Origin of the sequence: Streptococcus sanguinis (assembly GCF_008329445.1) — a bacterium.
GTDB classification, from domain to species: domain Bacteria; phylum Bacillota; class Bacilli; order Lactobacillales; family Streptococcaceae; genus Streptococcus; species Streptococcus sanguinis_O.
This window is the reverse complement of sequence record NZ_VIBR01000001.1, coordinates 690828-748498: the sequence shown is the minus strand read 5'-3', so window position 1 is coordinate 748498 and position 57671 is coordinate 690828. Positions and strand designations below refer to the sequence as shown.

52 protein-coding genes and 1 other annotated feature (2 of these 53 cut by a window edge) are annotated in these 57671 nt (G+C 41.0%); of the genes, 49 read left to right on the top strand and 3 right to left on the bottom strand.

Annotated elements, in window-relative coordinates; all coding sequences use genetic code 11:
- The 37 genes from FKX92_RS03870 to sdbB form a co-directional block, all read left to right on the top strand.
- Positions 1 to 238, top strand: the end of a protein-coding gene (locus FKX92_RS03870) for a CCA tRNA nucleotidyltransferase (RefSeq protein ID WP_149565579.1). It extends 962 nt beyond the left edge of the window; the window shows 238 of its 1200 coding nt (coding positions 963–1200); its start codon lies off the left edge, out of view; it ends in the stop codon at positions 236 to 238.
- The gene (locus FKX92_RS03865; protein ID WP_125401621.1) at positions 235 to 2103 is read left to right on the top strand and encodes an ABC-F family ATP-binding cassette domain-containing protein; all 1869 of its coding nucleotides are present in this window, start codon (positions 235 to 237) and stop codon (positions 2101 to 2103) included. The genes FKX92_RS03870 and FKX92_RS03865 overlap by 4 nt, the downstream gene beginning before the upstream one ends.
- Positions 2100 to 2687: a hypothetical protein gene (locus FKX92_RS03860; protein WP_125401622.1), complete on the top strand. Its 588-nt coding sequence runs from the start codon at positions 2100 to 2102 to the stop codon at positions 2685 to 2687. The genes FKX92_RS03865 and FKX92_RS03860 overlap by 4 nt, the downstream gene beginning before the upstream one ends.
- Positions 2688 to 2758: 71 nt before the next feature.
- Complete coding sequence (locus tag FKX92_RS03855) at positions 2759 to 3169, top strand: GNAT family N-acetyltransferase (RefSeq protein ID WP_125401623.1); 411 nt, start codon at positions 2759 to 2761, stop codon at positions 3167 to 3169.
- A gap of 113 nt (positions 3170 to 3282) precedes the next feature.
- Entirely contained in the window at positions 3283 to 4242 is a 960-nt protein-coding gene (locus tag FKX92_RS03845) for an ROK family glucokinase (RefSeq protein ID WP_125401624.1), read from the top strand.
- A 103-nt stretch (positions 4243 to 4345) separates the two neighbouring features.
- On the top strand, positions 4346 to 5185 hold the full coding sequence (locus FKX92_RS03840; RefSeq protein ID WP_125401625.1) for a thymidylate synthase: 840 nt from the start codon (positions 4346 to 4348) through the stop codon (positions 5183 to 5185).
- 124 nt (positions 5186 to 5309) lie between these two features.
- Entirely contained in the window at positions 5310 to 5822 is a 513-nt protein-coding gene (locus tag FKX92_RS03835; protein ID WP_149565578.1) for a dihydrofolate reductase, read from the top strand.
- A 2-nt stretch (positions 5823 to 5824) separates the two neighbouring features.
- A complete protein-coding gene (locus FKX92_RS03830; RefSeq protein ID WP_002895584.1) occupies positions 5825 to 5995 on the top strand; it encodes a hypothetical protein in 171 nt (56 codons plus the stop codon).
- 51 nt (positions 5996 to 6046) lie between these two features.
- The gene (clpX, locus tag FKX92_RS03825; protein WP_125401627.1) at positions 6047 to 7276 is read left to right on the top strand and encodes an ATP-dependent Clp protease ATP-binding subunit ClpX; all 1230 of its coding nucleotides are present in this window, start codon (positions 6047 to 6049) and stop codon (positions 7274 to 7276) included.
- 10 nt (positions 7277 to 7286) lie between these two features.
- Entirely contained in the window at positions 7287 to 7874 is a 588-nt protein-coding gene (gene yihA / locus FKX92_RS03820; RefSeq protein ID WP_009660426.1) for a ribosome biogenesis GTP-binding protein YihA/YsxC, read from the top strand.
- A gap of 357 nt (positions 7875 to 8231) precedes the next feature.
- The gene (locus tag FKX92_RS03815) at positions 8232 to 8501 is read left to right on the top strand and encodes a TIGR04197 family type VII secretion effector (protein ID WP_149565577.1); all 270 of its coding nucleotides are present in this window, start codon (positions 8232 to 8234) and stop codon (positions 8499 to 8501) included.
- Between the two features lie 19 nt (positions 8502 to 8520).
- On the top strand, positions 8521 to 9930 hold the full coding sequence (locus FKX92_RS03810) for a T7SS effector LXG polymorphic toxin (RefSeq protein ID WP_149565576.1): 1410 nt from the start codon (positions 8521 to 8523) through the stop codon (positions 9928 to 9930).
- Complete coding sequence (locus FKX92_RS03805) at positions 9923 to 10753, top strand: hypothetical protein (RefSeq protein ID WP_262405215.1); 831 nt, start codon at positions 9923 to 9925, stop codon at positions 10751 to 10753. Before FKX92_RS03810 ends, FKX92_RS03805 begins: the two co-directional genes overlap by 8 nt.
- Positions 10754 to 10765: 12 nt before the next feature.
- On the top strand, positions 10766 to 11605 hold the full coding sequence (locus FKX92_RS03800) for a hypothetical protein (RefSeq protein ID WP_149565575.1): 840 nt from the start codon (positions 10766 to 10768) through the stop codon (positions 11603 to 11605).
- Positions 11606 to 11716: 111 nt separating this feature from the next.
- A complete protein-coding gene (locus FKX92_RS03795) occupies positions 11717 to 12415 on the top strand; it encodes a glucosaminidase domain-containing protein (RefSeq protein WP_061591818.1) in 699 nt (232 codons plus the stop codon).
- A gap of 63 nt (positions 12416 to 12478) precedes the next feature.
- Positions 12479 to 13426 (top strand): homocysteine S-methyltransferase, encoded by a 948-nt coding sequence (gene mmuM / locus FKX92_RS03790; protein ID WP_149565574.1) that lies wholly within the window; start codon positions 12479 to 12481, stop codon positions 13424 to 13426.
- 114 nt (positions 13427 to 13540) lie between these two features.
- Positions 13541 to 14338 carry a formate/nitrite transporter family protein gene (locus FKX92_RS03785; protein WP_002906631.1) on the top strand — a complete coding sequence of 266 codons (798 nt, stop codon included), beginning with the start codon at positions 13541 to 13543 and terminating at the stop codon, positions 14336 to 14338.
- 238 nt (positions 14339 to 14576) lie between these two features.
- Complete coding sequence (locus FKX92_RS03780) at positions 14577 to 14918, top strand: hypothetical protein (RefSeq protein ID WP_002906630.1); 342 nt, start codon at positions 14577 to 14579, stop codon at positions 14916 to 14918.
- Between the two features lie 106 nt (positions 14919 to 15024).
- Entirely contained in the window at positions 15025 to 15654 is a 630-nt protein-coding gene (locus tag FKX92_RS03775) for a hypothetical protein (protein WP_002906629.1), read from the top strand.
- Between the two features lie 110 nt (positions 15655 to 15764).
- Positions 15765 to 15900: a sequence feature (ribosomal protein L10 leader region), on the top strand.
- Between the two features lie 36 nt (positions 15901 to 15936).
- Positions 15937 to 16437, top strand: a complete 501-nt coding sequence (rplJ, locus tag FKX92_RS03765) for a 50S ribosomal protein L10 (protein WP_002897628.1) — start codon at positions 15937 to 15939, stop codon at positions 16435 to 16437.
- 72 nt (positions 16438 to 16509) lie between these two features.
- Entirely contained in the window at positions 16510 to 16878 is a 369-nt protein-coding gene (rplL, locus tag FKX92_RS03760; RefSeq protein WP_002900419.1) for a 50S ribosomal protein L7/L12, read from the top strand.
- 287 nt (positions 16879 to 17165) lie between these two features.
- Positions 17166 to 22790, top strand: a complete 5625-nt coding sequence (locus FKX92_RS03755; protein ID WP_149565573.1) for a ZmpA/ZmpB/ZmpC family metallo-endopeptidase — start codon at positions 17166 to 17168, stop codon at positions 22788 to 22790.
- Between the two features lie 370 nt (positions 22791 to 23160).
- Positions 23161 to 24897, top strand: a complete 1737-nt coding sequence (locus tag FKX92_RS03750; RefSeq protein WP_149565572.1) for an ABC transporter ATP-binding protein — start codon at positions 23161 to 23163, stop codon at positions 24895 to 24897.
- Positions 24898 to 24910: 13 nt separating this feature from the next.
- Complete coding sequence (locus tag FKX92_RS03745; protein WP_149565571.1) at positions 24911 to 26689, top strand: ABC transporter ATP-binding protein; 1779 nt, start codon at positions 24911 to 24913, stop codon at positions 26687 to 26689.
- Between the two features lie 54 nt (positions 26690 to 26743).
- Positions 26744 to 27298 (top strand): GNAT family N-acetyltransferase, encoded by a 555-nt coding sequence (locus FKX92_RS03740; protein ID WP_149565570.1) that lies wholly within the window; start codon positions 26744 to 26746, stop codon positions 27296 to 27298.
- Positions 27299 to 27710: 412 nt separating this feature from the next.
- The gene (gene brnQ / locus FKX92_RS03735; protein ID WP_149565569.1) at positions 27711 to 29039 is read left to right on the top strand and encodes a branched-chain amino acid transport system II carrier protein; all 1329 of its coding nucleotides are present in this window, start codon (positions 27711 to 27713) and stop codon (positions 29037 to 29039) included.
- 218 nt (positions 29040 to 29257) lie between these two features.
- A complete protein-coding gene (locus FKX92_RS03730) occupies positions 29258 to 30886 on the top strand; it encodes an SSURE domain-containing protein (protein ID WP_149565568.1) in 1629 nt (542 codons plus the stop codon).
- Between the two features lie 83 nt (positions 30887 to 30969).
- A complete protein-coding gene (locus tag FKX92_RS03725; protein ID WP_149565567.1) occupies positions 30970 to 31668 on the top strand; it encodes a response regulator transcription factor in 699 nt (232 codons plus the stop codon).
- Positions 31665 to 32699 carry a HAMP domain-containing sensor histidine kinase gene (locus FKX92_RS03720; RefSeq protein ID WP_149565566.1) on the top strand — a complete coding sequence of 345 codons (1035 nt, stop codon included), beginning with the start codon at positions 31665 to 31667 and terminating at the stop codon, positions 32697 to 32699. The genes FKX92_RS03725 and FKX92_RS03720 overlap by 4 nt, the downstream gene beginning before the upstream one ends.
- A 142-nt stretch (positions 32700 to 32841) precedes the next feature.
- Positions 32842 to 33552, top strand: a complete 711-nt coding sequence (gene ccdA2 / locus FKX92_RS03715; RefSeq protein WP_149565565.1) for a thiol-disulfide oxidoreductase-associated membrane protein CcdA2 — start codon at positions 32842 to 32844, stop codon at positions 33550 to 33552.
- A 27-nt stretch (positions 33553 to 33579) separates the two neighbouring features.
- Complete coding sequence (locus tag FKX92_RS03710) at positions 33580 to 33900, top strand: hypothetical protein (RefSeq protein WP_111675849.1); 321 nt, start codon at positions 33580 to 33582, stop codon at positions 33898 to 33900.
- A 70-nt stretch (positions 33901 to 33970) separates the two neighbouring features.
- Positions 33971 to 34534 (top strand): redoxin family protein, encoded by a 564-nt coding sequence (locus tag FKX92_RS03705; protein ID WP_149565564.1) that lies wholly within the window; start codon positions 33971 to 33973, stop codon positions 34532 to 34534.
- Between the two features lie 15 nt (positions 34535 to 34549).
- A complete protein-coding gene (msrB, locus tag FKX92_RS03700) occupies positions 34550 to 35659 on the top strand; it encodes a peptide-methionine (R)-S-oxide reductase MsrB (protein ID WP_149565563.1) in 1110 nt (369 codons plus the stop codon).
- A 59-nt stretch (positions 35660 to 35718) separates the two neighbouring features.
- Complete coding sequence (locus FKX92_RS03695; RefSeq protein WP_125401643.1) at positions 35719 to 36453, top strand: response regulator transcription factor; 735 nt, start codon at positions 35719 to 35721, stop codon at positions 36451 to 36453.
- Complete coding sequence (locus FKX92_RS03690) at positions 36450 to 38153, top strand: cache domain-containing sensor histidine kinase (protein WP_149565562.1); 1704 nt, start codon at positions 36450 to 36452, stop codon at positions 38151 to 38153. The genes FKX92_RS03695 and FKX92_RS03690 overlap by 4 nt, the downstream gene beginning before the upstream one ends.
- A 223-nt stretch (positions 38154 to 38376) precedes the next feature.
- Complete coding sequence (ccdA2, locus tag FKX92_RS03685; protein ID WP_002913575.1) at positions 38377 to 39084, top strand: thiol-disulfide oxidoreductase-associated membrane protein CcdA2; 708 nt, start codon at positions 38377 to 38379, stop codon at positions 39082 to 39084.
- A 14-nt stretch (positions 39085 to 39098) separates the two neighbouring features.
- Entirely contained in the window at positions 39099 to 39674 is a 576-nt protein-coding gene (gene sdbB / locus FKX92_RS03680; protein ID WP_111675845.1) for a thiol-disulfide oxidoreductase-associated lipoprotein SdbB, read from the top strand.
- A 49-nt stretch (positions 39675 to 39723) separates the two neighbouring features.
- On the opposite strand, the gene FKX92_RS03675 is transcribed toward sdbB, so the two are convergent.
- From FKX92_RS03675 to FKX92_RS03665, 3 genes are all read right to left on the bottom strand, one after another.
- Entirely contained in the window at positions 39724 to 40968 is a 1245-nt protein-coding gene (locus FKX92_RS03675) for an NAD(P)H-dependent oxidoreductase (RefSeq protein ID WP_111675844.1), read from the bottom strand.
- Positions 40969 to 40985: 17 nt separating this feature from the next.
- Entirely contained in the window at positions 40986 to 41591 is a 606-nt protein-coding gene (locus tag FKX92_RS03670; RefSeq protein WP_111675843.1) for an NADPH-dependent FMN reductase, read from the bottom strand.
- 157 nt (positions 41592 to 41748) lie between these two features.
- Entirely contained in the window at positions 41749 to 42684 is a 936-nt protein-coding gene (locus FKX92_RS03665; protein ID WP_149565561.1) for an FAD:protein FMN transferase, read from the bottom strand.
- 258 nt (positions 42685 to 42942) lie between these two features.
- On the opposite strand from FKX92_RS03665, the gene nox reads away from it, so the two are divergent.
- From nox to FKX92_RS03605, 12 genes are all read left to right on the top strand, one after another.
- Positions 42943 to 44319: a H2O-forming NADH oxidase gene (gene nox / locus FKX92_RS03660; protein ID WP_049547703.1), complete on the top strand. Its 1377-nt coding sequence runs from the start codon at positions 42943 to 42945 to the stop codon at positions 44317 to 44319.
- A gap of 144 nt (positions 44320 to 44463) precedes the next feature.
- On the top strand, positions 44464 to 46020 hold the full coding sequence (locus FKX92_RS03655) for a ClC family H(+)/Cl(-) exchange transporter (RefSeq protein ID WP_049547704.1): 1557 nt from the start codon (positions 44464 to 44466) through the stop codon (positions 46018 to 46020).
- Between the two features lie 117 nt (positions 46021 to 46137).
- Positions 46138 to 47010 (top strand): iron uptake system protein EfeO, encoded by an 873-nt coding sequence (gene efeO, locus FKX92_RS03650; RefSeq protein WP_049547705.1) that lies wholly within the window; start codon positions 46138 to 46140, stop codon positions 47008 to 47010.
- A 4-nt stretch (positions 47011 to 47014) separates the two neighbouring features.
- A complete protein-coding gene (efeB, locus tag FKX92_RS03645) occupies positions 47015 to 48223 on the top strand; it encodes an iron uptake transporter deferrochelatase/peroxidase subunit (RefSeq protein ID WP_149565560.1) in 1209 nt (402 codons plus the stop codon).
- On the top strand, positions 48201 to 49901 hold the full coding sequence (locus FKX92_RS03640; protein ID WP_149565559.1) for an FTR1 family protein: 1701 nt from the start codon (positions 48201 to 48203) through the stop codon (positions 49899 to 49901). Before efeB ends, FKX92_RS03640 begins: the two co-directional genes overlap by 23 nt.
- Complete coding sequence (gene tatC / locus FKX92_RS03635; RefSeq protein WP_187759373.1) at positions 49894 to 50610, top strand: twin-arginine translocase subunit TatC; 717 nt, start codon at positions 49894 to 49896, stop codon at positions 50608 to 50610. Before FKX92_RS03640 ends, tatC begins: the two co-directional genes overlap by 8 nt.
- Positions 50610 to 50798, top strand: coding sequence for a twin-arginine translocase TatA/TatE family subunit (locus FKX92_RS03630; RefSeq protein WP_002897604.1), 189 nt, complete (start codon positions 50610 to 50612; stop codon positions 50796 to 50798). Before tatC ends, FKX92_RS03630 begins: the two co-directional genes overlap by 1 nt.
- 63 nt (positions 50799 to 50861) lie before the next feature.
- Entirely contained in the window at positions 50862 to 51443 is a 582-nt protein-coding gene (locus tag FKX92_RS03625; RefSeq protein ID WP_149565557.1) for a xanthine phosphoribosyltransferase, read from the top strand.
- Positions 51444 to 51558: 115 nt separating this feature from the next.
- Positions 51559 to 52902 (top strand): MATE family efflux transporter, encoded by a 1344-nt coding sequence (locus FKX92_RS03620; RefSeq protein ID WP_125338349.1) that lies wholly within the window; start codon positions 51559 to 51561, stop codon positions 52900 to 52902.
- A gap of 228 nt (positions 52903 to 53130) precedes the next feature.
- Positions 53131 to 55374 carry an ATP-dependent Clp protease ATP-binding subunit gene (locus tag FKX92_RS03615; RefSeq protein WP_149565556.1) on the top strand — a complete coding sequence of 748 codons (2244 nt, stop codon included), beginning with the start codon at positions 53131 to 53133 and terminating at the stop codon, positions 55372 to 55374.
- A 209-nt stretch (positions 55375 to 55583) separates the two neighbouring features.
- Positions 55584 to 56924 (top strand): dihydrolipoyl dehydrogenase, encoded by a 1341-nt coding sequence (gene lpdA / locus FKX92_RS03610; RefSeq protein ID WP_149565555.1) that lies wholly within the window; start codon positions 55584 to 55586, stop codon positions 56922 to 56924.
- A 15-nt stretch (positions 56925 to 56939) separates the two neighbouring features.
- Positions 56940 to 57671: the 5' portion of a thiamine pyrophosphate-dependent dehydrogenase E1 component subunit alpha gene (locus FKX92_RS03605; protein WP_002897599.1), read on the top strand. It continues 342 nt past the right edge of the window; the window shows 732 of its 1074 coding nt (coding positions 1–732); it begins with the start codon at positions 56940 to 56942; the stop codon falls past the right edge of the window.

Below are 57671 nucleotides of genomic sequence, written 5' to 3'. Positions count from 1 at the left end.
TCGACAGGCGCAAGGTTTGGCAGTTGATTTCTCCGCAATTCAGAATCTTGATGCCAGTCTGACTATTCATAACAAACAGGAAATGGTGGTCAATGGCGGCATGCTGATGCAGGTGTTCGGCTTTGAGCCAGGACCAAAACTTGGTCAAATTCTAAAAGAGTTGGAATACGCTATTGTAGATGGCCGCTTGCCTAATGAGCTAGAGGCTATTTACGCCTATATCGAGGAGAAGAAATGAGCGATTTTATCGTTGACAAGCTAACCAAATCAGTAGGAGATAAAACTGTTTTTCGGGATATTTCCTTTATCATTCATGACCTAGACCGGATTGGTCTGATTGGTGTCAATGGAACAGGAAAGACAACGCTGCTGGATGTGTTGTCGGGCAAGTCGGGCTTTGACGGCGATGTCAGCCCTTTTTCTACTAAGACGGGCTATAAAATTACTTATCTGACTCAGGAGCCTGATTTTGATGAGGAGCAGACGGTGCTTGACACCGTTTTATCCAGTGATTTACGGGAAATGCAGTTGATTCGAGAGTATGAGCTGCTCCTGACGGCTTATGATGAAAGTCAGCAGTCTAGACTAGAAGCAGTTATGGCCGAGATGGACTCGCTCCATGCTTGGGAAATCGAAAGTCAGGTCAAGACAGTTCTGTCCAAGCTTGGTCTGACTAATCTGTCTCTCAAGGTTGGTCAGTTATCAGGAGGCCTTCGCCGCCGAGTTCAGCTGGCCCAGGTTCTCTTAGGTGATGCCGATTTGCTCTTGCTGGACGAGCCGACCAACCACCTAGATATTGATACCATTGAATGGCTGACGCATTTCTTGAAAAATTCAAAGAAGACCGTCCTTTTCATCACCCATGATCGCTATTTCTTGGATAATATTTCGACACGGATTTTTGAGCTGGATGGCGGTCGCTTGATTGAATACCAGGGAAATTATCAAGATTATGTCCGTCTCAAGGCAGATCAGGATGAGCGAGATGCGGCCTTGCTTCATAAGAAGCAGCAGCTATACAAGCAGGAGTTGTCCTGGATGCGACGGCAGCCTCAGGCTCGGGCAACCAAGCAACAGGCTCGGATCAATCGTTTTCATGACCTCAAGAAAGATTTGGCAGACCAGACGATTGACAGTAATCTGGAAATGAACTTTGAAACCAGCCGTATCGGTAAGAAGGTCATCGAGTTTCAAAATGTAGACTTTGCTTATGACCAGAAGACTATTCTCTCTCAGTTTAGCTTTTTAATCCAGAATAAGGACCGTATTGGAATTGTTGGAGATAACGGTGTCGGCAAGTCAACCTTGCTCAATCTGATTGCGGGTAAACTTCAGCCTCAGGCTGGTCAGCTCATTATCGGAGAGACAGTTCGAGTGGCCTATTTCTCTCAGCAGATTGAGGGCTTGGATGAGTCTAAGCGGGTCATTAATTACTTGCAAGAAGTGGCCGAGGAGGTCAAGATAGGCAGCGGAACGACTTCCATTGCAGAACTCTTGGAGCAGTTTCTTTTTCCTCGTTCTACTCATGGGACTTTAATCGAAAAGCTTTCTGGCGGAGAGAAAAAGCGTCTTTATCTGCTCAAGCTTCTCTTGGAAAAGCCGAATGTCTTGCTTCTTGACGAGCCGACTAATGATTTGGATATTGCAACTCTGACGGTCTTGGAAAACTTTCTGCAAGGCTTTGCCGGTCCAGTTATTACAGTGAGCCACGACCGCTATTTCCTAGACAAGGTAGCCAGCAAGATTTTGACTTTTGAAGATGGGGGCATTAGAGAATTTTTCGGCAATTACACGGATTACTTAGATGAAAAAGCCTTTCTGGCAGAAAGCTCTGCCATTTCCCAAAAGACTGAAAAGGAAAAATCGACCAAAGTGCGCGAGGAGAAAAAGCGCATGACCTACTTTGAAAAGCAGGAGTGGGAGTCTATTGAGGCTGATATCGAGGCGCTGGAGGAGCGGATTTCTGAGATTGAAGTGACCATGCAGGAGAATGGTTCGGACTTTGCTCGCCTGTCTGAACTCCAGCAAGAACTGGATGAGCAGAACGAGAAACTGCTGGAAAAATACGAGCGCTATGAATACCTGAGTGGTTTAGATGGATGAAAGAAGTAGTGTTTAGGCAGAGCTGGTTGAAAATATTCATTTTAGCTATATTGGCGAGCGCTTTTGCTGTCTTTATGACTGCAGTTCTTGTATTACCATCTAAAAACGGATATTTGTTATTTGACTCCAATATTTTTGTGATTGAAAAAATGTTTTTAGTGATAGGTACAATTGTTTTTGATTTTCTCTCTATTTTAGTATGGATTTGTTTGTTTAGAGATAAACGTTTTCTACGTCTGACTGAACAGGGCTTTTACTTTAAACCCCTTCTTTTTAGAGAAGTTTCGTTTTATAGTTGGGAAGAAATCCAGAGAATAGACTATAGAATTGAACGTATTCGACATTATGCAAAATATCAATTATTCAATAAGAGTCATATTTTGACGATTTGTTTTCATTCAGTGGATCCTGCGGTTTTGAAGAGAAGAAGGCTTGCTTCTAGAAAAAGCAAAAAATATAAGTTTGGTATTCCTGAACCGTTAGAAATTACTCTTATGTTATTGAAAAAAGAGAAACCAAAATATATTTATGAAACGATGATGGATTACCATAATCAATGGCGAGCAAGTCAGAAGGATATTTAAGGTGAAGATATAGTCCGAACAGTTTCGTAAACTGTAAATCTAAAACCTTTAGAGATGGAACGGAGGTATCTATGAAACTAAGATTGGAAAATACCAACTCGAAAAAGACACAAGAACTGGGAAATTTAATCAGATCCTACAATCGCTCTAAAAGAGAGTCCTCCAAAAGTGAGCCTCTTAACATCTATGTAGAAGACGAACAAGGAAATCTGCTGGCTGGTATTGCGGCCGAAACTTTTGGTAATTGGCTGGAGATTGAGTATTTGTATGTGAACGAGGATTTGCGAGAACAAGGCATAGGCTCAAAAATACTGTGTAGGGCTGAACAAGAAGCTAGAGAAAGAAAATGCAAATATTCATTTGTAGATACGTATCAGTTTCAAGCGCCAGATTTTTATAAGAAGCACGGCTATACAGAAGTGTTCGCGTTGAAAGAATACCCCTATACTGGTGAAAGATACTATTATACAAAAGACTTGTGAGTTTGGCTTTGGGAATAAAGAAGAATTCGATTTTCACTTTTCTTTATGCAAACCTTTTCCTTACTGAAAAAATCTGATATAATGATGATAAATAAAACACAGAGGAGAACATCATGTCGAAAAAAATAATCGGAATTGACCTTGGTGGAACATCTATTAAGTTTGCTATTTTGACTTCAGAGGGCGAAATTCAAGAAAAATGGTCCATTAAAACCAATGTTTTGGACGAAGGCAGCCACATCGTAGATGATATGATTGAGTCAATCCTGCATCGTTTGGAATTACTTCAGCTTTCAGCAGAGGATTTTATTGGGATTGGTATGGGATCGCCAGGAGTTGTTGACCGAGAAAAGGGCACTGTTATTGGTGCTTACAACCTCAATTGGAAGACGCTGCAGCCGGTCAAGGATAAGATTGAAAAAGCTACTGGAATTCCTTTCTATATTGACAACGACGCTAACGTTGCCGCTTTGGGTGAACGCTGGATGGGCGCTGGAGAAAACCAGCCTGATGTAGTCTTCATGACACTGGGTACAGGTGTTGGCGGAGGAATTGTTGCAGAAGGCAAGCTCTTGCACGGACTTGCTGGAGCAGCAGGAGAGTTGGGCCACATCACTGTTGACTTTGATCAGCCAATTCAGTGTACCTGTGGTAAGAAAGGATGCTTGGAGACGGTTGCATCCGCGACTGGTATTGTCAATCTGACTCGTCGCTATGCTGATGAATATGCCGGAGATGCTGAGCTGAAAAAACTGATTGATAACGGTGAAGATGTTAATGCAAAGGTTGTCTTTGACTTGGCGAAAGAGGGCGATGAGCTGGCTCTGATTGTCTATCGCAATTTCGCGCGCTATCTAGGAATTGCCTGTGCTAATATTGGCTCTATCCTCAACCCATCTACAATAGTTATCGGTGGTGGCGTATCAGCTGCGGGAGACTTCTTACTTGATGGTGTGCGCAAGGTTTATGAAGAGAATAGCTTCCCACAGGTTCGTACTTCAACTAAGTTAGCCTTGGCTACTCTTGGAAATGATGCCGGTGTTATTGGGGCAGCATCATTGGTTTTACAATAATTCAACAAGTTTGCTTTATTTGTTCTCCTGCAGAAAGGTCTGTAGGAGAATTTTTATTGAAAATTTGCTATACTAGAAAAAGCTCACTGATGAAGGAGAAATCATGACTCTAGCAGATACGATTTTCAAAGAGAATATTAAAAAAATTATGGAGCAAGGTGTTTTTTCTGAAAATGCTCGTCCGCGCTACAAGGATGGAAATGTGGCTAACTCCAAATATATCACTGGTTCTTTTGCGGAATACGATTTGAGCAAGGGCGAGTTTCCAATCACAACTCTGCGCCCTATTGCTATCAAGTCTGCCATCAAGGAAGTCCTTTGGATCTATCAAGATCAGTCCAATAGCCTGGAACTGCTCAACGACAAGTATCATGTTCACTACTGGAATGACTGGGAAGTTGGCGATACGGGTACTATCGGGCAGCGCTACGGAGCTGTTGTCAAGAAGCACAATATTATCCATAAAATTCTTCAACAGTTGGAAGCCAATCCTTGGAACCGTCGCAATATCATCTCTCTCTGGGATTATGAAGCTTTTGAAGAGAGTGACGGCCTGCTTCCATGCGCTTTTCAAACCATGTTTGACGTTCGGCGTGTAGATGGAGACATTTATCTGGATGCGACTCTGACTCAGCGCTCAAATGATATGTTGGTTGCTCACCACATTAATGCTATGCAGTATGTGGCTCTGCAGATGATGATTGCCAAGCATTTCGGTTGGAAGGTCGGCAAGTTCTTTTACTTTATCAATAACTTGCACATCTATGATAATCAGTTCGAGCAGGCGGAGGAGCTATTGCGTCGGGAACCTAGCGACTGTCACCCTAGGCTCGTGTTAAATGTGCCGGATGGAACCAATTTCTTTGATATCAAAGCAGAAGATTTTGAGTTATTAGACTATGATCCCGTTAAACCTCAGCTGAAGTTCGATTTGGCTATTTAACGATTTTGATAAGTGTATGCGAAAACTGCCAACCTCTGCAAAAGTTCTGCTTGAATCATACTTTAAACATGCCTTTTTACAGCAAATTTGATAGAATAGAGTTACTAATACAAAGGATAAAAGGATGACAAAGAAGATTATTGCCATTTGGGCTCAGGCAGAGGATGGTCTGATTGGAAAAGACAAGGTCATGCCTTGGCATCTCCCCGCAGAATTGCAGCATTTTAAGGTAACAACGACTGGACATGCTATTTTGATGGGGCGTGTGACCTTTGATGGTTTGCAGCGTCGCGTTTTGCCAAATCGGATTAGTCTGATTTTGAGCAGGGACAAGAACTATCAAGTTGACAATGAGAATGTCTTGCTGTTCAGCAATGTGGAAGATGTCTTGGATTGGTACCACAAGCAAGATAGAAACTTGTATATTATTGGCGGAGCGCAGATTATCAGGGCTTTTGAGCCGTATTTGGAAGAATTGATTCAGACTCAGATTGCTGCTAAGCTGGAAGGAGATACCTATTTCCCTGAGACATTTGACTGGGCTCCTTATCAGGAAGTTAGCAGTGAATTTCATGCCAAAGATGAAAAGAATCCTTATGATTTTACTATAAAAAGATACCGAAGGAAGGACTCGTAAGAATGGAACGTAGTATTTTTGGTTTTTTTACGGCCTTTTTATGTGTCATTTGTCTTATTTGTGCCGTTCAAACCTTTCGGAAAAAGCGGTTTGGACTGGCAGCTTTATTTTTGCTGAATGCTTTTACAAACTTGGTAAATTCCATTCATGCTTTTTATATGACACTTTTTTAACATGTACGAAAGAAAATAAATAGATTTAGAATTTTAGAATTGGAGTAAACAATGCCTACAAGTCGTAATGATGATATGATAGTTTTTTGTTCTTTCTGTGGGAAGAACCAAGATGAGGTGCAGAAGATTATCGCTGGTAACAATGCCTTTATCTGTAATGAATGTGTGGAGCTGGCACAGGAGATCATCCGTGAAGAGCTAGCCGAGGAAGTGCTGGCAGATTTATCTGAGGTACCAAAACCTCAGGAGCTGCTGAATATCTTGAACCACTATGTTATCGGGCAAGACCGAGCTAAGCGTGCCTTAGCAGTAGCGGTCTATAATCACTACAAGCGTATTAACTACCACGACAGCCGAGAAGAAGAAGATGTGGAACTTCAAAAGTCAAATATTTTGATGATTGGTCCGACCGGGTCAGGTAAGACCTTCCTGGCACAGACTCTGGCTCGCAGCCTTAATGTGCCTTTCGCCATTGCGGACGCAACTGCTCTGACTGAAGCTGGTTATGTCGGTGAAGACGTGGAAAATATCCTGCTCAAACTTTTGCAGGCAGCTGACTTTAATATTGAACGTGCAGAACGCGGGATTATCTATGTTGATGAGATCGACAAAATTGCCAAGAAAGGTGAGAACGTCTCAATTACTCGTGATGTTTCAGGCGAAGGAGTTCAGCAAGCTCTGCTGAAGATTATCGAAGGTACCGTAGCTAGTGTACCTCCGCAAGGTGGACGCAAGCATCCGCAGCAGGAAATGATTCAAGTTGATACTAAGAACATTCTCTTCATTGTTGGTGGTGCTTTTGACGGTATTGAAGAAATCGTAAAACAGCGTCTGGGTGAGAAAATCATCGGTTTCGGTCAGAACAACCGAGCAATCGACGAAGATAGTTCCTATATGCAGGAAATTATATCAGAAGACGTTCAAAAATTTGGAATTATTCCTGAGTTGATTGGCCGTTTGCCTGTTTTTGCTGCTCTGGAGCAACTGACAGTTGATGATTTGGTCCGGATTTTGAAAGAGCCTAGAAACGCCCTTATTAAGCAGTACCAGGCGCTTCTATCTTATGATGATGTTAAGCTTGAATTTGACGAAGATGCTCTGCAGGAGATTGCCAATAAAGCGATTGAACGTAAAACAGGTGCACGTGGGCTTCGCTCTATCATCGAAGAAACTATGATGGATGTCATGTTTGAAGTTCCGAGTCAGGAAAATGTTAAACTTGTCCGCATTACCAAAGAAGCAGTAGATGGAACAGATAAGCCTATTCTAGAAACTGCCTAACGAGGTGCTTATGGAAATCAATACCCACAACGCAGAGATTTTGCTGAGTGCAGCCAATAAATCGCATTACCCTCAAGACGATATTCCAGAGATTGCCTTAGCTGGCCGCTCCAACGTTGGCAAGTCCAGCTTCATCAATACACTGCTTAATCGTAAGAATTTAGCGCGAACTTCTGGAAAACCTGGGAAAACTCAGCTGCTAAACTTTTTCAACATTGATGATAAACTGCGTTTTGTCGATGTGCCAGGTTACGGCTATGCCCGTGTTTCCAAAAAAGAGCGTGAAAAATGGGGCCGGATGATTGAGGAGTATCTGACCAGTCGTGAAAATCTCAGAGCGGTTGTCAGCCTTGTCGATCTGCGGCACGATCCGAGCGCAGATGATGTGCAGATGTATGAATTTCTGAAATATTATGACATTCCAGTTATTCTAGTAGCGACTAAAGCTGATAAAATCCCTCGCGGAAAATGGAATAAACACGAGTCAGCCATTAAGAAAAAGCTGGACTTTGACAAAAATGATGATTTCATTCTTTTTTCCTCAGTCACCAAGGATGGTTTAGACGCTTCTTGGGACGCGATTCTTAGTAAGATATAAACTTTAGTACTTGATCTTGAAAGTTAGATAATTGAAGTTTAAAATTATGATTAAAAAACAACTTACTTCCGATATTTTCAGAAGTAAGTTGTTTTTTAATCAACTATTTGACAATATAATCTATTATCTATGCTGCATGGAAAAAATAAATCCTCTCAAGATTGAATGATAGGTTTTATTTGAATTAATAATAAATATAAGTTTTTTGTGTTTTGGTATTTCTAAATATCTTGCTTATAATTTTTTCGGATAAAAGGGAGAATGGGATGCTTTTTTCTATAGAATAAGACTAAATTTTTTAGAAAAAAATATATAGTTGTGATAAAATAGTATAAAATACAACTTGGAGAATAGAAAATGAGCGGTACAATTTTGAGTAATAGTGAAATTTCAGCTATCCACAGTAGAGAAATTAAGGTTGTGGCAGCTGAGAAGGAAATTAAGACCAATAAAGATACAGTCAGTCGTTATAGTGGTAATTCTTTAGCTCATAATCACTTAGATAAAGAAGAACAGATGGTTAGCCAAATGTTGGATTCTGTTAGTCAGTTTGCAGATTGTATTCAGGAAATAGGCATCAACTTTGATTTGATGGACTCAGATATTGCTTCTAAGATTGATAAATAAGGTAATAGGAGAAAATGCAATGGGTGTGAAAGTTGAAATTGGAACGATGAGTGTTCAGTCTACCTCAGCCAAGAGTGTTTTGGATGAACAGGTTAAGACTTGTCAGCTACTTATTGAACGCTTCAATCAATTTTGTGAAGACGATTCTTTAAAGGGTAAAGGCTATACTAGTGCCAAACAATATTCTCAGTCTGTCTATCTTCCTCTTTTGAATGGAATGCGTATTTATCTTGAAACACTTAGTCAAGCTATTTTTAGCTTGCATCCTAAGTATACTAGTGAGGTCGGCAATGAAAGTTTAGATCAAGATATTCTTGAAAAGCAGATTTCTTCCTATGAGATTATTAAACAGGTTCAGGAAGCTGTTCTTTCTCTTCCTGGTGCCAGTAAAATTATGTCAAGTCAAACTAGACAAAGTATTTCAGATAGCATTAATAATCTTTCTGATCAAATCTCAGTTATTCAGGAGAAATTAGATAAACTCTTAGCTTTTGATAGTAGCTCTAGTTCATTGTTTAATCAACTGTCTGATCTTAACCAAGCTATCAAAGAAGGTATGGCTTCAATTCAACTCAACAAGCAATTCCAAGGAGGTGTCTTTCTTCTTCCGACTAATATGAGTTGGAAGAAAAAATTAGTAATAGGAGATAAGATAAAACTTCAAAGAGATATCTATAAAAATATGCCTAAAGGTGACTTTGGAGGAGATCAAAGTTCGCCCCTAAGTAGTTATAAATATGGTAGTAGGGATGAAAAGAAGAGACTTGAAGATATTATTAAAAAATATCATCCTGAAATTGAAACTGAAAAAGATGTTATTGATTATCTAACTAAATTGGAGGATGAAGGCTGCGGGTATGTTGCGCTAATCAATACTTTATATAGTCGTTATAAAGGAACAGAACAAGAATTTGAAAACAAATTTGGTTTTCCAATGTTTATAGAGAAAAATGGGAAAAAAATTCCGAATTATAATTCTGCTATTGTAGATTTATATGCAAGTCAGGACAATCATAATAACGTTTTTTTCTTCTTTGATACTTACAATACTCAAGAGGATGAAAGCTCAATTCGTGGATCGGGAACAACTGATCAGAGCAGAGAATATCGTTATGAACGATATTTAAAAGACAAGGGAATATCAGTTGATGTTTTTCAAAGTGAAGGTGTATATCCAATCAATTCAACAGTGGAAAATTATGAAAAATATAAGGATCAAGGCGAAGTGCTTGTTAGAGAGAGTGAGGGTACTGTATTTTATAATATGGATGGTACAGAATTTACCAAACTTAACGGCGGTCATGTTGTAACTATTACTGGTGTAACTGATGATGGATGGTTTATCGTTTCTTCTTGGGGACATGAGTATAAACTAAATCCAGCTCAAATAGTTGATGGTTCATTGCAGGTGGTAAAATATTATGAGTAAGAGAATGTTATTGGTTTTAGCTATACTTATAAGTTCTTTGATAATTATAGGAGGTATTTTAATGTTACAAGGTAACAAAAGAAGCTCAATGGTGCCTGAAAAAAGAGAAAAAAATATATTTATTGCTATGAAAGAAGTTGACCTTGATAAAGCATATCAATTTGGTCTATCAGATGATAAAAAAAATATCAATGATGAGTATTTGGAAATGCAAAATGCTTATCGTACAGTTCTATTTGACTATTTAAATAGCCAAATAGATTTCACAGATTTTGATAAAGAGATTTCAAATCTAGAGGTATCTAAATATTTTAGGTTATTACAAAAACCTCTGACGGAAGTTGATAATTGTGAAGATTACTTTTCAACGTTGTCGCATTTAAAGTCAAATTATCTTTATCTTCGTAATCATATTTTCGTAGAACGCTTGAGCAAAGATGATTTTCAAATTTTAAAAGATATCAAGAATGGAAAAGTTCTTAAACATCAAGAACAAGAAGAATTTGTTAAACGAACGTTCTTACAAGTTTTATCATATTATAAAGATATTAAAAATCCCAAAGCTGTTGTTCAGTATAGACAATATAGTGGAGCGATAAAATCTAACATAGAACAATCAGCTATTTTGTTCTCAATTGAATATCGAGAACCATCAGATTATTCTGATATAGCATATTTTTCAGATGATGAATCAGAGAAAAGACAAAAGGAACTTTTGAAATACGATGAACTTGTTTTAAAATATGAAAATGAATTTACGGAAAAACTAGGAGTTCAGGTGAGAATTGAAAACTCTTTATATTCATCAATCAGAAAAACTTAGTTTAGAATAAAAATGAAAAGAACTTTAATTATATTTTTATTTTTATTATTATCTATGGGTCTATTTCTTATAACTTTATTCAGTAAGAATACCGTTAGTTCATATCAAAAGCAGACAAATATTGACGTGTTTTATCGATTTATGCGAAAGACTGATATTAATCAGATTGATTTTGAAAAAGCTTATGCTTTGGGCCTATCAGATAACAAGAAAGAAATCAATAAAGAGTATTTGAATCAGCAAGATGCCTACCGTGAAATACTTTTTGATTATATTAACCGACAAATTGATTTTACAGAATTTGATAAGGAGATTTCAAATCTAGAAATTTCACAGTTTTTCCGCTTGGTTAAAAAGCCTTTAAAAGATATTAGTAATCGAGAGATGTACTACTCTAGTTTATCTCACTTAGACTCAAGCTATCTTTATATCCACAACGATATTCATATAGAAAGATTAAGTGAAGAAGAATTCCAAACTTTAGAAGATATAAAAAGTGGTAAAATTGTAGATGTAGTAGAGAAAGAAGAGTTTTTGAAAAAAACGCTTGTTAGAGTAATTTCATATTATGGGGAAGGAAAAGATAATTTTGCTGTCCAATATCGCGTACACGGAGGAGGAGCAATAAAATCTGATATACTTCATTCTTCCCTTCTTTTTTCTATTGAATATCGCAAACCTAAAAATGCAGGAACTTTAGATTATTATTCTGATGAGAATACTGCTAAGCGAGAATCTGAGCGTCAAAAATATGAAGACCTCGTTCCTAAATACGAACATATCTTTTCAGAAAAACTAGGCATTAAGGCTCAGATTGAGAATTCGCTCTATTCAAACATAAGACTCACATAATTATACTTTTTCTATTTTTAATTGTTATCAATTTGTAATTTATCAGCACTATTATTCTGCTTTTTAGTATGTTACAATGGTATCATTAACATCTTATTCAGGAGAAGTGCTGTGAAAAAGAGAATTTCAAAAAAAGGTAAGAGAATCCTTTCAGCTTTATTCATCATGACGACGACGATTGCTGTTGGTTTTGTCTTGGCAAAGCATATTAATCCTGCTAGTGCCAATAATAGCGACCAGCAGCCTATGAATCAAACAGACTATTTCATCTCACAAATCGGTGAGCCAGCGCGTCAGTTGGGACAGGACAATGATCTTTATGCCTCTGTTATGATTGCACAGGCTATTTTGGAAAGTGGTTCAGGACAGTCTGGTCTGTCTGGTGAGCCTCATTATAACCTTTTCGGTATCAAAGGTCACTATGATGGCCAATCTGCTAATATGGAGACTTGGGAAGATGACGGAGAGGGAAATGCTTATACCATCAACGACAGTTTCCGTTCATATCCTAGCTATGTAGAGTCTCTGCAAGACTATGTTGCGGTTCTCAAGCAGGGGCATTTTGCAGGTGCATGGAAGAGTAATGCGCCAACCTATCAGGATGCAACAGCTGCCCTGACTGGTGTCTATGCGACAGATACTAGCTATAATGCTAAATTGAATTATATTATTGAAAAATATGATTTGACTCGCTTTGATTCACCACTCTATGAGTCTGGAGCTGGCTATATCGTTTACAATCCTTATCGTCAGCAATACACTACTCAAGATATCTTGGATGTCGATACTGCCTGGGCGAATAGATTTTAATAAAGACAACAAAAAAGAGGGAGACCTCTTTTTATGTTTAATCGTAGATTTTAGGAGTATTTCATGGGAAAATTTAAAGATTTGCTTGACAAGCAAAAAATTATTATTTTAGACGGAGCCTTAGGTACAGAGTTGGAAAGCCTGGGATATGATGTATCTGGTAAGCTTTGGTCAGCTCAATACCTATTAGATCAGCCTCAGATTATTCAAAATGTGCATGAAAGCTATGTGAGAGCTGGCAGTGACATCATCACTACGTCCAGTTATCAGGCCAGCATTCCAGCATTTATAGAGGCGGGACTAACTCCTGAAAAGGCTTATAATCTTTTAAAAGAGACAGTCTTCTTAGCACAAAAGGCAATCGAAAATGTCTGGACGGGATTATCTCCAGAAGAGCAAAAGCAGCGACCCCGTCTTCTGGTTGCAGGATCGGTAGGGCCTTATGCTGCCTATTTAGCTGATGGTTCCGAGTATACGGGAGACTACCAGCTGAGTGAAGAAGAGTTTCAAGATTTTCACCGTCCACGCATCCAAGCTTTATTGGAAGCTGGGAGTGACTTGCTGGCTATTGAAACGATTCCAAATGGAGCAGAAGAGGCAGCAATCCTCCGACTTTTAGCTGAGGAATTTCCGCAGGCTGAGACTTATTTGTCCTTTGTTGCTCAGGCGGAGAATGCTATATCAGATGGCACTAAGATTGAGGAATTAGGGAATTTGGCTCAAGAAAGTCCACAAGTCTTGGCAGTTGGTTTTAACTGTACAGCTCCACATTTAATTGCTCCATTATTAGATGGGCTTGGACAAGTGTGCAACAAACCTTTTCTGACCTATCCAAACTCTGGCGAAACTTATAATGGCTTAACCAAGACTTGGCATGACGATCCAGAGCAGGAGCGGAGCTTGCTGGAAAATAGTAAACTTTGGCAAAATCAAGGAGTGCGTCTTTTTGGTGGTTGCTGCCGAACACGGCCAGAAGATATTGCTCAGTTAGCAAGAGGATTTAAGGGTTGAAAAGTTATTTTTCAATCCTTTTTTAGAAAATTTAAAAAGGTTCTCGAAAACGTTATCAAAAGAAAGAACTTTGTGATATACTATACATAGTTTAAATTAATAGGAGAATTTTTTATGCCTGAATCGACATTTATCCCTAAAATTGAAGCAGCTTGCCGCAAGAAAGAAGCTTTGTTTGATACAAGTAAGGCCAAGTACGCTGTTCGTTCCATCTTTGCTGGAGCTTTTCTAACCTTTAGTACTGGTGCTGGAGCTATTGCGGCAGATTTGACGAATAAGATCGTTCCAGGAACTGGGCGCTTTCTCTTTCCTTTCATCTTTGCTTGGGGATTGGCTTACATTGTCTTTCTAAATGCAGAATTGGTGACTTCCAACATGATGTTTCTGACTGTTGGTACCTTTTTGAAGAAGATTGACTGGAAAAAAGCCTTAATGATTTTGCTTTATTGTACCTTTTTCAATCTGATTGGCGCCTTGATTGCCGGCTGGCTCTTTGCTAACTCGGCTGCTTATGCAGGGCTTAGCAAAGATAGTTTCATTTCTGGTGTTGTGCAGATGAAGCTTGCTCGATCTAATGAGCTGATTCTGCTCGAGGGAGTGTTAGCCAATATCTTTGTTAATATCGCTATTCTTTCCTTCGTCTTGGTCAAGGATAGTACAGCTAAGCTCTTCTTAGTTATATCAGCCATTTATATGTTTGTATTCCTGACTAACGAACACTTGGCAGCCAACTTTGCTTCCTTCGCTATCGTGAAATTCAGCTCAGCAGCAGCGGAAGTGCAAAATTTTGGTATTGGAAACATCCTACGCCACTGGGGCGTAACCTTTATCGGTAACCTCATCGGTGGTGGCCTACTCATAGGTTTGCCATACGCTTGGTTTAATAAAAAGGAAGAAAATTACGTGGATTAGAATGCAGCCTTAGGGCTGTATTTTTTTGAAAAAATATTTGAATTTTTACACTTCAGAGGTCTAATTCAAACCAAGTGTAAATTCCTTTCAGTTCTTTAGTACGATCTTTGACTAACTTTCTAGTCTCTTTTTTAATGTTCATTGCCTATCAATCTCTAATATCTAAGCAAAACAGTTGACAGAATTATCGAAGTTTGTTAAATTAATTTGGTATATTATGTAATCAAAAGGAGATGTTATGAATAAGATTACTATTCAGTCACCAGATGGAAGAAAAGTCAAAACCTTGTCACCATCCTACTCTATTACAACCTTACTATTTAGTTTTTTTGTCCCGCTTTTTCGAAAGGACTGGAAATACTTTGGTATTATTTTAGGTTCTTTCTGCGCTTTGCTTGTTATTGCTGTGCTTTTCATTCCAGAAGATTTGTTAAAGCCAACTGGAACAGCCTTTAATTTCTTTTGGACTTTTTTCTATAATCGTTTTTGGATAAAAGATCGTGTTTTCAAAGATGGATGGCTGCCTGCAGATGAAGAAAGCAGAAGTCTGCTTAAAAAGACTTTTCCTAATATGCCATAAAACTACTGGAATAAATTTTTTCTATGATAAACAAAGTTACATACACAAGAGGGGGAATGCGATATAAAAGGAGATAAAGAATTGAGTTTAGGAGGAACTGTGGGAAGTGGGAAAAAGATTTGAGTTTTCGCCGCTTAGAGCTAGAATTTTGATGATGATTGGTCCAGTAATAAGTGCTATCTTCTTTGGTTTATATTCGTGTAGTTTTATTTATTATACATTAAAAGAAGGATTATCATTTTGGCTAGATATGATTCGTGATAATTTTATGTTTATTCTTTTCTTTATTTGGATCCATATGAGTTTAGTCGAGTCTATCTATAGAATGATAAAAAATAATCTTTTGTTAAACAGTAATATTCAGGAATTGAGAGGTTGTTACCCTGAGCTTGAGGAAGACTGGCAAAATCTTAATGATGCGGACTACCTTGACAAAGATTTGCAAGTTTTGGTTTATGGCGATCATCTCATTTGTTACAGGACATTTGATATTGCCTACCTACCAGAATGTTCTAAGATAGGTGCATTTATGAAGGCGTCTGTTTTTCGTCTTTCCCGTTTTCGTGAGGTAAGACGAGTTCATTTTTCTGCATGGTACCTTGATGGCAGTGAATCTGAACTCCGGACAGATGAGTTGCGAAAGTTTATTGGAATGAATCAGAATGCTCATAAAGACGCCTTATTTGATTATTTAAGAGAGAACTTTGATTATATTGAACTCGAAACATACGACTAAGGGAAAGAAGTAGATATTAGTCAAGTAAGAAATTTGCAGAAAATAATGACTAAATTTAAAAAGATTGTATAAAAAGCTTGCAATCTTTTTTTTCTTTTGCTATAATTATCAATGGTTTGAAAAAACTGCCTAAGACAGTAGGGGAGCTCGACTCATAAAGATCCTACCGAGGACAAAACGTATCATGTAAAAAGAAGCGTATTGTACTTTCGTGTCTAGGTTTGGGCGCGTTTTTCTTTTGGAAAATTCCCAAGCAAAATAATTACGGAGGTGAAACACTAAATGAGTGAAGCTATTATTGCTAAAAAAGCGGAACTGGTTGACGCAGTTGCTGAGAAAATGAAAGCTGCTGCATCTATCGTCGTTGTTGACGCTCGTGGTTTGACTGTTGAGCAAGATACCGTTCTTCGTCGTGAGCTTCGTGGAAGTGAAGTTGAGTACAAAGTTATCAAAAACTCAATCTTGCGTCGTGCAGCTGAAAAAGCTGGACTTGAAGACTTGGCATCTGTTTTTGTTGGACCATCTGCAGTAGCATTTTCTAACGAAGATGTTGTTGCTCCAGCGAAAATCTTGAACGACTTTGCTAAGAACGCTGATGCACTTGAAATCAAAGGTGGTGCAATTGAAGGCGCTGTCGCATCAAAAGAAGAGATTCTTGCACTTGCAACTCTTCCAAACCGCGAAGGACTTCTTTCTATGCTCCTTTCTGTACTTCAAGCGCCAGTTCGCAACGTTGCACTTGCTGTCAAAGCAGTTGCAGACAACAAAGAAGACGCAGCTTAATCTTAAGCTACGCAGCGTAGCCTAGCTACGAAAAAATATTATAAATTTAAAAATTATTTGGAGGAAATAACAATGGCATTGAACATTGAAAACATTATTGCTGAAATTAAAGAAGCTTCAATCCTTGAATTGAACGACCTTGTAAAAGCTATCGAAGAAGAATTTGGTGTAACTGCAGCTGCTCCTGTAGCTGTAGCTGCTGCTGGTGCTGGTGAAGCTGCCGCTGCTAAAGATTCATTCGATATCGAATTGACTGCTGCTGGCGACAAGAAAGTCGGCGTTATCAAAGTTGTACGTGAAATCACTGGTCTTGGCCTTAAAGAAGCTAAAGAACTTGTTGATGGTGCACCAAACGTTATCAAAGAAGGCGTTGCTGCAGCAGAAGCTGAAGAACTTAAAGCTAAATTGGAAGAAGCAGGCGCTTCAGTTACTCTTAAATAATAGAGTTTCCAATCATAGAAATCAACCAAGTCGAAAGACTTGGTTTTTTTGTATCCAAAAATCATTTTTATGTTAAAACGCTAACCAAAAATAGGATTCTATGATATAATTTAGACAGATTATTGCGATTTAGGAGATATTATGAATAAAATAAAAGTTATATGAGATTGTTGATTAGGAGATTTTTATTAGGGGGATTCAGATGAATGAATGCAATGGCTTACGGTTGCTCATTCTCTGGTTTAAAGGATTTGTTATTCTTTTTAGAATAATTTGAAAGGGATTTTATGAAAAAGTTTTTTGGGGAGAAGCAAACTCGTTTTGCTTTTAGAAAATTAGCTGTCGGGCTTGTTTCGGCTGCTATTTCTAGTTTGTTTTTTGTGTCTATCGTTGGGGTTGACTCTGTTCAGGCACAGGAAAAGTTGAATGTACACTATAAATACGTGACAGATACTGAAATAACTCCGCAAGAAAAGGAGTTGATTGTAAGTGAATTTCCTAAAATGCCTGAAGGCAATGAGGAGACTTACTATCTTGTCTACAGGTTAAACTCAAATGCTGGATCAAAAACCTTACCGAATACAGGCGACAGTAACAATTCCAATACTATGATGACGGCTGGTCTGTTAACGACGATAGGATTGGTTTTTTTTCTTGTGTCAAAAAGAAAGGTTAAAAGCAAGTTCCTATTGACTGTTTTGGTGGGTGCTAGTGTCGGAGGAGGTTTGATACTATCTGTCGATGCACTGGAAAATGGGATCTTGCTAAAGTATAATGCGGAATATCAAGTCTCGGCTGGGGAAAGTCTGCCTTCACCGGATGAGATTTCGGGCTATACCTATGTTGGCTATATAAAAGACGAATCGATTAAAAAATTATTAGACAATAAAATTACTGATAATCAGCAGAATGCTAATCTAGATAAAGAAGCTTTAAACCAAAATAAGAAGCTAGATTATTCTGTTTCTTTCGATAAGAATGGGCTGAAAAATCAAACTCTTGGTGTCAATACAATTGAGCCTCAAGATGAAGTTTTGTCTGGCCGAGTAGCTAAGCCTGAACTATTATACAAAGAAGAGACAGTTGAAACTGAGATAGCCTATGAAGAACAAATACAAGAAAATCCGGATTTAGCCGAGGGGACTGTAAGAGTAAAACAAGAAGGCAAACCAGGCCGTAAAATCGAAGTCGTTCGAATTTTTACTGTAGATAATGCGGAAGTTTCAAGAGAGGTTCTTTCAACTAAAATAGAGGAAGCGACTCCTCAAATAGTGGAAAAAGGCACTAAAAAGCTTGAAGCACCTAGTGAAAAACCAGTAACTTCTAACTTGGTTCAACCTGAGCAAGTCGCACCATTACCTGAGTACACAGGCGTCCAATCCGGTGCAATCGTTGAGCCCGAGCAGGTGGCTTCTTTGCCTGAGTATTCAGGTACACTATCTGGAGCCATCGTTGAGCCTGAACAAATTGAACCGGAGATTGGAGGCATCCAATCCGGGGCCATAGTAGAACCTGAGCAAGTTTCTTCATTACCTGAATACACAGGACCTCAAGCAGGCGCGGTAGTCGAGCCAGAACAAGTAGCTCCATTGCCTGAATACATAGGACCTCAAGCAGGTTCAGTAGTAGAACCTGAGCAAGTTACTCCATTACCTGAATATACCGGTGTTCAAGCAGGTTCAGTAGTGTCACCTGAACAAGCTACACCTTTACCAGAGTATACGAGGACTCAAGCAGGTTCAGTAGTAGAACCTGAACAGGTGGCTTCATTACCAGAATACACAGGAATTCAAGCAGGTGCAGTAGTAGCACCCGAACAAGTGGCTTCATTACCAGAGTACACAGGAGTCCAAGCAGGAGCAATCGTTGAACCTGAACAAGTGGCTTCATTACCTGAATACACAGGATCTCAAGCTGGAGCGATTGTTGAGCCTGAGCAGGTAGAGCCTCCGCAAGAATATACTGAAAATATCGAACCAGCAACGCCAGAAGCGGAAAATCCTACTGAAAAAGCTCAAGAGCCTAAAGAGCAGAAGCAAGAACCAGAAAAAAATATCGAGTTAAGAAATGTATCTGACGTGGAGTTGTATAGTCTAACGGATGGGAAGTACAAGCAGCACGTTTCTCTGGATGCTAATCCAACCAATCAAGAGAATTATTTTGTGAAGGTGAAATCATCTAAATTTAAAGATGTCTTCTTGCCGATTTCTTCAATAGTCGATAGCACGAAAGATGGTCAGCCGGTTTATAAAATTACAGCAAGTGCTGAAAAATTAAAACAGGACGTCGACAATAAATACGAGGACAATTTTACTTTCTATCTAGCAAAAAAGGCAGAGAGAGAAGTCACAAACTTCACTTCCTTTAGTAACTTGGTCCAAGCTATAAATAATGATCTTGGAGGGACCTATTATTTAGGTGCTAGTCTGAATGCCAACGAGGTCGAACTAGAAAATGGAGCTAGCAGTTATATAAAGGGTAGATTTACTGGTAAGCTCTTTGGCAGCAAAGACGGAAAAAATTATGCTATTTATAATTTGAAGAAGCCTTTATTTGACACTTTGAGTGGAGCTACTGTAGAAAATCTGGCTCTTAAAGATGTAAATATCTCAGGGAAATCTGACATTGGGGCCCTTGCAAATGAAGCGAATAATGCAACAAGGATTAACAATGTCCATGTAGACGGTGTTCTGGCTGGTGAACGTGGCATTGGTGGCTTGGTTTGGAAGGCTGATAATTCTAAGATTACGAATAGTGGTTTCAAGGGAAGAATTATCAACTCCTATGAAACGAGGTCTCCATACAATATCGGAGGATTAGTAGGTCAACTGACTGGCATCAATGCAGTAGTTGATAAGTCAAAAGCTACAATTACCATCTCATCAAATGCGGATAGCACCAACCAAACTGTCGGCGGCCTTGCAGGTCTTGTCGAGAAAGATGCGCTTATCAGCAATAGTTATGCCGAGGGCAACATTAATAATGTGAAACGCTTTGGAAGTGTTGCTGGTGTGGCTGGCTACTTGTGGGATAGAGATTCTAGCGAAGAGAGACATGCTGGAAGATTGCATAATGTTCTTAGCGATGTCAATGTTATGAATGGGAATGCGATTAGTGGTTATCACTATCGAGGAATGAGGATAACAGACTCATATAGCAATAAGGACAACAGAGTCTACAAAGTGACTCTTGAAAAAGATGAGGTTGTCACCAAGGAATCGTTCGAAGAGAGAGGAACAATCCTTGATGCTTCTCAAATCGCAAGTAAGAAATCTGAAATCAACCCGCTTTCTGTACCGACTGTCCAAACCTTGCTGACTAGCACTAATAAAGAAAGTGATTTTTCTAAGGTTGAAGACTATCAAGCCAGTCGAGCTTTAGCATATAAGAATATAGAAAAATTACTGCCGTTTTATAATAAGGCAACCATTGTCAAATACGGTAATCTGGTAAAAGAAGATAGCACTTTGTTTGAAAAAGAAGTCCTATCTGCAGTCATGATGAAGGATAATGAAGTGATTACAGATATTGCTTCGCATAAAGAGGCGGCTAATAAGCTCTTGATTCATTATAAAGATCATTCATCTGAAAAGCTAGATCTCACCTACCAATCTGACTTTAGTAAGTTAGCAGAATACCGTGTGGGAGATACAGGTCTCATCTATACGCCAAATCAATTCTTACAAAATCATAGTTCAATCGTCAATGAAGTTTTGCCTGATTTGAGAGCAGTCGATTATCAGTCAGAGTCTATCAGAAACACCCTAGGTATTTCTTCAGGCGTTTCACTGACGGAATTATACTTAGAAGAGCAGTTTGCAAAAACCAAGGAAAATCTAGCAAATACACTGGAAAAACTTTTGTCAGCTGATGCAGTCATTGCCAGCGAAAATCAAACGATTAATGGTTACGTCGTAGATAAAATCAAACGCAATAAGGAAGCATTGCTTCTAGGTCTGACTTATTTAGAACGCTGGTACAACTTTAACTACGGCGATGTGAATGTCAAAGACTTAGTTATGTACCATATGGATTTCTTTGGTAAAGGAAACGTATCACCGCTAGACACGATCATTGAATTAGGTAAATCTGGCTTTAACAATCTTCTGGCCAAGAACAACGTAGATGCCTATAGCATCAGCCTAGCAAACAATAATGCAACAAAAGATTTGTTTAGCATGCTTGCCAATTACCGAGAGGTATTTTTACCAAACAAAACAAATAATCAATGGTTCAAAGAGCAAACCAAGGCTTATATCGTTGAAGAAAAATCAGCTATTGATGAGGTGAGGGTCAAACAAGAGCAGGCTGGCAGCAAGTATTCTATCGGGGTGTATGATCGAATTACCAGCAACACTTGGAAATACCGAAATATGGTCCTTCCTTTGCTGACAATGCCTGAAAGATCGGTCTTTGTCATATCGACTATATCCAGTCTTGGCTTTGGTGCCTATGACAGATATAGAAATAATGAGCACAGAGCAGGGGCAGAACTCAATAAGTTTGTTGAGGATAATGCCCAAGAAACCGCAAAACGTCAACGCGATCATTATGATTATTGGTATAGAATATTAGACGAGCAAGGGCGTGAAAAGCTCTATCGAAATATCTTGCTCTATGATGCCTATAAGTTTGGTGATGATACTACTGTCGGCAAGGCTACAGCGGAGGCACAATTTGACAGTTCTAATCCAGCTATGAAGTATTTCTTTGGGCCGGTTGGAAACAAGGTCGTACACAATAAGCATGGTGCCTATGCTACTGGTGATAGTGTTTACTACATGGGCTATCGTATGCTGGACAAGGACGGAGCCATTACCTATACCCATGAAATGACGCATGATTCTGATAATGAGATCTATTTTGGCGGATATGGAAGAAGAAGCGGACTTGGTCCAGAATTCTTTGCCAAGGGCTTGTTGCAAGCACCGGATCATCCAGATGATGCGACAATCACGGTCAACTCAATTCTCAAATATGACAAGAATGATGTGACTGAAAAATCTCGTTTGCAAGTCCTTGATCCAACTAAACGTTTCAGAGATGCGGATGATTTGAAAAACTATGTCCATAACATGTTTGATGTCATTTATATGTTGGAGTACCTAGAAGGGATGTCAATCGTGAACCATCTGTCCGATGTGCAGAAAGTGAACGCTCTGAGAAAAGTCGAGAATAAATATGTTCGAGATGCTGATGGAAATGATGTTTACGCAACGAATGTGATAAAAAATATTACAATGGCGGATGCGCAAAAATTAAACTCATTCGACAGTCTCATTGAAAATGACATTCTTTCAGCTCGTGAGTACAAAAACGGCGACGTAGAAAGAAATGGCTACCATACGATTAAACTCTTCTCTCCGATTTATTCTGCTTTAAGCAGTGAAAAAGGAACGCCTGGAGATCTTATGGGACGGCGTATGGCTTATGAACTTCTGGCAGCCAAAGGCTTCAAAGATGGTATGGTCCCTTATATCTCTAATCAGTATGAAGATGATGCTAAGCAAAACGGGAAAACAATCAGTATCTATGGTAAGACCAGAGGTTTGGTAACAGACGACTTAGTTTTACGCAAGGTCTTCAATGGTCAGTTTAATAATTGGACTGAGTTTAAGAAGGCTATGTATGAAGAACGTAAGAACAAGTTCGACAGCCTGAACAAAGTCACATTTGATGATACAAGACAACCATGGACAAGTTATGCTACCAAGACTATAAGCACTGTAGAAGAGTTGCAAACCTTGATGGATGAAGCAGTTCTCAAAGATGCAAACGATAATTGGTATTCTTGGAGTGGCTATAAACCAGAACATGACAGTGCTGTACACAAGCTTAAAAAAGCAGTCTTCAAAGCTTACCTCGATCAAACCAATGATTTCAGAACATCAATCTTTGAAAACCAGAAGTGATTGGTTTGAGTATGTCAAATGGACTGCAAAGTTGCAAGTCTGACAAGTTGGGAGAAGAGATTTGATTTTTCTTAGAGTCCAGCTTTCTTACAGATAAAAAATGACGAACCTAGTGAGGACTAGGTTTGTTTTTCTATATAAGTCATGCAATTAAAACTGTAGGTAGTTTGCTTTCGGGTAATTTGCTGCTGACAGTCATTGATGAGGCTGGTAATAAGCAGAAAAAAGTCTGAGATGACCTTTACGCTCTTTCATATTTTTGATATAATATTTGTATTAAGGCGTGCATTTGCGCGCTCTTTTCTGTGTTTTAAAAGCACTTGGGTGCTTTATAGTGAGTTATTTTTGAATAGATGGTGAAGGAGGACTTATGTTATACATTTGGTCTTATTTGAAGAGATATCCTAAGTGGCTGGTCTTGGACTTTGTCGCGGCAATCTTTTTTGTGATTGTCAATCTAGGGTTGCCAACGGTGCTGGCTCGGATGATTGATGAGGGAATCAATCCTAAGCAGACAGACCGGCTCTTTTTCTGGGCTTGGGTCATGTTTGGCGTTATTATCTTAGGAGTGCTGGGGCGAATTGTTTTGGCTTATGCGGCTGGGAAGCTAACGACGACCATGGTACAGGATATGCGCAATGATCTCTATGCCAAGCTGCAAGAGTATTCTCATCATGAGTATGAGCAGATTGGAGTGTCTTCTTTGGTCACGCGCTTGACTTCGGATGCTTTTGTACTCATGCAGTTTGCGGAGCAAACCCTTAAAATGGGTGTCATTACTCCCATGATGATGCTGTCCAGTATTCTCATGATTTTTCTGACCAGCCCATCTCTAGCCTGGATTGTAGCTGTTTCAGTGCCTTTCTTGGCTGTCGTGGTCATTTATGTGGCGGTTAAAACCAAGCCCTTGTCTGAAAAGCAGCAGAAGACCCTTGATAAGATTAATCAGTATGTGAGGGAAAATCTGACTGGTCTGCGCGTTATTCGAGCTTTTGCAAGAGAGGAATTTCAAGAGAAGCGTTTTTCTGATGAAAATGAGGTCTATGCGCAAAACTCCAATAAGCTCTTTAAGCTGACTGGTCTGACAGAGCCACTCTTTGTGCAGATTATTATTGCGATGATTGTGGCCATTGTCTGGTTTGCCCTAGACCCCTTGCGGGACGGCAGTCTTGAAATCGGGAATCTCGTTGCCTTTATCGAATACAGCTTTCACGCCCTGCTGTCCTTCCTCTTCTTGGCCAATCTCTTTACTATGTATCCTCGGACGGCAGTATCGAGCCAGCGGCTCAAGGAAGTTATGGATATGCCTATTTCAATCAATCCTAATGAAGATGGTATAACCGAGACAGATACGCAGGGTTATCTGGAGTTCGACAATGTAACCTTCGCTTATCCAGGTGAGACAGAGAGTCCTGTACTGCATAATATTTCTTTCAAGGCTAAGCCGGGCGAGACTATTGCCTTTATCGGTTCAACTGGTTCTGGTAAGTCTACGCTGGTACAGCTGATTCCACGCTTTTACGATGTAACACTAGGTAAGATTTTAGTGGATGGTGTGGACGTCCGTGAATACAATCTGAAGGCACTGCGTCAGAAGATTGGCTTTATCCCACAGAAGGCTCTGCTATTTACCGGAACTATCGCAGAAAACCTACGCTACGGAAAGGAAGAAGCCAGCCAAGAAGAGCTTAGTCAGGCGGCTGATGTTGCTCAAGCCAAGGACTTTATCGAGAGTCGGGAAGAGCGTTTTGAGACTCATCTGGCTGAGGGAGGCAGCAATTTATCCGGTGGGCAGAAACAGCGACTTTCTATCGCCCGTGCGGTTGTCAAAAAGCCGGATATTTATATCTTCGACGACTCTTTTTCTGCACTGGATTACAAGACGGATGCAGTGCTTCGTCGTCGTCTCAAGGAAGTGACAGGTCAAGCAACAGTGCTGATTGTAGCCCAACGGGTAGGAACCATCATGGACGCTGACCAGATTATTGTTCTGGATCAAGGCGAAATCGTTGGACGCGGGAATCACGAAGAGCTGATGGAAACCAATGATATCTATCGTGAAATTGCGGATTCTCAGCTGAAAAATCAAGCTTTGACAGAGGAATAGAAAGGAGACTGACATGAAAAACACATCAAGTTTTGCTCGTCTGTGGAGCTACCTAAAAGTTTATAAATTTGCAGTCGCCTTTGCTATCTTCCTCAAAATCCTCAGCGTCGTTATGAGCGTCGTCGAGCCCTTTGTCTTAGGTCTAGCCATTACAGAGTTGACAAATAATCTGCTGGATATGGCTAAAGGTGTGGCTGGCGCCCAGATTAATGTGTCCTATGTTGGCTGGGTCATGGTCTTGTATTTTGTGCGGGCGATTATTTATGAAATCGGTTCTTACTATTCTAATTACTTTATGACCAATGCAGTGCAGGCTACCATTCGTGACTTGCGCAATGAACTTAGCCATAAGATTAATCGCATCCCCGTTTCTTACTTTGACAAGCATCAATTTGGTGACTTGCTGGGGCGTTTTACCAGCGATGTCGAAGCTGTTTCAAATGCCTTGCAGCAGTCCTTTCTGCAGGTTATCAATGCAGTCTTCACTCTGATCTTGGTTATCGTCATGGTATTGGTGCTTAATCTGCAGTTGGGTATAATTGTGGTAATCTCGATTCCGATTACCTACCTTAGTGCCCGCTTTATCGTGAAGAAATCGCAACCTTACTTTAAACAGCAGGCAGATGTACTGGGGGCTATGAATGGCTTTGTTCAGGAAAATCTGACAGGTTTTAATATCTTGAAGCTCTATGTCAGAGAAGAAAGTTCGCAGGAGGATTTTCGACAAATTACGCAAAAGCTGCAGAAAGTAGGTTTTAAAGCCAGCTTTATCTCCGGTTTGATGATGCCTGTTTTGAATGTTATTTCGGATCTGACCTACCTCTTACTGGCTCTGCTGGGCGGTCTTCAGGTTATTGCTGGGCGATTGACAGTCGGGAATATGCAGGCTTTTGTTCAATATGTCTGGCAGATTAACCAGCCTATTCAAAACCTGACTCAGCTGGCAGGTCAGCTTCAGAGTGCCAAGTCTTCTTTGGACCGAATTTTCCAAGTGCTGGACGAAGCAGATGAAGTAAATGATAGGACAGAAAAGCTGAATCAAGATCTGACAGGTCAGGTTAGCTTCAAGGATGTGGACTTCCAGTATGTGGCAGATAAGCCACTCATTCGGAATTTCAATCTGGAAGTCAAACCTGGAGAAATGGTGGCTATTGTTGGTCCGACTGGTGCTGGTAAGACCACGCTGATTAATCTTCTTATGCGTTTCTACGATGTGACCAAAGGCGAGATTACAGTTGATGGGCAAGATATACAACATCTGTCCCGTCAGGACTACCGTAAACAGTTCGGTATGGTGCTGCAGGATGCTTGGCTTTACGAAGGGACTATCAAGGATAACCTTCGTTTTGGCAATCTGCAAGCCACTGATGAAGAAATTGTAGAAGCAGCCAAGGCAGCTAATGTGGACCATTTTATCCGGACCTTGCCAGGCGGATACAACATGGAAATGAACCAAGAATCCAGCAATATCTCGCTAGGTCAGAAGCAGTTGCTTACGATTGCGAGGGCTCTTTTGGCAAATCCTAAGATTCTGATTTTGGATGAAGCGACCTCATCTGTCGATACACGGCTTGAGCTCTTGATTCAAAAGGCTATGAAGACACTCATGCAGGGTCGGACCAGTTTTGTCATTGCTCACCGTCTGTCGACTATTCAAGAAGCAGATAAGATTTTGGTACTCAAGGATGGTCAGATTATCGAGCAAGGCAATCATGAGATTCTCTTGGCAGATAAAGGATTCTATTATGACCTTTACCAGAGTCAATTTTCTAAAAAAGCGGAAGAAGTTTAAAAGGTTTGCTAAATCATTTGATAACTGCTAGAATATAAGCAAAGTGAGGTAGCAATGTCTTTAACCAGTCAAATTATTACAGCAGAATTTCCTGATTTGGATAAGGTTGAGGCCTTAAATCGCGAAGCTTTTCCTGTAGAGGAAAGGGTTCCTATCAGCGAATTTCTTCGTTATACAAACGATAAGCAGTCTCATTTCTTCGCCTTCTACAATGAGGAAGAATTTGTAGGTTTTGCTTTTGCAGTTCATAACGAAAAAATGTTCTATGTCAGCTTCTTTGCGATTATGCCGCACCTTCGCAGCCATGGCTATGGGGGAGAAATTATTCATAAACTGACAGAGTTTTATCAAAAGACCATGGTTCTAGAGGTAGAACGTGTCGATGAAGAATGTGACAATTTAGAGCAACGTCAAGCACGTATGGACTTCTATAAGCGTAATGGCTTTCGAACGACCAATGCCTTTCTGGAATATGAAGGGTTAAGCTTTGAAATCTTGTATTTGGGACATCATTTTGATGAGGAGGCTTATCGAGATATTTTCCATATGCTGCAAGAGAAGAACTTCTTTGAATTCGAAATTAAGTACAGAAGATTTAGCGATGTATAAAGACTGCTAAATGATTTATAGCCATTTTTAAAAGGTTGAGATAGGATGTCTCAACCTTTTTACTATGAAAAATCTCTTTTATTTTGTTTTGGATCAGGAAGGACAATATTGTATTTTTCTCGCATTCAGCAATAGTTGAGTATATCTGTTTAAAGAAAGTGAACCATCAAAAAAAATAAAGAGAGGTTGGTAAATTATACGATTTAAAACAAATTTATTTATCTTACTTTAAAACAAGCCTTAAATCTGTGGATAAGTGAGGATTTTACGCAAAATTCCGGATAAATAATTCGATTTAAATCATATATACTCTTTTGATTTGAATCAATATTCTGAAAAATTCAAAAATCTTGCGTATCAGGCTATTTCCGTATATACTGATAAAGCATGAAAAAAATTAAAGGAGATTCCCGTGATTAAAAAAGGTGGCTTAACAGGCTTGCTCTTATTTGGAATATTTTTCGGTGCTGGGAATTTGATTTTCCCGCCTTCACTTGGAACATTATCTGGCCAGCATTTTTGGCCAGCTATTGCAGGATTTGTCCTGTCTGGAGTTGGGCTTGCTGTGCTGACTTTGATTATCGGAACTCTCAATCCTAAGGGCTATATCCACGAGATTTCTCAGAAGATTGCGCCTTGGTTCGCTATTGTCTATCTTGTAGCCTTGTATCTGTCAATCGGGCCCTTTTTTGCTATTCCGCGGACTGCGACGGTGGCCTATGAAGTTGGTATCGCTCCTATGCTGTCTAAAAATATGACCGGTATAGGATTGATTGTTTTCACGACATTTTACTTTGCAGCTGCTTATCTGATTTCTTTGAATCCATCTAAGATTTTGGATCGGATTGGACGTATTCTGACGCCTGTCTTTGCATTTTTGATTATTATCTTAGTTATTCTAGGAGCTTTGAAATACGGAACAACGACACCTCAGCAGACTTCGCAAGCTTATTCTGCGTCAGCTTTTGGGCAAGGGTTCTTGGAAGGTTATAATACTTTGGATGCCTTAGCTTCCGTGGCCTTCAGCGTAATCGCAGTAACAACTCTTAACCAGCTAGGTTTCAAGAATAAAAAGGAATATGTTTCAACCATCTGGATTGTTGGTTTGATGGTAGCGTTGGGCTTTAGCGCCATGTATATTGGTTTGGCTTTTCTGGGCAATCATTTTCCAGTTCCAGCTGAGATTATTGCCAAAGGCAATCCAGGTGTTTATGTCCTATCGCAGGCGACACAGGCTATCTTTGGGCCTACAGCACAGATTTTCCTTGCAGCTATGGTTACTGTGACTTGTTTTACAACAACTGCAGGACTTATTGTATCGACTGGGGAATTCTTCCATAAAACTTTCCCTAAGGTATCTTATAAAGTTTACGCAACGGTCTTTACTTTGATTGGATTTGCGATTGCCAATCTTGGCCTCAATGCCATTATCCAATATTCTGTTCCAGTCTTGCAAATTCTCTATCCAATTACCATTGTTATCGTACTGATTGTCATTGTCAATAAATTCTTGCCACTGTCCAAAATCGGTATGCAATTGACGGTAGCAGCAGTGACTCTGATTTCCTTTGCGGGCATTCTTGGGCAGCAGTTCCATATTACAAAGGTAAGTGATATTGTAAATGCCCTTCCATTTGCTCAGGCTTCATTGCCTTGGTTGGTGCCAGCTCTAGTTGGAATCCTACTTTCTCTCTTTTTGCCCAACAAGCAGAAGAGTGAGCGTTTTGAGATGGAGAGCTAATAGATAACATCCGCCACAATGTGGTGGATTTTTTTGACTCATTGTCAATTATAGTAGGGAATTTATGGCGAAGGAATTCAAGCTTTTTTTATGAGCAATAGGACAATATAATCCTTTTATAAGATAGATTTAAGAAAAATTTTAACTTTTTCTTAACCATTTTTAATCTTAGGAGATTATACTAAAGTCATAAAAAAACAAACCTAAAGGAGAATCTTATGAAATTCAATTCAAATCAAAAATATACCCGCTGGTCAATTCGTCGTTTAAGTGTGGGTGTGGCTTCCGTCGTTGTTTCCAGTGGTTTCTTTTTGCTTGTTGGTCAACCAAATACCGTACATGCAGATGATCTCACCTCAACTCCTACTAAAGTTCTTCAAGAAGATTCGTCATTATTAGAAAAGAATAAGTTGCCAGAGACAGTTTTAAAAGAAGAAATGGATTCGGCTCTACCTGCAAATCAGTCAGCTCCTAAGGAAGAGGTTGATGAAACTATTTCTCTAGATAAGTCTAGCCTAGCTCCTAAGGAAGAAATGGTAAAACCAAAAGAAGAACAGACTATGGCAGAAGTTAGCAATCAAAAAGAAGAAGCTAAACCGGTGGCAACTCTTGTTGAAGTTTCAAACCAAGATCGTGAAGCGGCTACTTCTCAATCGGTAACGACTCCAGATGAAGTTAGAAAAGGAGTTGAAGAAAATACTAAGGACACGGTAGACGTTCCGGCCAGCTATTTAGAAAAAGCAAACGTTCCTGGTCCATTCTTGGCAGGTGTTAATCAAGTTATTCCGTATGAAGCTTTCGGTGGAGACGGCATGTTGACGCGCCTCTTACTCAAATCTTCTGACAAGGCTCCTTGGTCAGACAATGGCAAAGCGAACAATCCTGCTCTATTGCCGCTTGAAGGCTTGGCAAAAGGTCAATACTTCTACGAAGTGGATTTGAATGGCAATACTACAGGTAAAGACGGACAAGCCCTTCTTGACCAACTTCGCATCAATGGCACTCATGATTACCAGGCGACTGTCAAAGTCTATGGTGCTAAAGATGGTAAACCAGATTCGACTAATCTTGTAGCAACAAAAAATGTAACTGTTAGTTTAAATGTCCTTGTTTCAAAAGAATCAGTCAAAGACTCAGTCACCAAAAATATTAAAGACCATATTGATGTTCCAGCTAGCTATTTAGAAAAGGCAAACGTTCCTGGTCCATTCTTGGCAGGTGTTAATCAAGTTATTCCGTATGAAGCTTTCGGTGGAGACGGCATGTTGACACGTCTCTTACTCAAATCTTCTGACAAAGCTCCTTGGTCAGACAATGGCAAAGCGAACAATCCAGCCCTCTTGCCACTTGAAGGCTTAGCGAAAGGTCAATACTTCTACGAAGTGGATTTGAACGGCAATACTACAGGTAAAGACGGACAAGCCCTTCTTGACCAACTTCGCATTAATGGCACTCATGATTACCAAGCGACTGTCAAAGTCTATGGTGCCAAAGATGGTAAACCAGATTTGACAAATCTTATCGCGACTCGTCAAGTAATAATTCGGCTGTATGGAAAAGAAATGTCTGCACAACCATATCAACAAGAACAAATGAATGTGAAACCTTCTACAACAGATTCTATGAGTACAGCTAAGGGTATGAAAGAAGTGGATCACCATACAGCTGATCTGAAGGAGAAACATCCCACTTCTAATCCGATGGCAGATATGGTGAAAAAAGATGATAAGCCTTCGTTACCAAAAACTGGTGAAGCCCAGACTTCTACAGCAACAATTGGTTTCTTCGGGCTAGCCTTGGCAGGAATTCTTGGCTTTCTAGGTTTGAAAGAAAAACAAAAAGATTAAGTAAGGTTCAAATTATTTAAAAATTACTAAAAATAGTGTTATACTAAAGCCAGTATAACACTGTTTTTATGAGGAGATTGGCAATGGGAAAGACAATTTTACTTGTTGATGATGAGATGGATATTCTGGATATCAAAAAGCGCTATCTTGTGCAGGCTGGCTACCAAGTTTTAGTGGCTCGAGATGGCGTGGAGGGATTAGATCTTTTCAGAAAGAAATCTGTTGACCTGATCATCACGGATATTATGATGCCAAATATGGACGGTTATGACTTTATCAGTGAGGTTCAGTATATAGTACCTGATCAACCTTTTCTTTTTACAACGGCTAAGACCAGCGAGCAAGACAAAATTTACGGGTTGAGCTTAGGAGCAGATGATTTTATAGCCAAACCTTTTAGCCCACGCGAGCTAGTTCTAAGAGTCAATAATATTTTGCGCCGACTTCATCGTGGAGGTGAGATCGAACAAATTGAGCTCGGTGACTTGATGATGAATCATGTGGTTCATGAGGCTCGTATCGGGGAGTATTTTTTGGAATTAACAGTGAAGTCCTTTGAACTACTTTGGATTTTAGCTAGTAATCCTGAGAGAGTTTTTTCAAAGACGGAGCTTTACGAGAAGGTGTGGCAGGAAGACTTCGTAGATGATACCAATACACTTAATGTTCATATCCATGCTCTGAGACAGGAATTGACCAAGTATGCCAGCTCAAACACTCCTGCCATCAAAACTGTCTGGGGTCTTGGGTATAAAATGGAAAGATCACGAGGTGGAAAATGAAATTAAAAAGTTACATTCTAGTAGGGTACCTAATTTCTAGCCTACTAACGATTTTACTCGTTTTCTGGGCAGTCCAGCGAATGTTGATTGTAAAAAGCGAGATATATTTCCTAGTTGGAATGACATTGATTGCTAGTTTTATAGGAGCGGCAGTCAGTCTCTTTCTTTTATCGCCAGTATTTTCTTCCCTTCGGCATCTGAAAAAACAGGCTCAGAATATTGCTGACAAGGATTTTAGTACAGAGATTGACGCCAAGGGCCCTATCGAATTTCAAGAGTTGGGTCAGGCTTTTAACGATATGTCGCATAATTTGCAAGAAACGTTTGAGTCTCTTGATGAAAGTGAACGAGAAAAAGGAATGATGATTGCCCAGCTTTCTCACGATATTAAAACTCCCATTACCTCTATTCAGGCGACTGTGGAGGGGATTTTAGATGGAGTGATCGAAGAAGAGGAGCAGATTCATTACTTGACCACGATTAGCCGTCAGACAGAGCGTTTGAATAAATTGGTGGAAGAATTGGGTGTTTTGACTCTTAATGCCCAACCTCGAATAGAATCAGATGGAGAAGCTGAAATAGTGTTTCTAGACCAGCTATTGATTGAGGTCATGAGTGAATTTCAACTATTGATTGAGCGGGAGGAGCGGGACATCTACATTCAAGTGTATCCCGAGTCAGCAAAAATTAAGAGCCATTACGATAAACTTTCCCGTATCTTGGTCAACTTGATAAATAATGCCTTTAAGTACTCCGACCCTGGAACTAAAATCGAGATAGTGGCTCAATTAACTGATCAAATCTTGACAATCAGTGTGAAGGATGAAGGACGGGGTATTGCTTCTGAGGATTTGGATAAGATTTTTAAACGCCTTTACCGTGTGGAAACTTCTCGTAATATGAAGACAGGTGGGCATGGTCTGGGCCTTGCTATTGCTCGTGAGTTGGCTCATCAGCTGGGTGGAGAAATAATGGTCGAAAGCCAGTGTGGCCTAGGAAGCACTTTTACATTTACTCTCAACTTACCATAAATCCACAATAAGTGATAAACATTTTTAACTCTTGATTTAGCAAAGATAACATCAAATTCAAGTTTTTTCAAATCTTTCTCTCTATTTTTAGGGAGATTTTTATTTTATACTAGAGTCAGAAATTGGTAGAGAGGTTTTTGAAATGGCAACAAGTTTTTTGTTCTTTATTTCTGTTTTTCTGGCGGGGATTCTCTCTTTTTTCTCGCCCTGTATTTTACCGCTGATGCCAGTCTATGTGGGGATTTTGCTGGATACAGAACATCCGAAAACGGTTCGGTTTATGGGAAAAGACATTTCCTGGTATGGTCTAGCTAAGACGCTCTGCTTTATAGCTGGCTTATCAACTGTATTCTTAGTTTTAGGCTACGGAGCTGGCGCGCTAGGGCAAGTCCTCTATGCCCCTTGGTTTCGTTACGTTCTGGGCGGGATTGTCATTCTACTGGGAATCCACCAGATGGAAATCATTAATATCCAGCAACTGCAAAAGCAAAAGAGCATCCAACTTAAAAAGAATAGTAAAAGAAGTGATTTTCTTAACGCTTTTCTCTTGGGTATCACCTTTAGCTTTGGTTGGACGCCCTGTGTGGGACCTGTTCTGAGTTCTGTTTTAGCAATTGCTGCTTCTGGCGGTAACGGCGCTCTTCAGGGAGGTTTGCTTATGTTGGTTTATACACTTGGATTAGCACTTCCTTTTCTAGCTATGGCTTTGGCTTCTGGCTGGGTATTACAGCGCTTTGCGAAACTCAAACCTTATATGGGAACGCTTAAGAAAATCGGCGGTGCACTCATCATTCTCATGGGAATTTTGCTGATGCTTGGAAATCTAAACGCTTTAGCATCATTATTTGGATAAAAATTATATAATTAAAGGAGACACATCATGAAAAAAATCACTACACTTACAATTGCTGCACTTAGTATCTTTGTCCTAGCTGCCTGCTCTAATCAAAAATCAGATTCTGATATGAAGAAGACGGATGACAGCAGCATGATGAAGAAAGATGATATGAAAAAAGACGACATGAAGAAAGAGGATATGAAAGACTCCAGCATGTCTGATGATAAAATGAAAAAGGATGATATGAAGGATTCTTCTATGATGTCTGACAATAAGTCTGATATGAAAGATGATATGAAATCAAGCGATTCAAGCATGAAGGATGACATGAAAGATTCATCCGAAATGTCATCTGACAAATAAGAATTCCACCATAGGAAAGAAAGTCGTCAGTTTTGTCGACTTTCTCCTTATTTTGAAAGGAAAGAAAACGATGAAGAAGTTATCAATATTGACTATCAGTCTGCTTTGTGTCGGCTTTTTGGGAGCCTGTTCAAATCAGAAGATGAACTCGGAAGTTTCTAAAAGTGATAAAAGCAATATGGAAACAAAAGCTGATTCTGAGCAATCTACCAAGATGGCCAAAGACTTTAGTCTGCAAGGAGTAGATGGCAAGACCTACAAGCTGTCTGATTTCAAAGGCAAGAAAGTGTATTTAAAGTTTTGGGCTTCTTGGTGCTCTATCTGTCTATCCACTCTTGGAGATACTAATGATTTGGCTAAGGAGCAGTCAGGAAAAGATTATGTTGTTCTGACGGTAGTGTCTCCGACTTTTAATGGAGAAAAGTCTGCTGATGATTTCAAGGAATGGTACAAGTCTTTAGACTACAAAGACTTCCCGGTTCTCATGGATACTAAGGGAGAATTGCTGAAAGAATACGGGATTCGCTCTTATCCATCTGCTCTATTCGTAAGCAGCGACGGTTCTCTTGCCAAGACACATATTGGCTACATGAGCAAGGAAGATATTGAGAAAACACTGAAAGAAGTCAAGTAGAAAGTGGTAATGAACATGGAAGGTAAATGGAAGATTTTTCTGGTTCTGCTTGGCTTGCTTGTCTGCTTTGGACTGGTCTATGTGATTGCAGGGAATGGTAAGCAATCGTCATCTGAACAGATTAAGAAAGCTTCAATGAGCAAGACAGAAGCGGTAGCCAAACAAAAGACAGAAGATGTCAAGGAAGAGGACAAGAGGGAGATTTATCTGGCTGGTGGTTGTTTCTGGGGTGTAGAAGAGTATTTCTCTAGAGTACCAGGTGTACTTGATGCAGTATCAGGCTATGCAAATGGTAAGGGTGACACGACCAAGTATGAATTGGTCTCTCAAACTGGTCACGCTGAGACTGTTCACATTACTTACAATGCCAAGAAAATTTCGCTAAAAGAAATTCTGCTTCACTATTTCCGCATCATTGATCCAACTTCTAAAAACAAGCAGGGAAATGATCAGGGTACCCAGTATCGGACAGGCGTTTATTATAAGGATGAAGCTGATCTAGATACCATTAATCAGGTCTTTGATGAGGTTGCTAAGAAATACGATAAGCCTTTAGCTGTCGAAAAAGAAGCTCTGAAAAACTTTATCAAGGCAGAAGATTATCATCAGGATTACCTAAAAAAGAATCCTAATGGATATTGCCATATTGATGTCAATCAAGCTGCTTACCCAGTTATCGAAGCTAGTCGTTATCCTAAGCCTAGCGATGAAGAGATTAAGGCTAAGCTTTCGCCAGAAGAATATGCAGTTACACAAAAGAATGACACAGAGCGGGCTTTTTCTAACCGCTATTGGGATAAGTTCGATGCTGGTATCTATGTGGATGTGGTGACGGGAGAGCCTCTCTTTTCATCAAAGGATAAGTTTGACTCAGGCTGTGGTTGGCCGAGTTTCACCCGTCCTATCAGTCCAGATGTTGCAACTTACAAAGAAGACAAGAGTTTCAACATGACACGGACAGAAGTTCGCAGTCGGGTTGGAAATTCCCATCTGGGCCATGTTTTCACAGACGGTCCTAAGGACAAGGGCGGCTTACGCTATTGTATTAATAGTTTGTCAATCAAGTTCATTCCCAAAGCTGAAATGGAGGAGAAGGGCTACGGTTATCTTTTGGATTATGTTTAAGAGCATTTTGATTGAAAATTTGCTATAATAAATCCAGTAAAAATAAGGAGTTGAATCTGGTGTATTCAATTATGATTGTAGAGGATGAGTATCTGGTAAGACAGGGGATTGCGTCCTTGGTAGACTATGAACAGTTTGGCATGCAAGTCATTGCCCAGGCTGAAAATGGAATAGAAGCTTGGCAGAAATTTCAGGAAAATCCTGCTGATATCCTGCTGACCGATATCAACATGCCACAGATGAACGGCCTCGAACTGGCCAAGCTAGTCAGGGACCAGGCTCCTAAGTGCCATATCGTTTTTCTGACGGGCTATGATGATTTTGACTATGCTCGGACCGCCATTAAACTAGGCGCAGATGACTATCTTCTCAAGCCATTTTCCAAAGATGATGTTGAGGAAATGTTGGCCAAGGTGCAGACTAAGCTTGATAAGGAACGAAAAAAAGCCCAGATTCAAAACTTGGTTGATCAGGGACAGCGCTCTGAGTTGGAAGAGGCTATTCACGCGCGTCTAGCTGATTCAGAATTAAGTCTGAAAAGTTTAGCTTTCCAATTGGGTTTTAGTCCGTCCTATCTTAGCGTTCTTATCAAAAAAGAACTAGGCTTGCCCTTTCAAGATTATCTGATCCAAGAGCGGATGAAAAAAGCAAAACTCTTACTCCTGACTACAGATTTGAAGATTTATGAAATAGCAGAGCAGGTAGGTTTTGAAGATATGAACTATTTTTCTCAGCGCTTCAAGCAGGTGGTTGGGCTGACACCTCGGCAGTTTAAAAAAGGAGAGGAGAAATGAAACGATATCCGCTTCTTATCCAATTGATTGTCTATATTTTTCTGCTGGTCCTTTTACTCTTGGGGTTTGTTGGAAGCCTCTACTATCAGACTAGCTCGGGGACTATTCGGCAGCTGACAGAGCGGACGACGCGTAATAGTATGGAGCAAAGCGGGCAGTTCATTGCTTCTTATTTGCAAAAATTAAAACAAACCACCTCCACACTGAGCAAGGAAGAAACGATTCGGAAGTTTGCTCAGAATCAAGAAAGCAGCGAAACGTCAGTACAGGCTTTGATGAAAACCATTATTGAGACAGATCCGGATTTGGTGTCGGCAGTATTGGTTACCAAGGACGGGCGCGTGGTCTCAACAGATTCTCAAATTAGCATGCAGACATCTTCTGATATGATGAATGAAAAATGGTATCAGGAAGCTGTTCATACCAAAGCCATGCCTGTCTTGACCCCTGCTCGCAAGGAATCTCTGTCATCAGAGAAGGAGAAGTGGGTTGTTTCTGTCACTCAGGAAGTGGTGGATGAAGCAGGGCAGAATCTCGGTGTTTTGCGTCTGGATATTGGCTATAAGAGTCTCAAAGCCTATCTGGATCGGCTTCAGCTAGGGAAGAAAGGCTTTAGTTTTATTGTCAATAGCCAGCATGAATTTGTCTATCATCCTAAGAAAAGTGTTTACTCCTCCAGTCAGGAAATGAAAGCTATGCAGTCCTATATCTCGGTCAAGGATGGTTACGCAGACCAGAAAGAGGCTTTTGTCTATCAGATTGATATCGCAGACAGCGACTGGACTTTAATTGGCGTTGCCTCTTTAGAGCAATTACAGATGCTTCAGTCACAGATGCTTTATTCTTTTATAGGAATGGGCGTTTTAGCACTCCTGATGTGCTTGACTGGTATTTGGTTTGTCCTGCGTTTGTGGATTAAGCCTCTTCAGAATCTACAAGCTGTTATTCTGAAGATTGGGGCAGGCGACTCAAATCTGCGAGCGGAAGCTAAGGGTTCTCCAGAGTTGGTTGACTTGGCTCAGCAGTTCAATAAAATGCTGGATCAAATCGAACAGCTAATGGAAGCTGTCAAGACTGAAGAACAAAATGTCCGCCGCTATGAGCTCCGAGCTCTCTCAGCTCAAATCAACCCCCATTTCCTTTATAATACCTTGGATACGATTGTCTGGATGGCTGAGTTTAATGACAGCAAACGTGTTGTTGAGGTAACAAAATCACTCGCTCAATATTTCCGCTTGGCGCTCAATCAAGGACATGAACAGATTGCTCTCAAAGATGAGATTGACCACGTTCGTCAGTATCTCTTTATCCAGAAGCAGCGCTATGGTGACAAGCTCCAATATGAGATTGAAGAGGATGAATCTCTAGCTGATTATAAATTGCCCAAGCTGGTACTCCAGCCCTTGGTTGAAAATGCCATCTACCATGGTATCAAGGAAATTGACCGACAAGGCATGATTCGGGTGACATCGGTAGCAGAAGAGGGGCGGCTGATACTGTCTATCTATGATAACGGCCGAGGCTTTGATGTCAACGCCTCTATGGATGCGACTCTCCTTCGCTTAGGTGGTGTCGGTCTGAAAAATGTTGATCAACGCTTAAGATTGCAGTTCGGAGACGACTACCATATGGAAATCCAGTCCGAATCAGATAAATTTACCCAGATTAGTCTGTATTTGCCGCTAGTTACAGATGATTAGGTCTATTAAGTTGTAAATTATTCAAGCCGGTAGGATCTTCTCCGGCTTTTTACTGTTTGAAAAAAATGCACTAGTTTTGCTGTTCATCAAGCGAATTTTTCTATTTTCCTAGTCACATTATGTTTACCAGAAAATTACCGTAGCGGATTTGTGAAAAATCCATAAGATTCATTTATAATGATAAATGAATGAATATCCTAGGTAAGGAGTTAGAGGAGAGTAAATGGAGTCACCTTTATTTTTTGTTTCAGTTTTTTTAGCGGGTATTTTGTCCTTCTTTTCCCCTTGTATTTTTCCCTTATTGCCGGTTTATATTGGCATTTTATTGGATGACAAGGAGGTCAAGACCCTGAAAGTATTCGGCCGAGAGCTTGCTTGGCAGGGAATGGTTAGAACACTCTTTTTCATTGCGGGTATCTCAACAGTCTTTTTTTTGCTAGGTTTTGGGGCTGGATTTTTAGGAACTATTATTTACAGTTCGACCTTTCGTTATGTGATGGGCGGCCTCATCATTTTGCTGGGTCTGCATCAAATGGAGCTTATTAACATTCGCCAATTACAGATTCAAAAGAGTTTGACTTTCAAAAAGAACGGTCAGAAGCATCATTTTTGGTCTGCTTTCTTACTAGGGATTACCTTTAGTTTTGGTTGGACTCCTTGCATCGGTCCGATTCTCAGCTCAGTTTTAGCCTTAGCAGCTTCGGGTGGGAATGGTGCATTTCAGGGAGCAATTTTGACCTTGATTTACACCTTAGGAATGGCCCTACCTTTCCTAATCTTAGCTTTGGCGTCTAGCTTTGTTATGCAGTATTTTAATAAAATCAAGCCTTATATGGGCCTGATGAAGAAAATCGGTGGAGCCCTGATTATTCTGATGGGAATTCTGCTGATGCTAGGACAGCTCAACGCCCTGTCTGGACTTTTTGGATAAAAGGAGAAAGAAATATGAAAAAATTCGTTACGTTATTAGCAACTGTGTCAGCTGTAGCCTTTTTGGCGGCCTGCTCGGAGCAGGAGGATAAGCCTATGACTATGCCCACAACCAGCAGCTCGTCTAGTGAGGCTGTTCAGACAAGTACAGTCACCCAAGCAGCTGTCGGTCAAAAGGCTCCCGACTTTACTTTGCAGTCTATGGATGGAAAAACTGTCAAACTTTCTGACTATAAAGGCAAGAAGGTTTATCTAAAATTCTGGGCTTCTTGGTGCGGACCTTGTAAGAAGAGTATGCCAGAATTGGTCGAGTTAGCTGGTAAAACGGACCGTGATTTCGAAATCTTGACAGTTGTAGCACCAGGTCTCCAAGGAGAGAAATCTGCCGAGGAATTCCCAAAATGGTTTCAAGAACAAGGCTATAAAGATGTACCAGTTCTATTTGACACTTCGGGAGAAATTTTCCAAGCCTATCAGATTCGTAGCATCCCAACTGAAATCCTCATTGACAGTCAAGGGAAAATCGGTAAAATCCAGTTTGGCGCTATCAGTAATGCTGATGCAGAAGCAGCTTTCAAAGAAATGAAATAAAGCAAAAAAGAATGGACTTATCATCCATTCTTTTTAGTTTGAAAGGTAATTAAGCGCTAGCACCTGATGTCGCATCGGCTCCTCCGTCTCCATGACCTCCATCGCCTCCAGCATCAGAAGCACCAGAAGTAGCGTCTGCGTCTCCATGACCTCCGGCAGGAGCAAATTGTCCGCTGCCTCCAACCAAACGTTGACCAGTTTCTTTTAAGTACCAGTCAAGCCATGGTTGGAAATTAAAGACGATTTCATTGATTCCTGCGTATGATCCGTCAGGATAGTACATAGCTTGGTAGTTGTGGGTATTGATAACGCCTGCAGGTGAACCTGGGACGATTGTACGTACGTATTCTTGGTTTCCGTTGCGAAGTGTTCCGATAACCCACTCTACATTCTTCATCCGAGCTGGTGGAAGAGAGCCGTGAACAGTTGACATGCGGCTACCTGATTGAGGTGGCACACGTTTGGCAAACATGGTGTCTGGGTCTTGGTGGGCGTTGTTGTAGTAAAGGAATTGGTTGTTATCGTCAGCGTATGTCAATTCAAACGGCATAGCCTTCAAGAACATGTCAATCTGGTTAACTGTCAAGATACCATGGTCAAGTTTGACATAAGTATCGCCTGAAACAGCGCCAGTGATTTCAGCGACCTTTTCTACCCATTCTGGATCATCTGGATCAACTTCTGTAATTGTCGTAGCGATTGGTTTTCCGCAGTCTAAATCTTCAGGTTCAATTGGTTTTGGTTTTTTCAATTTTGAAACGACCTCTACATATTTGATAAAGTTATCTAAGCATGTTTCAAGGAAATTCACAGTTCCTTCGTTGGTGATATTGCCATCATTGTCAAAAGCTTCCTTGGCTTTGCCCAGCAAGAACTCGTTGCCTGGAAGGGTGTAAGCATTGACACCAGGAGCGTCTAGGATTTTACGCAGGTGAACTTGAGCACGAGAAGTTCCTTGATCGTAGTATGATGCACCGACAATCATGACAGGCTTGTTTTCGAAAGGATGAACCTCATAAGAGAGCCATTCTAAGACACTCTTCAAAGGAGCACTGATAGTATGATTGTGCTCAGGGGTTGCGATAATGACACCGTCTGCACGTGTGATTTTGTTATACAAATAACGCAATTGGAAGCTTTCATCCCATTTTTCATCTTGGTTAAACATTGGGACTTCATCGATTTCTAAGACTTCCAATTCAAATTTAATTTTGAATTGACGGCGGATGAATTCCAATAATTTTCGGTTGTATGACTGTTCGTAGTTTGATCCTACAATTCCAACAAATTTCATTCTTTCGGTCTCCTATCTTACAATTTTTCCCAGTTAAATTCTTCAGCATCTTTGCGAAGCAATTCTTGTGCGTTGCGCAATTTTTCAGTGATTTTGACAAAGATACGGAAGTCATCAAAGATAGCATCTAACTTTTTGACAACGTCAAGATCTACCAAGTCTCCGCTTTGGTCAAAAGCTTGAAGAGAATGCGAAAGCAAGAACTCATCTGGAAGAACAGTTGCCTTGATTTCTGGAGCGTTCAAAATTTGACGGAGCTGCAACTGGGCACGAGAGGAGCCAAGTGTACCATAAGAAGCACCAGTGATCATGACTGGCTTGTTCAGCAGTGGATAAATACCATAAGAAAGCCAAGCTAGGGCGTTCATGAGCACAGCCGGGATTGAGTGGTCGTACTCAGGTGTTCCAATGAGTACTCCGTCTGCTGCATCGATTTTTTGGGCAATTTCTGATACCAACTCAGGCACGTTTCTGTCAGCAGGTTTATTAAACATTGGGATATCTTTAATCTCTACCAGCTCGATTTCAGCCTTATCAGCAAAGTGCTTAGACATATATTGAAGAAGTTGCCGGTTTGTAGAACGTTTAGAATTTGTTCCAACAATTGCAATAAGTTTTAACATAAAATTTCCTTTCTGAAATTAAGATACAGAGCCCTCATGTGTACATTTATTTTTCTTGAGGCAGGTAAAAACCAGAAGAAAGAGAGGGCGTTTTTAAATGGGCATTAGTTATAAAAGCTAGAGCGACAGAGTTACCGCATAGTGAGGTAGCAAATAATTAAGAAGCAGGAATTATCTGCTCTAAAAGTCCTGAGCTACAGAAGATCTGATCGTCTTGGGTGATAATCAATGCTTCGATCCCTGTCTGCTGTTCAATCTGGGACAGAATTGATGTCGGACTTTCACCAAATAGGCGAGTTGTCCAAATTTCGCCATCTACCGACTTGTCTGAAACAATGGTCAGACTAGCCAATTGATTTTCGATAGGATAACCTGTTTTGCGATCCAGAATGTGATGGTAGTTCTGCCCTTCAACTGTAAGGGTTCGCTCGTAGATTCCTGATGTGACCACTGACTGATTGGTGACCGCTAGTATAGCTGAGTGATTGCCGCGAGGCTGCTTGGGATTTTGGATACCAATTCGCCAGGCACGCTGGCTGACTGCATTATGCCCAATTGTCAGGACATTGCCACCAAGATTGATAAGAGCAGAGGTCACTCCCTGACTCAGCAAATAGTCTTTAATCTTATCAGCGATATAGCCTTTAGCCAAGGCACCTAAATCCAGCTTCATGCCTTTCTTAGTCAAAAAGACACTACAATCTTCTGGATTCAACTCAAGCAAGTTTGGGTCGGTCAGACTTAGAGCTTGCTGAATCTCCTCCCTACTTGGGAGACGGGCGTCTGAAAATCCTATCCGCCAGGTCTGGACGAGAGGGCCAATCGTGATATTTAAGTGGCTGCCTTCTGCTTGGCTGTGATATTTCCCCAGCTCAATCAGCTCAAAAAGCTCTGGATGAACTGAGATGCTTTCAATTCCTGCCAGATGATTGATACTCATAAGTTCAGAGTCTTCATCATTGGCACTGAAGCGATTTTTATAGAGATGAAGCAGTTGGACCGCCTCATCTAAGAGTATTTCCGCTCGCTCATGACAGAGAGATATGCAAATCGAACTCCCCATCAAATGAAGTGAGCAAGAAGCAAAGTCCACATTATCACAACCTTTCTAAAATTAACCTCTCTAACCTTATTATATCAAAAAGATACCGGTTTCACAATCTTAAAATTGTTATATTTTCAGAAAATTAACTTTTATAAAAAGCAGTATTTTCGAAGCGATTAGGCAGCAGTAGTACAGCTTTTTAGGCGGTATAAGAATTTTTGAAAATCTCGAGCAAATTTCTTGTAAACGCTCACAGGAGATGATATACTGTTCTAGTAAATTATAAATTAAGGTAGGACTATTCTTATGAGTAAAATCGTTGTAGTTGGTGCAAACCACGCAGGTACAGCGTGTATTAATACAATGTTGGACAATTATGGTGCAGAAAACGAAGTAGTTATTTTTGACCAAAACTCAAACATTTCATTCTTGGCATGCGGAATGGCCCTTTGGATTGGACAGCAAATCAGCAAGCCAGATGGACTTTTTTATGCAGATAAAGAAACTTTTGAAGCAAAAGGCGCAAAAGTTTATATGAATTCACCAGTTGAGTCAATTGATTATGATGCAAAAAAAGTTACAGCTATTGTAGACGGTAAAGAGCATGTAGAGTCTTATGACAAATTGATTTTGGCAACAGGTTCTCAGCCAATTCTGCCTCCGATTAAAGGTGCTGAGATGGATTCTAACAGTCGCGAATTTAAGTCAACCTTGGAAAATCTGCAGTTTGTTAAATTGTATCAAAATGCTGCAGATGTTATTGAAAAATTGCAAGACAAGAGCAAACATATCGAACGTGTGGCAGTAGTAGGTGCTGGCTACATTGGGGTTGAGTTGGCAGAAGCCTTCAAACGCCTTGGTAAAGAAGTGATTCTGATCGACGTTGTGGATACTTGCTTGGCGGGTTACTATGACCACGACTTGTCTGAAATGATGCGTCAAAATCTTGAAGATAATGGTGTTCAATTAGCCTTTGGTCAAACTGTTCAGGCTATTGAAGGTGAAAGCAAGGTAGAACGCATTGTAACAGATAAGGCTAGCTATGATGTAGATATGGTTGTTCTGGCGGTTGGTTTCCGACCAAACACTGGTCTTGGCGCTGGCAAGTTGGAAACATTCCGCAATGGTGCTTTCTTGGTGGATAAGAAACAAGAAACTAGCATCAAAGATGTTTATGCAATCGGTGACTGTGCGACTGTCTACGATAATTCTATCAACGATACAAACTACATCGCCTTGGCTTCTAATGCCCTACGCTCTGGTATCGTAGCAGCTCATAATGCTTGCGGTCATGAATTGGAGTCTAACGGTGTTCAAGGTTCTAACGGTATCGAAATCTTTGGTTTGAAGATGGTTTCAACTGGTCTGACAGAAGAAAAAGCTAAACGCTTTGGTTACAGCCCAGCTGTGGTTGAGTTTAAAGATACTCAAAAACCAACTTTCCTTGAAAAGGTTGAGCACCATGATGTTACAATTAAGATTGTCTATGATAAGGATACACGTGTAGTTCTTGGAGCTCAGATGGTTTCTAGAGAAGATATGTCTATGGGTATTCACATGTTCTCATTGGCTATTCAGGAAAAGGTTACAATTGATAAATTGGCCTTGCTGGACCTCTTCTTCTTGCCACACTTCAACAAACCGTACAACTACATTACTCAAGCAGCTTTGAAAGCAAAATAAGAAAATGAGTCTGGAATAAATTTCCAGACTTTTTTGTAGAGCCTGTAAGAAGAAAACTGAAAGAAGAAATTTATATTTCATCTGTTTATCAGTCCTGCTTTGTGCTAGAATATTGGTAAAGTAACTATTTAGAGGAGATTGGGAATGGCAAAAGATGCTAGCTCACGTGAGGACGACATCAAGAGAGAATTTAATTTCACAACTCATTCGATTATTTCCCAGGTTTTGCGAGGTGTCTTAGTTGGGATTTTTGCTGGACTGGTAGTCGGGATTTTCCGCTTTCTGATTGAAAAAATCTTTCATTTAGTGCAGGATGTCTACCAAAGGAGTCAGCAGTCTATGCTTTGGTTGCTGGCCTTGGTGTTCCTTTATGCTTTCATCATCTTGCTCAATGCTCGCTGGGTAAAGTCGGAGAAAAATATCAAGGGATCAGGTATTCCGCAGGTCGAAGCAGAGCTGAAAGGTCTGATGTCGCTTTCTTGGTGGAGTGTTCTCTGGAAGAAGTTTGTATTGGGGATTTTAGCCATTTCTAGCGGTCTGATGTTGGGGCGAGAAGGACCAAGTATTCAGCTGGGTGCTATGAGCGGCAAAGGCGTCTCTAAATTTCTGAATTTGAGTGCCGTTGAGGAGAGAGCGCTTATTGCTAGTGGTGCGGCGGCAGGCTTAGCAGCAGCTTTTAATGCACCAATCGCAGGACTGCTTTTCGTAGTAGAAGAAGTTTACCGTCATTTTTCACGCTTTTTCTGGGTCTCTACGCTGGCGGCCAGTCTAGTCGCTAACTTTGTCTCTCTCTCCATGTTTGGCTTAACACCAGTGCTGGACATGCCGGATAATATTCCAGTTATGAGACTGGAGCAGTATTGGATTTACCTAGTCATGGGGGTGATGCTGGGCTTGTCAGGCTTTATTTATGAGAAAGTCATTTTGAACATTCAGCTGGTTTACCAGTTTTTTGGGCGAATGTTTAGGATTTCAGAAGCCTATTATCCTATTCTGGCCTTTGCCTTGATTCTTCCGATTGGTTATTTCCTGCCTCACTTGCTGGGCGGGGGCAATCAGTTGATTTTATCTTTGACTGCTGGTCATTACACTGTGGGAACCTTGCTCTTGTTTTTTATTCTGAGATTTTTTTGGAGTATGTTAAGTTATGGAAGCGGCTTGCCAGGTGGCATTTTTCTGCCTATCCTTGCTCTGGGTTCACTTCTGGGCGGAGCAATGGGGGCGGTCTGTCTGCAGCTAGGTTTGATTTCTCAGGAGCAATTTCCGATTTTCATTATTCTGGGTATGAGTGGCTACTTCGGTGCCATTTCTAAGGCTCCACTGACAGCCATGATTCTGGTCACAGAGATGGTCGGTGACATCCGTAATCTCATGCCGCTGGGACTGGTCACTCTGACTGCTTACATTATCATGGATCTGCTAAAAGGAGCACCAGTCTATGAAGCCATGCTGGAAAAAATGTTGCCAGACAGTATCGAGGATCAAGGAGATACTACTTTAATTGAAATCCCTGTTTCTGAAAAGATTGCTGGTCGGCAGGTGCATGAGCTAAACTTGCCTGATGGGGTCTTGATTACCATGAATGTCCACAAGGGAAAGACTCAAACGGTCAATGGCAGCACGCGCCTCTATCTGGGAGATACGATTTACTTGGTGCTGAAAAAGACGGAAATCGGAAAAATCAAAGAAGAGCTGCTTTAATGGTCTTAATATATAGTTTTTGATTAAATTGTCAGACAATTTATTGAAATATGAAAAAAAAACTGGTATAATTTACAGGAATAATCTCTATCTAGGAGAGAAAACAAAGGAGTAACCATGAAAAAACTTGGCATCGTCCTATTTTCAACGGCAATTTTACTGACTGGCTGTGCAGCCAACAACACTTCAAACAAGACTGGCTCAAGCAGTCAAGCATCCAGCAGCCAAACAGCTGTCAATCAGAAAGAATTGGACAAGGCGACAGCGGATTACAAAACGTTTGTCCAAGGACAAATTGATCAGCTCCTGACAGATACGGAGAAGTTTCGTGACACCCTTAAAGAAGGCAAGCTTGATGAGGCTAAAAAGCAATATCCGCTTATCCGTATGGCCTACGAGCGCTCGGAGCCGATTGCTGAGAGCTTTGGTGAATCAGATGTTAAAATTGACTTCCGCTTAGTCGACTATGTGGATGAAAACAAGACCGAAGAAGGCTGGTCTGGTTTCCACCGCATCGAAAAAATCATGTGGGAGCAAAACACAACCAAGGGCACTGAAAGCTATGCTGATCAGCTGGTCAACGATATCAAGGAGCTAAAAGCAAAAATCGCAACGGTTGAAGTGACGCCAGATATGATGCTGACAGGTGCTGTTGACTTGCTCAATGAAGTAGCAACCAGCAAGATTACAGGTGAGGAAGAAGTTTTCTCTCATACAGATCTCTATGATTTCCGTGCGAATATTGAAGGAGCAGAAAAGATTTTTGAGCTCTTTAAGCCATTGATTAAGGATAAGGACGAGAAACTCGTCAAGACCTTGGAACTTGAGTTTAAAAACGTCAACGGTCTCCTAGACAAGCACATGACTGACTCTGAAAACTACAAGCTCTATACAGAATTGACAAAAGAAGACACCAAGGAGCTGGCAGAAGCTGTGACCAAACTGGGTGAGCCTCTTTCACAAATGGGAGTCATTCTAAACGGGGAGTAATCATATGACAAACGACGAAAAATGGTTTAATAAAAAGATGGATCGTCGTGAATTTCTTAAAAAAGCAGGGATTGGAGGCGCTGGTCTTGCACTGGGTGTCTCTGGTGCATCTGCTTTTTTCGCTAATCAGGGGAAAGAAGATAAGAAATTCGCTGACGGTGAGGAAGAAATCAGATTTTACGGGGAACATCAGGCGGGTATCACAACTCCGATGCAGAAGAATATCTACTTTGTTGTGTTGGATTTGCATACGACAGATAGGGAGACCATTATTCAGCTTTTCAAGGACTGGACAGCCTATAGTGAGAAGCTGGTAGATGGAGAATTGGTCAAAAAAGATAATTCTAATGCTCTTTTGCCGCCAACGGATACTGGAGAAACTGTTGGTCTCAACCCTTATCGACTGACCTTGACCTTTGGTGTCTCAGCCTCTTTTCTGAAAAAAATGGGCTTGTCAGACAAACGACCTAAGGCTTTTCGGGATTTGCCGCCATTTCCAAAGGAGCAGCTTAAAGAAAAATATACGGGTGGCGATATTGTCATCCAGGCCTGTGCAGATGATGAGCAGGTGGCCTTTCATGCAGTCCGCAATCTGGTTCGCAAAGGGAGAAATGCCATCACCATGAAGTGGAGTCAGTCAGGCTTTGTTGCTATCGGAGACCGGATGTCAACGCCTCGTAATCTCTTTGGATTTAAGGACGGCACGGCCAATGTGACCAAGGAAAAAGATTTTGACAAGGTCATTTGGTGCGACAGCAAGGACTGGATGCAGGGCGGCTCTTACATGGCTGTCCGCCGGATCCAGATGTTCCTTGAGACCTGGGACCGGACCAATCTGCAGGAGCAGGAAAACACTTTTGGCCGCTATAAAGATAGCGGAGCGCCTTTTGGCAAGAAAGACGAGTTTGACGAGGTTGACTTGGACTTGCTGCCAGAAGATTCACATGTACGTTTGGCCAAGGAAGTTGATAAGCCCATATACCGCCGGTCTTACTCGTACTCGGATGGGATTGATGAAAGTACTGGTCAGTTCGACACAGGCCTGCTCTTTCTTTCCTTCCAGAAAGATCCAGACAGCTTTGTCAAAGTTCTAACTAATCTAGGCGCTCAAGATAAGATGAATGAATATGTCACGCATATCGGTAGTGGTTTGTTTGCTTGCTTTGGTGGAGTGAAAAAAGGAGAATACCTTGGTCAAAAATTATTTGAATAAAAGCTTTCTTGTCTTGGGGTTCTTGCTGATCTTTTTGGCTAAGCCGGTTTTAGCGGATGATAGCTACAGCAGTCTATTCGTCAAAATTACTGATGCTGGCACTGCCGTCAAGCAGAAGGACCAGGAAAAAGCCAAGCAGCTAGTCGGAGAGATCAAGACTGACTTTGAAAAGGTGGCTAACCATGACTCAGCAGCGGGACAAGAGGTAAGTAAGGCACTAGACTTATCGGGTCAGGTGACGGAGGAGAAGCTGACACAAATCTCTTCGGCCCTCTTGAAATTTGAGAAAGAGCAGAATCCAGTCGACTTAGAGGCTGAGAAAAAGAAGCTTCTCAGTAAGTTAGAGCCAAAATTTGAAAATCTACAAAAGGCTATTAGCACTAAGGATTTAGAAGCGACAAGAGAAGCATACAAGAAGATGAATAGCACCTGGACTACCAATGAAAGCGTGGTTCGAGACAACAGCACAGCCCATTACGGCAAGGTAGAAACAGCCATTTCATTTCTGCGCAGCGCCATTGAGACGGAGCCTACTGACTTTGATATGATTCAGTCTTCTTTTGATGATTTAAAAACCGCTATTGATAATTTTGTCAAAGGCGAGAAAGTCCAAGAAACTACTGGCAATCTGACGCTGAAAGATGGGATTAAGCTCCTAGAGGAGGCCTTAAGTCTCTTTCAAAGCGGAGATGATAAAAAGGCCGCTGCCAAGATGAAAGAGTTCATCACCATTTGGCCAACGATAGAAGGAGATGTCAGTGTCAACAATCCTTCACTTTATACCAAGGTAGAGAGTCAGACGCCTGTTATTATGGTCAAGGGGAGCGAAGAGAAGTATCAAAAGCAGCTAGAATCCTTGATTAGTGAGCTGTCACAGATTGACACGACAGCTTCCTATCATTTCTTTGATGCTATGCTGATTTTGCTGCGTGAGGGTGTAGAAGCGCTCTTAATTGTCATGGCTTTGATAACAACTCTGAAAGCTTCCAAGATGAAAAAAGGACTCAAATGGGTCTATACCGGCGCAGCGAGCGGGGTTCTAGCCAGTGCTGTGATTGCAGCTTTGCTGCAGTTCCTTTTCCCAGCAGTTGCTTCGGGATCCAATCGTGAAATTATCGAAGGTGCAGTGGGAATTTTCGCTGTCGCCATGATGATATTGGTTGGTATCTGGCTGCACAGTAAGGCATCTATCGAGAAATGGAATGACTTCATGGAAAGCCAAATGAAGGCTGTAACAGCCACAGGCAGTTTTCTTTCCATGTTTGCTCTTAGCTTTCTGGCGGTTTTCCGTGAAGGGGCTGAGACCATCCTCTTTTATGCAGGAATTCTGCCGCGCATCACTATGACTGATTTCCTTTTGGGAATCGGCTTGGCTGTTCTGGCCTTGGTCTCGCTGGCCTTTATCATGAGCAAGGCGTCTGGTCTTCTCAAGCCACACAGCATTTTCTTCTGGCTGACCTGGCTAATCTATGCCCTGGCCTTTAAAATGCTGGGTGTCAGCATCCATGCTCTTCAGCTGACCAATATCTTACCAACGCACTTAATCAATGGTTTTGTGACAGTAGACTGGATGGGGATTTATCCTAGCCTAGAAGTGGTAGTTAGTCAGGCCCTCTTTATCCTGCTAGTCGTTTATGTTAGCTTTAAAAATCAGAAAAGCGAGCAGCAGCATGGATAAAAAAGAGCAGACTATGATTGAGCATTTGACAGAGTTCAGACGGCGTTTTCTAGCGGTATTGGCTTGCTTCTTCGTGGTTTTTCTGGTTGGCTTGCTCTTTTCAGCCGATATTTATCGATGGCTGACTAGTAATTTTGAGCAGAAGCTGCTGGTGCTGGGGCCGGATGATATCCTTTGGATTTATATCAGTCTGGCTAGTCTGGTTGCTTTTTCCCTGACCTTGCCATTTTTGGTTTATCAGGTCTGGGAGTTTGTCCGACCAGCTTTGCGAGCCAATGAAGCACGAGCTGTTTTCGCTTATATCCCAGCTACCTTTCTCTGTTTTGTTCTGGGACTGGCTTTTGGCTTTTACTTTGTGACTCCAGCTATTTTGCAGGTCTTGCTATCGCTAGGTGAGGGCCTCTTTGAGACACGACTGACAGCGCAGAATTATCTTAGTTTCGTCTTTCATACCACTATTCCGATTGCATGCCTTTTTGAGCTGCCAGTTCTTGTGTACTTTCTGACTTCTATCGGTTTGCTCAATCCGAAATTTTTGGTAAAATATAGACGATACGCTTACTTCATTTTGCTGGTTTTAGCAGTTGTCCTGACACCGGCTGACTTTATCAGCGACTTATCTATGACAGTGCCTTTGATTTTGCTCTATGAAGTCAGCATCTTGCTTAGCCGCATCATTTATCAAAGAAAATCAACGAGGAGAAATTAATGGGACTTTTAAAAGATATCGGAGTACCTGGGGTAATCATTATTGTTCTGGGCGCCCTGCTTATTTTCGGACCAAAACGCCTGCCCGAACTGGGGCAATCTATCGGTAAAATGTTTTCAGAATTCAAAAAAGCAGTCAATCACGCTGGAGAAGAAGACAAGACCGAGAATAAAAATGAAAAAGAGTAAACGAAAAGCACGGATATCTGTGCTTTTTTGCTAGAGTCAAGATAGCTTATGAATGGAGTATGAATGAAAACATTAGAAGAACGAATTCTCAGAGATGGACAAGTCTTAGGTGAAAATATCTTGAAAGTTGACTCTTTTCTGACCCATCAGGTTGATTTTTCTCTGATGAAAGAGATTGGCCAGGTCTTTGCGGAGGCGGTAAAGGACGCAGGAATTACCAAGGTAGTGACCATTGAGGCTTCTGGTATTGCTCCGGCTGTTTACGTAGCAGAGGCACTGGGTCTACCAATGATTTTCGCTAAGAAGGCCAAAAACATCACAATGACAGAAGGGATTTTGACGGCTGAAGTTTATTCTTTTACCAAGCAAGTGACTTCGACCGTTTCGATTGCTGGGAAATTTCTCAACTCTGATGATAAAGTGCTGATTATTGACGATTTTTTGGCGAATGGTCAGGCAGCCAAGGGATTGATCACCATTATTGAGCAAGCAGGAGCCCAGGTTGAGGCAGTTGGTATCGTAATTGAAAAATCGTTTCAGGATGGCCGTCAACTTTTGGAAACTGATGGCTATCGTGTCCTTTCTTTGGCGCGTATCGCAGGATTTGAGAAGGGGCAGATTGTCTTTGCTGAGGCAGATATATGATTTCCTTTTCCTTTTGACTATCTGTCTGGCTTATAGTATAGTAAAGATAGTTGATATTCCAAAAATCTAAGCTCATTGATTTTACTTGGGTAGGAAAAGTTTTTGAGGGATTTCTATGCACCAAACTCATAATTTAAATCAGCGGATGCGGCTCTTTATTTCTATTTTTTTGCCAATTTTGATCTACCAACTGGCCAATTTTTCTGCTTCATTTGTTGATACGACCATGACTGGTCAGTATGACACCTTGCATCTGGCTGGTGTTTCTATGGCAACTAGTCTTTGGATTCCATTTTTCGACCTGTTGATAGGGATTATGTCTGCCTTGGTACCCATAATCGGGCACCATTTAGGGCAGGGGAAAAAAGAAAAGATTGCTTCTGATTTTTATCAGTTTATTTATCTTTCTTTGGGGCTATCGCTAATTTTATTTGCCTTGGTATTTGTGGGCGCTCCTCTAGTTTTGTCTCACCTTGGCCTAGAGCCTTTGGTAGAAGAAGTGGCTAAGAACTATCTTTGGTATCTGGCGCTTGGTATTATTCCTCTTTTGCTCTTTAGCACCATTCGTTCTCTGTTTGATGCTCTGGGGTTGACCAAGCTTTCCATGTATCTCATGCTCTTACTCTTGCCCTTGAACGGCTCTTTTAATTATGCCCTAATCTACGGAGCATTTGGTTTTCCAGAAATGGGCGGAGCCGGAGCCGGACTTGGGACCTCTTTGGCTTATTGGGTTTTGCTTCTCATATCCTTGTTAGTAGCAGTCAAACATCCAAAAATCCGAGCCTATGAGCTATGGAAGATTCGACCGCTAGATAAAAAGGGCTTAATTGATGGCATTCGGCTTGGACTGCCTATCGGCGGAACCTTTTTTGCTGAAGTTGTGATTTTCTCGGTTGTTGGCTTAGTCATGGCTAAGTTTTCGTCATTAATCATTGCCAGTCATCAGGCGGCCATGAATTTTTCAAACTTAATGTATGCCTTTCCTATGAGTATTTCAACCTCAATGTCTATTATCGTTTCTTATGAAATTGGAGCCAATCGTCCTGACGATGTTAAGAAATTCTGTAAACTTGGGCGGCTGACGGCCTTGGGAATTGCTGGATTTACCTTCCTCTTTCTCTATATCTTACGCGACCGTGTGGCTGCTCTCTATGGGTCGGATACCGAGTTTATCCGTATGACATCTGTTTTTCTGACCTACAGCCTCTTTTTCCAATTAGCAGATACTTTTGCGGCTCCTTTGCAGGGCATTCTTCGGGGCTACAAGGATACTCAGGTGCCATTTTACTTAGGTTTGATTGCTTATTGGGGAGTTTCGCTGCCTCTGGGGCTCTTCTTAGATTACTATACTAGTTTAGGCCCTTATGGATACTGGATTGGTCTCATTGCCAGCTTGGTGACGAGTGGCATTCTCTTTCAGTGGCGGCTTAATCGTTTGGCTAAAAATATTACAAATTAAAGAGTGTTGGTTTGTCCCTTTAGGATAAATTAGTGCTCTTTTTTTCACAATCTTTTGTTAAAATTAGATTAAAATATGAAAAGCGCTTACATTTTTTCTAGTATATTGATTGTGAAAATGATATAATAAACATAAGATTATCAAGTTAAGTTTTTGTTAAAATAGGTTAATTTTTAAAATATTGTTTGCAGTTGACTTTGGTTTTCAGTAGAAAAGCGAGGAAACTATATGACCGAACACTATACCCATCTTTTGCAAGAAGTACTAAATGCTGCAAAGGAATTAGCTATTCAAAAACACAATTATCAAGTGGACATTCCGCATGTTTGGACAGTGCTGACTCAGCCTCAGGCCTTTGCCTTGGAATTCTATACCGGTCTGGACCTTGATATTAATGAATTTATCAGCGTCATCAATCAGGAACTAGCCAAGATTCCTGTATTTTCACATACGGATACGAACCGCTACGGACGTCAGTATAGTCAACGTCTCAAGAATCTTTTGGATGATGCAGAGGCTGAAAGGGCGGAACTGAGGGACGAGGTGGTAACAGTAGAGCACCTGATTCTCAGTCTATTTCATCAGCAACGAAATCCGATAACTGTCTTTTTGAAACAGGCAGGAATTGATAAGGAGCTAGTTGCAGCAAAGTTGAATAAGGCTCGCCAAGGCAAACGAGCAATCTCTCCAAGTCAGGAGAGTCGCTATCAAGCCCTGAGCAAATATGCAACTAACTTTAATCAGTGGCTGGCTGACCAGACCGATAGACAGGTAATTGGTCGAAAAGACGAAATTGACGATATTATCCGTGTGCTGTGTAGGAAAGAGAAAAGCAATGCCATTCTCCTAGGTTTTCCAGGCGTTGGAAAATCCAAAGTGATAGAGGGGGTTGTTGGCAGATTGCTTGCTGATGATGTTCCGGAGCATTTACTGGGCAAGGAAGTTTTTAAGTTAAATCTGGGCGGACTGATTGCCGGGACTAAGTATAGAGGAGAGTTTGAAGAGCGCTTCAAGGCTGTTTTGGATGAGGTGCTGGTTGCTAAGGGGAAGATTATTCTTTATATTGAGGATATCCACCAAATCGTGACGGCAGGTCGGACAGAGGGGTCTCTTGATGCAGGAAATCTTTTAAAGCCACTCTTGGCTCAGGGGCAGATTAATATCATTGGCACAACGACTTTTGCTGCTTATCGGGAAAGCTTCGAGCTAGATCAAGCTTTGGAGGGGCGTTTCCAGCGGGTTCGCATTGAGGAGCCCGATCAAGATAAGGCATTGGCAATTCTGCAAGGACTGCGGGAGAATTATCAGGACTTTCACGGAGTTAGGCTGACGGACGAAGCTTTGCAGGCAGCAATCAGTCTTTCAATTCGTTATCTGTCAGATCGTTATTTGCCTGATAAGGCACTGGACTTGATTGATGAGGCGTGTGCTGTTAAGAAAATTCAGCTAGGTCAAGCGCAAACTGAACGACCAGACGTCAGTCGTGAAGATATAGCTAGTATCGTAGAGCGTATAACAGGAATCAAAGTGCAGGGAATCATGGACAATGAACGCGAACACCTGCTAAATCTAGACAAGCTCCTACGCCAGAGAATTGTAGGGCAAGACCAAGCTGTTCAAAAGGTTTCGGAGGCTATTTTGCGCTCGAGAGCAGGAATTCAAAATCCAAAGCGTCCTATTGGGTCCTTTCTCTTTCTGGGGCCAACTGGAGTCGGGAAGACTGCTCTTGCTAAAGCCCTTGCTGAGCGGCTGTTTGGTAATGAGCTGGAAATGGTCCGGCTGGATATGTCTGAGTACATGGAAAAACATGCTGTGGCTCGTTTAGTTGGTCCGCCACCAGGTTATGTCGGATTTGAAGAAGGAGGACAGCTGACAGAAGCTGTCCGTAGGAGACTTTATTCGATTGTCTTGCTGGATGAGATTGAAAAAGCCCATCCGGATGTATTCAACACTCTGCTGCAAGTCTTGGACGAAGGACGATTGACAGACTCTAAAGGCCGTACTATTGACTTTAAAAATACTATTTTGATTATGACAAGCAATATTGGCTCCCAGCAGATTTTGGAAAGTCTCAAAAGTGAACAGGGACTGACTTCTGAAACGCAGGATGAAGTTCGATCCTTGCTGCAACATAGCTTTAGACCAGAGTTTTTAAATCGGATTGACGAAACGGTTATTTTCAACCCTCTAAGGGCAGAAGATATGGTCAATATCGTAAAAATTATGGTTCGGCAGCTTCAAGAAAGGTTGGAACATCAGAAGATTCAGCTTCATCTGAGAGAAGAAGTCTATGCTTTTTTAGCCCAGAAAGGCTACCAACCAGAATTTGGTGCTCGTCCTATTCAAAGAAGCATTATGCGCTATCTAGAAACGCCTTTGGCTCGTTATTTGGTCGAAAATAAGGAAACAACTGAAATGACAGTCCATGTCAGTTTGAAAGATGGGCAACTGGATTTTAATTATTTGGTATAAGCTTCTTTCAAAAAGTAAGCGCTTACTATATATAGACAAAGAAAAATGAAGAAAGGAGGTTTATCTTTTTTAGAGCAGACTGTATCTTAAGATTTCGAGATGAGTCTTAGATATATGAATAAATAATGAGATACTTTTTGTATCTATAGCCGACAGCAATCATTTTGATTGTTGGAGCACCCTTTGCATTTTATGAAAGGAGGCCTGTTTTGTCTGTTTATGATGTTTTGATTATCGGTGCTGGACCGGGCGGTTATGTGGCGGCTGAAGAAGCAGCTCATTTGGGCAAGAAAGTGGCTGTGGTAGAAAAGAAGTCTATCGGCGGAACCTGCCTGAATGTAGGATGTATACCGTCTAAGGCCTATCTCCAGCACGGTCATTGGCTGCTGACAATGGAAGAAGCTAGACGTTATGGCATTGAGAGCAAGCTTGAAAGGATTGATTTTGAGAAATTGGTAGACCGAAAGAATCAGGTTGTTGCCAGTTTGCAATCTGGAATTCATGCTAGCTTTAAGTCTTTAGGCATTGAGTATATAGAAGGTCAGGCAAAGTTTGTCAAAGACCGAACCTTCTCCGTCAATGGTAAAGAAATCAGTGGTAAAGATGTGATTTTGGCTACTGGCAGTTATCCTTTTGTGCCTCCTATTAAGGGGTTGAAACAGGTTGACTATCTAACGACGGATACGTTTTTTGACTTGAGGGAGCTTCCTGAGAAGTTAGTCATTATCGGAGGTGGCGTTATCGCAATTGAGCTAGCTTTCGCTATGGCTCCTCTGGGTGTTGCTGTCACTGTTATTGAGGTTGCGCCGGAAATTCTTTTGACCGAAGAAGCTGAAGCGCGGCATGTGATTCAAAAGAAACTAAAGAAAATGGGGGTGATGATTTATCAGGGAGCGCAGATAAAGGAAGTAACTGCTGATTCTGTCTTGCTTGAGAACGAGCAGGTTGCTTTCGACCATCTTTTGGTCGCTACTGGCCGCAAACCAAGTTTAGAGCTAGCAAAGGATATGGGATTAGCCTTGACAGATCGGAATTTTGTAAAGGTAGATCAATACTACGAAACATCCAAAGAGCATGTTTATGCTATTGGTGATCTCTTGGAATCTTATATGTTGGCTCACGTTGCTAGTGCAGAAGGGATAAAGGCTGTAAGAGTTATCTGCCGGAGTGCTGAAGAAGCAGTTGATCCGCTGGGTGTTCCCCGTTCGCTCTACACCAGTCCTGAAGTAGCTTCTTTTGGGCTCAGCAAGGAAGAGGCTGAGGAGGCTGGATATGATGTTCAGGTCCAACAGCTGCCTTTCTCTTATAATGGGCGGGCTATCGCTATAGGTGAGACAGAGGGCTATGTCAAGCTAATCTCAGAAAAGAAATACCATCTTCTACTAGGTGCAGTCATCGTTGGTCCGAACGGTACTGATCTTCTGCAGAATTTGATTTTGCTGAGGCAGGCTGAAGCAACGCTGGATCAAGTTCTTGAAACAGTTTTTGCCCATCCTACCACATCGGAACTAATACAAGAAGTCGCTAAAAGACTCGTTCAGGACGATTAATGAGGAGGTAAAAATATGTCAAATTATAAAGATTTACCGCAACAATTAAGCAAAACAAGAAACCAAAGTGCTGTATCAGAGCTAGTAGATTTAAAAGTCTATGATGCTACTGAAGTTGAAGTAGAGCAGGTTTCCAAAGAAAAAGCCAAGACCATGTATAAAACCATGTGGGATATCCGTAATTTTGAGGAAAATACTCGGCGTTTCTTTGCTGCAGGACAGATTCCTGGATTTGTTCACCTTTATGCTGGAGAGGAAGCGATTGCTACCGGCGTCTGTGCCAATCTGACAGACAAGGACTATATTACCAGTACTCACCGGGGACATGGTCACTGTGTTGCTAAGGGCGGTGATTTAAAGGGAATGATGGCAGAAATTTTTGGCAAGGAGACTGGGCTTGGAAAAGGAAAAGGCGGATCTATGCACATCGCCGATTTGGACAAGGGAATCCTCGGTGCCAATGGTATGGTTGGCGGAGGCTTTGGTCTAGCTACCGGTGCTGCTATGCGAAACAAGTACTTGAAAACCGATAGTGTGGCTGTCTGCTTCTTCGGTGATGGTGCAGCCAATGAAGGGAATTTCCATGAATGTCTCAATATGGCATCAATTTGGAAACTGCCAGTTATCTTTGTCAATGAAAACAACCTCTTTGCAGAATCGACACCGCAATGGTATTCTTCAGCGTCTGGCACCATTGCTGAGAGAGCGGCTGCTTATAATATGCCCGGCGTTCGGGTTAATGGTAAG

What these genes read in the sequence shown, in the direction of transcription:
- rplJ (WP_002897628.1), top strand. Translation starts at nt 15,937, where the DNA reads ATGAGTGAAGCTATTATTGCTAAAAAAGCGGAACTGGTTGACGCAGTT.
- FKX92_RS03675 (WP_111675844.1), bottom strand. Translation starts at nt 40,968, where the DNA reads ATGAAATTTGTTGGAATTGTAGGATCAAACTACGAACAGTCATACAAC.
- FKX92_RS03740 (WP_149565570.1), top strand. Translation starts at nt 26,744, where the DNA reads ATGTCTTTAACCAGTCAAATTATTACAGCAGAATTTCCTGATTTGGAT.
- FKX92_RS03860 (WP_125401622.1), top strand. Translation starts at nt 2,100, where the DNA reads ATGAAAGAAGTAGTGTTTAGGCAGAGCTGGTTGAAAATATTCATTTTA.
- FKX92_RS03615 (WP_149565556.1), top strand. Translation starts at nt 53,131, where the DNA reads ATGACCGAACACTATACCCATCTTTTGCAAGAAGTACTAAATGCTGCA.
- FKX92_RS03840 (WP_125401625.1), top strand. Translation starts at nt 4,346, where the DNA reads ATGACTCTAGCAGATACGATTTTCAAAGAGAATATTAAAAAAATTATG.
- yihA (WP_009660426.1), top strand. Translation starts at nt 7,287, where the DNA reads ATGGAAATCAATACCCACAACGCAGAGATTTTGCTGAGTGCAGCCAAT.
- FKX92_RS03755 (WP_149565573.1), top strand. Translation starts at nt 17,166, where the DNA reads ATGAAAAAGTTTTTTGGGGAGAAGCAAACTCGTTTTGCTTTTAGAAAA.
- FKX92_RS03745 (WP_149565571.1), top strand. Translation starts at nt 24,911, where the DNA reads ATGAAAAACACATCAAGTTTTGCTCGTCTGTGGAGCTACCTAAAAGTT.
- rplL (WP_002900419.1), top strand. Translation starts at nt 16,510, where the DNA reads ATGGCATTGAACATTGAAAACATTATTGCTGAAATTAAAGAAGCTTCA.
- FKX92_RS03655 (WP_049547704.1), top strand. Translation starts at nt 44,464, where the DNA reads ATGGCAAAAGATGCTAGCTCACGTGAGGACGACATCAAGAGAGAATTT.
- FKX92_RS03725 (WP_149565567.1), top strand. Translation starts at nt 30,970, where the DNA reads ATGGGAAAGACAATTTTACTTGTTGATGATGAGATGGATATTCTGGAT.
- FKX92_RS03750 (WP_149565572.1), top strand. Translation starts at nt 23,161, where the DNA reads ATGTTATACATTTGGTCTTATTTGAAGAGATATCCTAAGTGGCTGGTC.
- ccdA2 (WP_002913575.1), top strand. Translation starts at nt 38,377, where the DNA reads ATGGAGTCACCTTTATTTTTTGTTTCAGTTTTTTTAGCGGGTATTTTG.
- FKX92_RS03620 (WP_125338349.1), top strand. Translation starts at nt 51,559, where the DNA reads ATGCACCAAACTCATAATTTAAATCAGCGGATGCGGCTCTTTATTTCT.
- FKX92_RS03835 (WP_149565578.1), top strand. Translation starts at nt 5,310, where the DNA reads ATGACAAAGAAGATTATTGCCATTTGGGCTCAGGCAGAGGATGGTCTG.
- FKX92_RS03730 (WP_149565568.1), top strand. Translation starts at nt 29,258, where the DNA reads ATGAAATTCAATTCAAATCAAAAATATACCCGCTGGTCAATTCGTCGT.
- FKX92_RS03855 (WP_125401623.1), top strand. Translation starts at nt 2,759, where the DNA reads ATGAAACTAAGATTGGAAAATACCAACTCGAAAAAGACACAAGAACTG.
- FKX92_RS03780 (WP_002906630.1), top strand. Translation starts at nt 14,577, where the DNA reads ATGAATAAGATTACTATTCAGTCACCAGATGGAAGAAAAGTCAAAACC.
- ccdA2 (WP_149565565.1), top strand. Translation starts at nt 32,842, where the DNA reads ATGGCAACAAGTTTTTTGTTCTTTATTTCTGTTTTTCTGGCGGGGATT.
- sdbB (WP_111675845.1), top strand. Translation starts at nt 39,099, where the DNA reads ATGAAAAAATTCGTTACGTTATTAGCAACTGTGTCAGCTGTAGCCTTT.
- FKX92_RS03800 (WP_149565575.1), top strand. Translation starts at nt 10,766, where the DNA reads ATGAAAAGAACTTTAATTATATTTTTATTTTTATTATTATCTATGGGT.
- FKX92_RS03830 (WP_002895584.1), top strand. Translation starts at nt 5,825, where the DNA reads ATGGAACGTAGTATTTTTGGTTTTTTTACGGCCTTTTTATGTGTCATT.
- efeO (WP_049547705.1), top strand. Translation starts at nt 46,138, where the DNA reads ATGAAAAAACTTGGCATCGTCCTATTTTCAACGGCAATTTTACTGACT.
- FKX92_RS03705 (WP_149565564.1), top strand. Translation starts at nt 33,971, where the DNA reads ATGAAGAAGTTATCAATATTGACTATCAGTCTGCTTTGTGTCGGCTTT.
- FKX92_RS03845 (WP_125401624.1), top strand. Translation starts at nt 3,283, where the DNA reads ATGTCGAAAAAAATAATCGGAATTGACCTTGGTGGAACATCTATTAAG.
- FKX92_RS03670 (WP_111675843.1), bottom strand. Translation starts at nt 41,591, where the DNA reads ATGTTAAAACTTATTGCAATTGTTGGAACAAATTCTAAACGTTCTACA.
- FKX92_RS03810 (WP_149565576.1), top strand. Translation starts at nt 8,521, where the DNA reads ATGGGTGTGAAAGTTGAAATTGGAACGATGAGTGTTCAGTCTACCTCA.
- FKX92_RS03815 (WP_149565577.1), top strand. Translation starts at nt 8,232, where the DNA reads ATGAGCGGTACAATTTTGAGTAATAGTGAAATTTCAGCTATCCACAGT.
- FKX92_RS03720 (WP_149565566.1), top strand. Translation starts at nt 31,665, where the DNA reads ATGAAATTAAAAAGTTACATTCTAGTAGGGTACCTAATTTCTAGCCTA.
- FKX92_RS03625 (WP_149565557.1), top strand. Translation starts at nt 50,862, where the DNA reads ATGAAAACATTAGAAGAACGAATTCTCAGAGATGGACAAGTCTTAGGT.
- tatC (WP_187759373.1), top strand. Translation starts at nt 49,894, where the DNA reads ATGGATAAAAAAGAGCAGACTATGATTGAGCATTTGACAGAGTTCAGA.
- FKX92_RS03710 (WP_111675849.1), top strand. Translation starts at nt 33,580, where the DNA reads ATGAAAAAAATCACTACACTTACAATTGCTGCACTTAGTATCTTTGTC.
- FKX92_RS03630 (WP_002897604.1), top strand. Translation starts at nt 50,610, where the DNA reads ATGGGACTTTTAAAAGATATCGGAGTACCTGGGGTAATCATTATTGTT.
- FKX92_RS03690 (WP_149565562.1), top strand. Translation starts at nt 36,450, where the DNA reads ATGAAACGATATCCGCTTCTTATCCAATTGATTGTCTATATTTTTCTG.
- efeB (WP_149565560.1), top strand. Translation starts at nt 47,015, where the DNA reads ATGACAAACGACGAAAAATGGTTTAATAAAAAGATGGATCGTCGTGAA.
- clpX (WP_125401627.1), top strand. Translation starts at nt 6,047, where the DNA reads ATGCCTACAAGTCGTAATGATGATATGATAGTTTTTTGTTCTTTCTGT.
- nox (WP_049547703.1), top strand. Translation starts at nt 42,943, where the DNA reads ATGAGTAAAATCGTTGTAGTTGGTGCAAACCACGCAGGTACAGCGTGT.
- mmuM (WP_149565574.1), top strand. Translation starts at nt 12,479, where the DNA reads ATGGGAAAATTTAAAGATTTGCTTGACAAGCAAAAAATTATTATTTTA.
- FKX92_RS03785 (WP_002906631.1), top strand. Translation starts at nt 13,541, where the DNA reads ATGCCTGAATCGACATTTATCCCTAAAATTGAAGCAGCTTGCCGCAAG.
- FKX92_RS03865 (WP_125401621.1), top strand. Translation starts at nt 235, where the DNA reads ATGAGCGATTTTATCGTTGACAAGCTAACCAAATCAGTAGGAGATAAA.
- FKX92_RS03805 (WP_262405215.1), top strand. Translation starts at nt 9,923, where the DNA reads ATGAGTAAGAGAATGTTATTGGTTTTAGCTATACTTATAAGTTCTTTG.
- msrB (WP_149565563.1), top strand. Translation starts at nt 34,550, where the DNA reads ATGGAAGGTAAATGGAAGATTTTTCTGGTTCTGCTTGGCTTGCTTGTC.